The sequence below is a fragment of the Ferruginibacter yonginensis genome (assembly GCF_042651465.1).
Lineage (GTDB): Bacteria > Bacteroidota > Bacteroidia > Chitinophagales > Chitinophagaceae > Ferruginibacter > Ferruginibacter yonginensis.
Genome location: NZ_JBHSCZ010000002.1, coordinates 692,060 through 749,730, shown reverse-complemented (window position 1 = coordinate 749,730; position 57,671 = coordinate 692,060). Strand labels below are relative to the sequence as shown.

Genomic DNA, 57,671 nt, shown 5'->3' with positions numbered 1-57,671 from the left:
TGGTAAAGAAAATATGGATAATAATCGCCTCGAACAAGAGTTGATTTATTACATGGAGAAAATTGATATACATGAAGAGCAAATTAGGTTACGCCAACATTGCGAATATTTTGCAGAAATTATGGATAGCAACGACGATGGTAAAGGAAAAAAATTATCGTTTTTGTTGCAAGAAATAGGACGTGAAATAAACACTACGGGCAGCAAAGCTTATGATGCTGGTATTCAAAAATGTGTGGTAACCATGAAAGATGAACTTGAAAAAGCTAAAGAACAAGTATTGAATGTTTTGTAAATGTATATTTTTGCTAACGTTGCCAGCGCCACTAACATGATGATTACGTTTTTTAAAAAAATTAAAATAGCAACTGCAGTTGTTATGTTGTTTTTAGCAAGTTGCACTCAAACAACTTTGTACGAAAACAATAGCAACATACCTTCAATGCAATGGAAAAGTAACGTTGCTGCAACAGGTGATTTTATTATTAATGATACAACATCTAACTATAACCTTTTTATTGTAATCCGCCATACGGATGCTTATGATTATAATAATATTTGGCTTAATGTTGGTTTGCAAACACCAGGGGTTGATTCGTTACAGTATCAAAAAGTAAATGTTCCATTAGGCGCTGATGATACCGGTTGGAAAGGAATTGGTATGAATGATATTTGGGAAGTAAGAGCATTGATAGCAAGGCTTCCTGCAAATCAACTAAAAAAAGGCAGTTACAAATACAGCATTTATCAAATTATGAGAGATAACCCATTATTACATGTAATGAGTGTTGGTCTACGAATTGAAAAAGCACCTTAGTTACAAAATTTAACACATTAAAGGGCTTTTAACCCAATTTGCGGTTCATTTTATAAAACAATTGTTTATTTTGCACACAATTAAGTTTACAAATAAGCGTTTTGTACATTCATAATAATAAATTTAAATTAACACAGTGAACCGTATACTTTTTAGTTTATCGCTTGTATTACTACTTTCTACAAGCGCATTTGCACAACAATTTTTTGAAAATGTTCAAAAAGGTGAGTTTGGTATCACTGCAGGTGGGGCCCATTATTTTGGCGATTTAAATACAAGAGCAGCATTTAACAGACCCAAACCAGCTGTAGGTTTATTTTTTCGTAAACAGTTTGGTAACTATGTTAGTTTACGTTTATCTGGCCACTTTGCACAAGTAGGTTACAGTGATAAATACAGCAAAAATGAGTTTCAACGTTTAAGAAATTTAAGCTTTAACTCAAATATTTATGAATTTGCTTTGCAAGGCGATTTCAATTTTTTCAAGTTTATACCGCAAGATCCATCTCACTCGTTTACACCTTACGTAACATTGGGTATTGGTGCATTTAATTATGATCCATATGCATATTTAAATGGCGAAAAATATTTCTTACGTCCGTTAGGTACCGAGGGGCAAGCCATTGGTTACCAAGGTAGAAAGTTATATTCAACTACTGCTTTATGCATACCATTCGGTGCTGGTATCAAATACAACTTAACTGAAAAAGTAAACATTTCTTTTGAGGTAGCACACCGTTTTACATTTACTGATTATTTAGATGATGTAAGTACTACCTATATTGGTATTAATAGATTTCAACCAGGCCCTAACAATACCTTTTCAGAAGCACAATTGTTGCAAGATCGTAGCTACGAAATTGATAAAAATAATGTGTTAGGTATTGAAGGCAGACAAAGGGGTTTTAGCAAACAAAAAGATCAATACATTATTGCTGAAATTGGTATTTCATTTAACCTAAACTCATATCGTTGTCCAACAGCAAACTAGTATAACTTTTTTAATAAAAAACGGCAGTAAGTACTTACTGCCGTTTTTTGGTTTTATACCATAAATTATTGTTACTTTTGCAGCCCCCGCAAGCATTACAGGGGTTTTGTATTGTTTTTAATATGAATTCATTAGCACAAATTAATTTACAGCATTTACCTGCACATATCGCCATTATTATGGATGGTAATGGTCGTTGGGCACAAGAGCAAGGTAATAACAGGTTATTTGGCCATATGCATGGTGTTGAAAGTGTGAGAGATATTGTAGAAGGTGCTGCTGAAATTGGTATACAATACTTAACATTATACACCTTTAGTACTGAAAATTGGGACCGACCTGCCGATGAAGTGAATGGTTTAATGGAACTTTTAGTTGATACTATTAAAAAAGAAGTACCAACCCTTAACAAAAATAATATTCGCTTACATGTAATTGGCCATACTGAGCGACTACCAGCGCATGCCCGTGAGCAATTAAATGAGGCTTTAAAAGATACAGCTGCCAATAATGGCCTTCAACTTATTATGGCTTTAAGCTATAGCAGCCGTACCGAAATGGTGGATGCAGTAAAAAATATTGCAGCATCTGTTAAAAATAATGAACTAGCAATTAATGCAATAACGCCTGAAACCATTACCCAACACTTAAGTACAAGCGATTTTCCTGAACCAGCTTTGTTAATTCGTACTGGTGGCGATTACCGTATAAGCAACTTTTTGCTGTATCAAATTGCCTATACAGAGTTGTATTTTACGGAAACCATGTGGCCAGCGTTCAGAAAAGAAGATTTACATAAAGCGATTATTGAATTTCAACGTAGAGAGCGCCGATTTGGAAAAACAGGAGATCAAATAAAAGGTAGTGTGTAAAGCGTCATTAAATAAAACAAAAAATAACCTTAAATGTGAGCTTACAAAGGTTTTAAGCGAACGTTTAACAAATACTTTTAAATATAGGGCTTAATTTGCCGCCACGAAAAAAACTATTAATGCTAAGGATTTACCAAACTGTATTGTTTATTGCCCTTGCCCTGTTAACTTCAACGCAATTATTTGCACAGGAGCCTGTATCTATTGATCCGGCGCTTAAAGGTATTTACGAATCAAGAACACCAAAAAAATATACCATTGCAGGTATTGATGTGAAAGGTGCTAAAACATTCGATAAAAATTTAATCATTTCCATTTCTGGCTTAAGTGTAGGCGATGAAGTACAAATACCTGGTACTGATGTTTTTAATAAGGCGTTAGCTAAGTTATGGAAACAAAGTTTGGTATCAAATGCTGAAATTAACATTACCAAATTAGAAGAAACAAATATTTATATAGAAATAGTTTTAGTAGAACGACCTCGATTAGCCAATTTTGAGTTTATTGGTGTAAAAAAAGGCGATAAAGATGATTTAAATACAAAAACAGGACTTTCTAAAGATAGGGTACTAACTGAAGATATGAAGTTAAGTGCCGTTGATATCATTAGAAAGTTTTACTACGATAAAGGATACAGAAATGTAACCATCAATATGGTTGAAACGCCTTTTCCTGGTTTTGCCAATACAGTTGAGTTAAAATTTTATATTGATAAAGGTAAAAAGGTAAAAATTAACTCGGTAAACTTTGCTGATAACTATGAAATTGCTGATGCTAAATTGAAAAAGCAAATGAAAGGCACTAAGGAAATGTCACGTTTCACCTTGTTTCCTGATAAAATAGTGAGTCCATACAGTGGTGATACCAGCAAAACCAAAACTTTTAAAGATTATTTGAAACAAAGTGGCTATTTATATCCAACAAAAACAAAAGAAATATTAGATCCTTATTTCCGATTTAAGTTTTTTGCAAGTGCTAAATTTTCTGATAAAAAATATGCAGAAGATAAAGAAAAAGTATTGGATTATTATAATGCAGAAGGTTTTAGAGATGCCGTTATTGTAACTGATACAACTATACCAAACAGCAAAGGCAATATTGATGTTCATATTAAAGTAAATGAAGGCCACAAATATTATTTCGGTAACATCACATGGTCTGGCAACACCAAATATTCTGATTCTGTATTAAACTTAGTATTGGGTATTAAAAAAGGTGATGTGTATAATGGCGAAACTTTGAACAAGCGTTTAGGTAAACAACTTTCTGCCGAAGGTGGCGATGTTGGTAGCTTGTTTCAAGATGATGGGTATTTATTCTTTAATGTAGACCCTATTGAAACAGCCGTGTACAATGATACCATTGATTTTGAAATTCGCATGAGGGAAGGGCCACAAGCTACCTATGGTAAAATAACCGTATCTGGTAACGATAAAACGAAGGATTATGTAATTCTTCGTGAACTACGTACCATACCAGGTGAAAAATTTAGCCGTCAAGATATCATCCGTACACAAAGAGAATTATCGCAATTAGGTTTTTTAAACGCTGAAAAAATTAATCCGCAAGTGGTACCAAACAATGCAGATGGTACGGTGGATATTAACTGGCAGGTTGAAGAAAAATCTGCTGACCAATTAGAATTATCGGCTGGTTTTGGTGGAGGCATTGGCTTAACCGGTACATTAGGGGTAACATTCAATAACTTCTCTATTAAAAATATTACCAAGAAAAAAACTTGGGATCCTTTACCATCTGGCGACGGACAAAAACTAAGTGCTCGTATACAGTCTAACGGTAGGGCTTACCGTTCATACAACTTATCATTTACTGAGCCTTGGTTGGGCGGTAAAAAGCGTAACTCATTTTCAGTTAGTTATTTTAATACCAAATACTCTAATGCATTTGATCCAATAACAGGCGTATCAAGCAGAAAGGCTGGCGATACTTCATATGTAAAAACGGTTGGTTTTGGTATTTCATTGGGTAAACAATTAAAATGGCCCGATGACTTTTTTACCCTTGTAACATCTGTAAACGTACAGCAATACAAACTGCGAAATTATCCCAATATTTTTGCAGGTTTAAGCGATGGTACTTCTACCAATTTAAGTTTAAAATTTACTTTGTTGCGTAATTCGGCTGGTCCTAACCCCATTTTCCCAACAAGTGGTTCTAACTTATTGTTGAGTGGTCAATTTACATTGCCTTACTCATTAATGGGCATTACCTCAAGTACTGATAATCAATATAAATTACCTGAGTTCCATAAATGGCGTTTTACATCTGAATGGTATGTTCCTATTGGTAGAGCAAGAGGCCCTGAGAAAAACAAACAGTTTATCTTAAAAGCTGCTGCTAAATATGGTTTTATTGGAAAGTACAACCCAAGGTTACAAGTTTCGCCATTTGAGCGTTTTCAGGTGGGTGATGCTGGTTTAAGTAATACAACAGCATTGTTGGGGTATGATATTATTGCACACAGAGGATACCCTGTTTACAGTAACTCTAATCCAAAAATTAACCCTGATGGTGTAACACCAACACAATACTTTACTATTTTCAATAAATATACAGCTGAGTTACGTTATCCATTTAGTACATCAGCAAGTAGTACCATTTATGGTTTGGCGTTTTTTGAAGCTGCCAATGGCTGGTATAATTTTAAAGATTATAATCCTTTTAAATTACGCCGTTCAGCTGGTGTGGGTATGCGTTTCTTTTTACCATTATTTGGGTTGCTTGGGTTTGATTATGGTGTTGGGTTTGATAGGTACAACCAAAACAGTGGTTTAAAAGGTGCTGCTAAATTTACCTTTAACTTAGGGCAAGAGCCTGAATAAATTTTGTTACATCTACTGAAACACTTTTAAAATTTATACGATGATGAAAACATTTTTAATTGCAATACTTTTTTCAATAACAGCAATAGGTGCTAACGCCCAACGATACGCTATTATTGATTCTAAATACATTTTAGAAAAAATACCAGAATACAAAGAAGCACAAAAAAGACTAGATGATTTTAGTGAATTATGGCAACGAGAAATTGACCAAAAACAAGCTGCCATGGATAAAATGTACAAAGATTATGAGGCGGAACAAGTGATGTTAACCGAAGTGTTAAAAAAGAAAAGAGAAGACGAAATTTACAATAAAGAAAAAGCGTTAAGAGATTTACAAAAAAAGCGTTTTGGTTTTGAAGGCGACTTATTTAAAAAACGCCAAGAATTGATTAAACCCATACAGGATAGGGTTTACAACGCTATTCAAAAATTAGCTGTTGAAAAACTTTATGATTTTATACTGGATAAAAGTGAAGGAATAACTGTTATATTTGCCGACCCTAAATTGGATAAAAGCGATGATGTTTTAAGAAATTTAGGAATTAAATAAACAAACTACTAAACAACAAATAAAAAGAACAATTTAAAAACAAGATGAAAAAATTATTATTTGCAGGTGTTATGGCTTTAGGCTTATTTACTGCTACCGCACAAACTAAAATTGGTTACATTAACACTGATGAGTTAATTGCTTCAATGCCAGAAGCTGCAAAAGCACAAGCTGAATTACAAGAATACCAAACAGGCTTAGGGCAACAATATCAAGATTTACAAAATGAATTGAATACAAAAGATAGCATCTTCGTTAAAGATTCAACCACTTACTCTCCAAGTAAAAAAGAAATCAAAAGAAAGGAGTTAATTGAATTATACCAAAAAGTACAAAACTACCAACAAGATAGTCAAGAGCAATACCAAGCAAAAGCCAATGCTTTAATTACACCAATTAGAGAAAAAGCATTAAATGCTATTAAAACAGTGGCTAAAGAAGCTGGTTATAGCTATATTTTCAATGAAGATAATTTATTGGTAATGCCTCCAAGCGATAATATTATTGGTTTAGTGAAAGCGAAATTAGGCATTAAAGATGCGCCTAAAACAGCACCAGCGCCCGTTAAAAAACCTTAATTAAAGTAAACTTTCATAATAAAAAGCCTCGATATATGTCGAGGCTTTTTTATTACTCGTAATATTTGGTTTGTTTACCAATCAATACATAAATAAACCCACCAAAAATTCCGAATACAAATACCACAAACAACCAAACAAACTTTGGCGATGGTGGGTTAAAATTGCTGGTAATAATATCTTTTTAAATTAAATACCATAAATAGAAGTACGTTACAACCAAAGCTATCAACATTGATATTGCGATGGGTTCTTGTAAACTAAAAAGCATTGTTTTCATAGTAACCTATTTTATGATTAGATTTTATTTTTGTTGATGTTACTGTACTTCCATTTTACAAAACATAGTGCAAGTAAAGCGCCTACAGTATCGGCGGCCCAATCACCCAAATCAAAACTACGACCAGCTACCCAATACTTTTGAATAAATTCCGTAGTAATTCCCCAAATACTTACCCAAACCACTACACTCCATAATAATTTTTGTTGCATCACCACTTGTATTGATGCTTTAATAATAGGTATCAAAAATAAAAGTGATAAAATGCCGAATAAACCAAGGTGCACCCATTTATCAAAATATATACACTCCATCCAAGTATCAGCCTTTGGTAAATTGCTACCAGGTAAACAAATTAAAATCAACACGAAAAAAAACCAGGCAATGCCTGGTATAAACTTTTTAAATGGTATCATTATATTGTTTGTTTTAACCAACTAACTTTTCATAATCTGCTGCAGCCATTAATGCATCAACATCAGCGGCATTATCAACCTTTACTTTAACCATCCACCCAGCACCGTAAGGGTCGCTGTTAACCAACTCAGGGTTAGCTTCTAAAGCAGGGTTTACTTCTACAACTGTACCTGCAACTGGCAAAAATAAATCACTTACTGTTTTTACAGCTTCTACGGTACCAAATACTTCCTCAGCAGCTAACGCTTTACCAGTTGTATTAATATCTACATAAACAATATCACCCAACTCTCTTTGTGCAAAATCAGTAATACCAATGGTTGCAACATCACCTTCTACACTAATCCATTCGTGATCTTTGGTGTATTTTAAATTTTGTGGATAGCTCATTATTTGATTTTTAAGGTTTTAATTTAATTGCAATTTAGCAGAAATATTATGTAGTTAAAATTAATTTATGGCAATAGTTCCATTTTCATGTGTACATCACCTAAAGGCCTGTTATTACCATCTTTCGCCACAGCTGCAATTTTATCAATTACTTCCATACCACTTATAACTTCACCAAATACTGTATAATTCTGATCTAAAAATGGCGTACCACCTATTGTTTTATAAGCCAATCTTTCTGCTGGTGAAAATTTTCGTCCACTCTGTAACTCCATCATATTCAAATCTTGGTCACTATATTTTTTTCCTTGTACAATATAAAATTGGCAGGCACTACTAGCTCTTTCAGGGTTACCATCTCTAGCGGCTGCTAATGCACCTTTTTTATGAAATAAACTTGGTTTAAACTCAGCAGGTATACGAGCCATATCGCCACCACCCATGCCCAACATGCTACCAGCTGGAGCATTTTTGCTTTGAGGGTCGCCACCTTGAATCATAAACTCACCAATTACTCTATGAAAAAGTAAACTATCGTAAAAACCTTGCTGTACTAATTTTACAAAATTATCTCTATGCAAAGGTGTTGAATCAGATAGTTTAACCACAATCACCCCACTATCAGTTGTAATTTTTACTTTTATACTGCCATCTACTTTAGTGGTTGGTACTACCTTTGTTGTAGTGGCACGTTTTGTAGATATTCTTTTTGGCGCCGCATTTTTACTAGCTTTACTCGGAGTAGCCACTTTTTTAGGTGTTGCTTTTTTTACTTGAGCAGTTGCAAACTGGGTGTTTAACAATGCGCCCACTACTAACATTAACGCAATTATTTTCTTCATTATATTGTTTGTTTTAAATAAATCCTTGGTGTTGAAAATACAACAAAACATGGTCTTTCAAAAAATTTTCTTGATCATTTAAATACAGTTCTGGCAAGGGTTTTAGTTGTGAAAAATGTGGCCAGCCTTCTTCATCTAATCCATCTAATTTATAATAACCACTTGGCGCCAAAATGGTACAAATTGCAATATGCATTAAATCTTGCTTTTGCTCTTTACTAAAACTTTGTGGCCCTTGGCCTAACTCCTGCACACCTATCAATAATAAAACCCCATTCATATCAGGTTTAATACCAAACTGTTCTTTTAATTTTATACGCAGCTTTAACCAACGCACCTGTAAATCTTCTGCCATGTGTTGCATAACACAAATGTAACAAATAAGCTTTTCCCGATTATCTTTGCGTTTCTTAAAAAGGATAATAAAATAGAAAATGTTACAAATCAACTACATCAGGCAACATGCAGCCATTGTGAAAGAAAAATTAGCTGTCAAAAATTTTGCAAATATTAATTTGGTAGATGAATTGATATCGCTTGATGAAGCCATTCGTAAACAAAAATCAAGTGCCGAAGCCTTACAAGCAAACATCAACAGCGCCTCAAAAGAAATTGGTGCTTTAATGGCAAAAGGTGCAGCTGATGAAGCTACCACACTTCGTAATAATGTTGGTGTATGGAAAGAAAGTTTTGCGGCCGAAAAAATTACCCTTCAACAGTTGGAAGAAGACTTTAATAATAAAATTTTATTGTTACCCAACCTTCCACACAGTAGTGTACCATTAGGCAAAACACCTGAAGAAAATATTACAGTTTTAACAGGCGGCAACATGCCAACATTACCTGAAAATGCCCAACCACATTGGGATTTAATAAAGGAATACGATTTAATAAATTTTGAAATTGGTGCAAAATTAGCAGGCAGCGGTTTTCCCTTATACAAAGGCAAAGGCGCCAAATTGCAACGTTCACTCATTCAATATTTTTTAGATTATAATACAGCGGCAGGCTATACAGAATACATGCCACCCTTAATGGTGAATGCTGATACTGCTTATGGTACCGGACAATTACCCGATAAAGAAGGACAAATGTACCATGTAACAGCTGATGGTTTATATTTAATACCAACTGCAGAAGTACCTGTTACCAATGTATACAGTAATGAAATTATTAAAACAAACGAACTGCCCGTTAAAATGACGGCCTATACCCCTTGCTTTAGAAGAGAGGCTGGCAGTTTTGGTAGCGATGTACGTGGGTTAAACCGAGTGCATCAATTTGATAAGGTAGAAATTATTCAGTTAGTGGAACCACAAAAAAGTTACGATGTGTTGGAAGAAATGGTACACCATGTAGAACGATTGTTACAATTTTTAGAGTTGCCTTATCGTATATTAAAATTGTGTGGTGGCGATATGAGCTTTACATCTGCCCTAACCTACGATTTTGAGGTATATTCTGCAGCACAAAAAAAATGGTTAGAAGTGAGTTCAGTTAGCAACTTTGAAAGTTTTCAAACCAACAGAATGAAAATTAGGTATAAAGATGAGGAAGGCAAAACACAACTTGTACACTCACTTAATGGCTCATCATTAGCATTACCACGTATAATGGCTGCCTTGTTAGAAAATAATCAAAAAGCAGATGGTATACACTTACCAAAAGTATTACACAGTTATTTTGGTGCTGCTGTTATAGAAAAATAATAACGTATGCATCAATACCTGTAAGCTGTAACTTTTAGTTGCAGCTTTTTTTTGCACATTTTCAGCTTAAATTTATGGAACACATCGCTTGTAAACTTCGTTTGGTATATTTTATGATTAAACGTTTAGGTTTAATCAACGTCAAACAACAACACTCTTAAAATAGTATAACATGCCAGTAAGCACTCGTTTAAAAAATCAGCATTTGTTATGGAGAGCAGGTTTTGGACCAATGGCCGAAATATTAACGGAGTTGGATACAATGCCACAAAAAAAATTATGGAAAACGTTATTGAACACATCGAATGATGCACCTACACCCATTAACATCGCCATTAATCCGCTTGAAGATAAAGCTTACATGAACCCCGATGGTACCATGATGACACCGGGTATGCTTACGGCAGAACAACGTAAACAACTCAACAAACAATGGCGACAAGAGTTGAAAGATATGAACCTTGCATGGCTCAGTTTAATGATTAACAGTAAAGCACAACTAAGAGAAAAAATGAGTTTGTTTTGGCATGGTCATTTTGCTTGCCGAGTAAACAATAGTTTTTTTTCACAGCAATTACTCAATATTATTAGAGCAAATGCGCTAGGCAACTTTGGTGAATTGCTGAAGTTGGTGAGTAAAACGCCTGCCATGCTTCAATTTTTAAATAACCAACAAAATAAAAAAGGTAAACCCAATGAAAATTTTGCCCGAGAAGTAATGGAATTGTTTACCATGGGTAGAGGTAACTATACCGAAAAAGATGTTAAAGAAGGCGCTAGGGCCTTCACTGGTTGGTCGTTTGACAAAAATGGGCAATACAGCTTTAAAGAAAATGTTCACGATAACGACACAAAAACTTTTTTAGGCGAAACGGGTAATTTTAATGGTGATGATATACTCAACATCTTATTAAAAAAACCTCAAACGGCCTATTACATTACCCAAAAAATATACAAATATTTTGTAAACGAGCAAGTTGATGAAGCTAAAATTCAAACCCTGAGTACTCGTTTTTATAATAACAATTATGATATTAAAAAGTTATTAGAAGATATTTTTACAAGCGATTGGTTTTATGACGAAAAAAATATTGGCGTAAAAATAAAATCGCCAGTTGAATTATTAGTTGGTATAAGAAGGTATTTACCATTGGCATTAGATAATGATGATGCACAAATTTTATATCAAAAAGTGTTAGGACAAGAACTATTTTATCCGCCAAATGTTGCTGGGTGGCCAGGTGGTAAAAACTGGATTGATAGTAGCACCCTAATGGTTCGCCTACAAATACCACAAGTGTTTAGCTCAAAAGACGCTATTGATATACGCCCAAAAACAGATGATGATATCAACATGGGTTTATCGCAAGAAAAACGATTGAAGCTGGGTAAAAATGCAGCATTTACAGCTACTGGCGGTAGCGCTACCATTAATTGGCAAATGGTGAATAGCAATTTTGAAAAAACAGCTCGACCTCAATTATCGCAAACCATCATCAACACACTGTTACAAACCACTGGTAGAATTGATGCCGAAGTACTCTCAAAATATTTAAACAACGAAAGTAGAGATGCATTTATAAAAAGTGTTGTAATTAATACCATGAGTACGCCAGAGTACCAATTGTGTTAAGCGGTTACAACAACATTTATTCAAAAAATTAAATCACTCGTTATGATTTTCAAACGTAGGGAATTTTTACAAATAGGTTCACTTGCCACTGCATCACTTATGATGCCTAAATTTTTGAAAGCATTTGAAAAACCTGCCTTAGTACCTGCAGGTAATAAAGTAGTGGTGGTGCTACAATTTAGTGGTGGTAACGATGGGCTCAATACTGTTATACCAATACAAAATGATATTTATTACAAAGCCCGAAAAGTAATTGGCATAACAAAAGATAAAGCACTCGGTTTAACCGACGAAGCTGGTTTACACCCATCACTACTAGCTTTTAAAGAATTGTATGATGGTGGTAACCTTAGTATTATGAACAGTGTGGGCTACCCCAACCCTGACAAATCGCATTTTAGAAGTATGGATATTTGGCAAAGCGCCAGCAACAGCAACGAATACCTCAATACCGGATGGATTGGTCGTTACCTCGATGCTCAATGCAAAGGTTGTGATAAACCTACACAAGCATTGGAGTTAGATGATACTTTGAGCCTTGCCTTAAAAGGCGCTAACAGCAAAGGTTTAGCTTTTAAAGATCCCCGTAAATTATACAATACCAGTAACGAAAAATTTTATAAAGATATTAATGCTGCACACCATCCACATAACGAATCGGTTGATTACCTCTACAAAACAATGAGTGAAACGCTGAGCAGTGCCGATTATATTTTTAAGCAAAGTAAATTACACCCTTCAGCACAAACATACCCAAGTACAGAGTTGGGTAAAAATTTAAAAACCATTGCTTCACTTATTTTATCTGATATAAATACGAAAGTGTATTATGTATCACTAGGTAGTTTTGATACCCATGTGGGGCAAGAGCAACAACAAAAGCGTTTGTTTGATGAGTTGAATGATGCTATCAAAGCATTTACAACTGATTTAAAAAGTAACAATCGTTTTGAAGATGTACTATTGATGACCTTTTCAGAATTTGGTCGCAGAGTAGCACAAAATGCAAGCAATGGAACTGACCATGGTACAGCCAACAATATGTTTTTTATTAGTGGGGGTTTAAAACAAAAAGGGTTATTAAATGCCATGCCTGATTTAAGTGATTTAAACGAAGGCGATTTAAAATATAAAGTTGATTTTAAAGATGTTTATGCAACAGTACTCAATAATTGGTTAGGTGTAAGTGACCCCACTATTTTAGGCAAAACCTATAACCCACTATCATTTATATAAACATTAAACCCAATAAAAAAACGGCTGCCCTTTTATGAAGGCAGCCGTTTTTTTATAAAAGTATTGATGCTAGTTATTTTACACCATGCATCATTTTTTGTAACTTATTACTTAAAATAAATAGTATGAATGCAGCTAAACCTGATAAAGCTACAAATACCATAAAATATGTAAATAAGTCTTTAATTTCTATCCCTAAAAATACAGGTGCTTTAGGGTTCGTATTCCAAACTTCTAATTTCACCTCGTTATTCTTAGCATACATTTCATTTCTTAATATATAATAGGTGCTTGGTTCTTTTCCTTTACCAAAAATAAACTTAGGCTCTTTATCCCCATATTTCTCAAAAATCTTTTTAACTTTTTCTTCTGACATTTTTCCAGGAATAAAACGCTTCACTCTTACCGAATCAGTACCTACAATATTCGGCATTAAATCTGAGGTTGTAATTGACACTAAGGAGTCAACTTCTTTTGAATCGGCAGATTTTTTTACCAACTGTACATCCCATATACTATTTTGTGAAATATCTCTAACATTAGTTACACTATCCCAATTAACTGTAACACCGTTCATTTTTACATTTGAAGCTTCAAATTGTGCTGAAATATTTTGTTGTTCAGGATATAAAGAACTCATTGCACCAGCTAATTTATTACCAGTTGCAATAGCTAAAAACCACACTCCCATCATTAACGAAGTAAAACGCCCTGGTGTTAACTTATTTACCATCGATAACCCAATCGGACTCAAACATAGTTCACCTATAGTATGTAAAAAATAAAGGCCTGTCAACCAAATAATACTTGCTCCTGCGTTTGGAATATTCTTAGAACCAATAGCAATGAATAAAAACCCTAATGCTAAAAAGCCTAATCCGAATGATTGTTTGTAAGGTGCAGCAGGGTTTCGATGTTTCAGTTTTAACCAAATAATTGAAATTATAGGCGCTAACAATACTATGAAACCTGCATTAAAACTTTGGAAATAACTTGCTGGCATTTCCCAACCAAATATTTTTCTATTGGTTTGTTCATCAGCAAAGAAAGTAAGCGATGCCCCTGCTTGTTCAAAACACATCCAGAAAAACACTACAAAAATCATTATTAATATAATTACCCACAACCTATCTTTTTCAATTTTTGTTAATGATTTATCAGTAATTACAACAAATGGAGCTACTATAGTCATTCCATAAATCAACGAACCCCAAAAATCAACTTTTAAAATGAAGTACAAAATAGACATTACAACTGCGATACCACCAATTAAAATGGTAAGTTGTTGTGTGCTAAAACCACCTCCACTATTAGAAGCTTCATCAGAAGTAGTTTTATCATTTAACTTGTTTGCAGTAACACCTAACTGTGTACCGTCAGGTGCCACAACGTATTTATCTTTCGTTAAATAAAATATTACCAACCCCACTAGCATACCTACTCCAGCAGAAAAGAAGCCCCATTTAAAATCAACATTTTCGCCTAAATAACCACAAATTAAAGGAGCAAAAAAAGCACCTGCATTAATACCCATGTAAAAAATTGAGTAAGCCCCATCTTTTCGTACATCACCTTCTGGGTAAAGTTGACCTACCATTGTTGAAATATTAGGCTTAAAAAAACCATTACCGAATATTAAAAAACCCAAACCAGCCCATAAAAATAATAGTGATGAACCTGAACCTTGTGGTAATGAAGCGCAAGTAAATAATAAGAACTGACCTATTGCCATTAATATGCCACCTACGAAAATGGACTTTCTATTTCCCCAATATCTATCTGCAACATAGCCACCAATCAGTGGCGTTAAATAAACCAGCCCTGTATAGGTTCCATAAATATTTGATGCATACGATTTATTGAAGAACAAATACTTCGTCATAAAAAGTATGAAAATTGCTCTCATACCATAATAACTAAAACGTTCCCAAAATTCAGTTGCAAACAATACATAAAGGCCTTTTGGATGTCCTTTTTGTGCCTGTTGTTCCATCATAATTGCTTTTTTAATTCGGTAGTATTAATAAATGAATAGCCAAAATAAGCAAAACTTTTTACTAAACAACAATTCATTCATGCACCAAAGTCTTTAACAAATAAAATCTTTTAGTGAAGTTTTATCAAAAAGGATTGATTTCACTTATTACTATTTATTTTCGCTGCATCCTAAAAACCACAAAAATTTAAATTGAATGAATATTCTTATCATCGGATCAGGCGGTAGAGAACATGCTTTTGCATGGAAATTAAAACAAAGTCCACTTTGCAATAACCTCTACATTGCGCCTGGTAATGCTGGTACAGCAAGTTGTGGCACTAACCTACAAATTGCAGTAGCCGATTTTGAAGCTATAAAAACCGCTGCCCTACAACACCATATTGATTTAATTTTAGTAGGACCAGAAGAGCCATTGGTAAAAGGCATTACTGATTTTTTTGAAAACGACCCTACTACCGCTCATATTCATGTAATTGGCCCCCATAAAGAAACCGCACAATTAGAAGGCAGTAAAGCTTATGCTAAAAGTTTTATGAACCGCCACCAAATACCTACTGCTGCTTACAAAGAATTTACCGCTGATGATTTTGATGCAGGAGTTACATATTTACAACAACACCAATACCCTGTTGTACTGAAGGCCGACGGATTGGCTGCAGGCAAAGGTGTACTTATTTGTAACAATATGATGGAAGCCCGTTCTGAATTTGAATTGATGCTCATGCGTTCTAAATTTGGTGAGGCTGGTAAAAAAGTAGTCATTGAAGATTTTTTAGAAGGTATTGAAATGAGTGTTTTTGTATTAACCGATGGTAAAAATTATGTAATACTACCTGAGGCGAAAGATTATAAACGCATTGGCGAAGGCGATACAGGCCTCAATACTGGGGGTATGGGCGCTGTAAGCCCAGTACCTATTTTAACTGAACAACTTCAACAAAAAATTACCGAACGCATCATCAAACCCACCATTAATGGTTTACAAAAAGATGGCTTAAAATACAAAGGTTTTATTTTTATTGGTTTGATGATTGACCGTAACAACGACCCTCATGTAATTGAATACAACTGCCGCATGGGCGACCCTGAAACAGAAGTAGTAATACCACGTTTACAAAACGATTTTGTAAGCTTACTCACCGCAACAGCTACTCAAACTTTACATAACATTACAATTGAAACCGATGCTAGAGCTGCTGTAGGCATGGTGGCTGTAAGCGGTGGCTACCCTGGCGATTATAATAAAGGGCTAACAATAAATGGCCTACAACAATACAACATACCTGAAAGTGTATTGTTTCACTCGGGCACTACATTTAACCAGCACAACCAAATCATTACCAATGGTGGCAGGGTGTTAGTAGCTGTTTCATTTGGCGATAACATCAAAGAAGCTGCCGAACAATCTGAATATTTATTACAACAAATTCATTTTGATGATATGTATTTTAGAACTGATATTGGTTACGAATTCAAATAAAAAACATCATAGCAACATTGTTTACAACGGTTGATTCTTTAAGTAAAATAAATAAAGGAAAATATTAACAAGTTGTATTACTAAACATATTAGCAAACCTTTATCAATAAAGGCTTTCACGTTTTTAAATTCTTAAAAAATATTTTATAAAAATCGTATTTGTATATTGTTAAATGAATATTTTATGTCAACTTTGTCGGCATCCTTTACGTATACTACTTTACACATAAAAAATGGGCATCTTTAATTTTTTTACGCAAGAAATTGCAATAGATCTTGGAACCGCAAATACCTTAATTATTCATAACGACGAAGTAGTGGTGAACGAACCATCAATCGTTGCTCTTGATAGAAATAATCCAAAACTTTTATTAGCCGTGGGCAAAAAGGCATTAATGATGCACGAAAAAACCCACGAAAGTATCAGAACCGTAAGACCATTACGTGACGGTGTTATTGCAGATTTTAACGCTGCAGAGCTCATGATTAGGGAGCTTATTAAAATGGTGTATCCCAAAAAACCATTAATTGCTCCAAGTTGGCGAATGATGATTTGTATACCGAGTAGCATTACCGAAGTAGAAAAACGTGCCGTAAGAGACAGTGCTGAACAAGCAGGTGCTAAAGAAGTATATTTAATACACGAACCAATGGCCGCTGCATTGGGTATCGGTATTGATGTGGAAGAACCAGTAGGTAATATGATTATTGATATAGGTGGTGGTACTACCGGTATTACCGTTATTGCCCTTGCTGGTATTGTATGCGACCAAAGTATTCGTGTAGCTGGTGATGAATTTACTGCCGATATAATGGAAGCCCTACGCCGTTACCACAGCTTATTAATTGGTGAGCGTACTGCTGAACAAATTAAAATTCAAGTAGGTGCTGCCATGAAAGATTTAGATAACCCACCAGATGATATTCCAGTAAATGGTAGAGATTTGGTTACCGGTATACCAAAACAAGTAATGGTAAGCTACCAAGAGGTAGCAGATGCTTTAGATAAAAGCGTTTTCAAAATTGAAGAAGCTATTTTAAAAGCATTAGAAACTACACCACCAGAGCTTGCCGCTGATATTTACCGCCGAGGCTTATACTTAACCGGTGGTGGCGCCTTGTTAAGAGGGCTAGATAAGCGTATTTCTGCAAAAATTAAATTACCAGTACACGTTGCTGATGATCCACTAAAAAGTGTTGTAAGAGGAACAGGTATTGCCCTCAAAAATTATGATAGGTATCCATTTGTAATGCGATAAATTATTACTCCAAGTGATACAACAACGTATCACTTGGTTTTCTTGTTCAACATTTTTGATTTTTTATTAGTTAACAGGTGCGTAACATTTTTTTATTTATACGGCGCTACTCCAACTTACTATTATTCCTGTTTTTGCAGGCGTTCTCCATTTATTTAATCGCATCTTACAGCAAATATCATGAAGCGGTGTTAGGCAGCACCATGAACAAATTAACCGGCAGCATTAATAAACGTTACAATAAAGTTGAATACTATTTTCAATTAGTTCGTACCAACGATTCGCTGGTGAAGGCCAATGAAGCCTTGTATAACAAATTACGCAGCAACTATAATATTCCTGATTCGGTTGATAAAATTGTAATTGATACCTTAAAAATCGATTCGATTACTCAGTACCGAAAATTCAAATACCTCAATGCTAAAGTAGTAGCCAATAGTGTATCATCTCAAAGCAACTATATTGTAGTTACAGGACCCAATGTAAAATACTTTAAAAAAGATATGGGTATTGTAGGCGTTAATAACGATGCCATTGGTGTGGTTACTGCTGTAGATGGTGATTATGCAGTAGTTATGAGCTTGTTACATAAAGATAGTAAGCTGAGTGGTAAACTATTAAAAACTGGTGAAACTGGCACCATTAGTTGGAACGGTGAACAACCCAATATTTTAACCTTAAGTAACATACCTAAAAGTGCTAAAATAAATAAAGGCGATACTGTTATTACCAGTGGGTTTAGTGCCAAATTTCCTAAAGGTATTTACATGGGTAGAATAACAGATTTTAAACCCGAAACGAGCAACAACAATTTTAAAATCACGTTAAAATCTGCTGCAGATTTTTATAGTGTTGAATATGTATATGGTATTGAAAGTGTTGATGCAGCACCCATTAAAAATGCAATTGAAAAAGCAAAAACAGTTATAAACTAATATGAGTACCCTCGTCAAAAATATATTAAGGGCTGTACTGTTTATATTGGTACAAGTTTTTGTGCTTGATAAAATTCATTTACACCAAATGGTTACACCCTACATTTATTTTTTATTTGTGCTGTGGTTGCCATTTAAAATGAACCGCTCATGGTTAATGGTTATTGCGTTTGTATATGGCTTTATTGTTGATAGTTTTAGCCATAACCCTGGTTTTCATGCTGCAGCTTGTGTATTAATAGCATATATAAGGCCTTTTTTAGTAAATATATTTATACCACAAGAAGGTGCTGATGCTAACTTTGAAGAACCTTCTATTAAAAGTATGGGTGGTTTAATACCCTACCTAATTTTTATGAGTGTGCTAAGTTTATTTCATAACGCTTGGTTATTTTTATTAGAAGCTTGGCAGTTTGGTAATATTTGGTATTTCTTAATCAAAACTATTTTATCAACTACCATTAGTATTTTCTTAATAGTTATTGCCGAATTATTATTTGTTCGTAAACAAAAATTTAGAACCAATACGGTTTAACATCTAACCCAAAAAATAGCACTAAAAAATATTCAAATACTATTTAATTAATAACATACAATGCCTGCCTTTCACCAATCAAGAAAAAATGTAGTAATGCTGGTGTTCGTTGCTATGTTTTTAGTGATCATAGCACAATTAGCCCACCTTCAACTTTTTTCAAGCGACTTACGATTACAGGCAGATGCACAAGGTACTTTTAGAAAAGTAATTTACCCTGATAGAGGTATTGTGTACGACCGGCATAAAAACCCTATTTTACAAAATACCATCATTTACGATCTAATGCTAACGCCCAATAAATTGAAAGGCGTTGATACTTTTGCACTTTGTAAAATTTTAAATATAGATACTGCTCAATTTAACAAACGTGTTATTGAGCTCATCATAAAAAATGGTAGGGCACGAGCCTCTATTTTTGAACCACTGCTTAGTGAAGATAAAATGGCGATGATTAATGAAAGTATGTACCAATTTGCGCCTGCCTTTTATTTACAAGAACGCTCCATAAGAAGTTATCCTTACAATGCTGCCGCCAACGTATTGGGGTACACTGCAGAAGTAGATACCAACTTTTTAAAAAACCACCCCAATGAAGGTTACACCGCTGGCGATTATGCAGGGCGTACAGGTATTGAACGTACCTACGAAAAAGTGTTGATGGGCGAACGTGGTATTGAATACTGGAAACGTGATAATAAAAACAGACTCACCGAAAAATTAGAAAATGGCAAGTATGATACCATGCCTAAAGCTGGTCAAAATTTATACACCACTTTAGATATGGAGTTACAAGAGTTGGGTGAAAAATTAATGGAAAATAAGTTAGGTAGTATTGTTGCTATTGACCCCAAAACTGGCGGTATATTAGCAATGGTAAGTGCCCCCACCTACAAGCCTACTTTTTTAACTGGTAAAGATCGTAAAAAACATATTGCAGAATTATTGCTCAACCCTGCTTTACCACTATTGAACAGAACGGTAAGTGCAACCTACTCACCAGGCTCTACTTTTAAAACATTACAAGCTTTGGTTGGTTTACACGAAGGTGTAATTGACCCTAACTTTAGCGTAAGTTGTGGTGGTGCTTTTTATGGCTGTGGTAGTGGTAAGCCAATGAAGTGTTTAGACTTTGGTACATTTAATTTACGCAGTGCCATCACAGTATCTGACAATACTTACTTTGCTACCGTAATGCAAAAAGTAATTAATAACCCAAAGTACCCAAATGTTGATAGTAGTTTGGCTGCATGGGACCGATACATGTATGCTTTTGGTTTAGGCCATAAATTAGGGGTAGATGTACCTTCTGAAAAAAGAGGCAACATACCCACACCTGCTTATTTTAACGATCCTAAACGTTTTGGACCAGGTAATTGGAATTACTGTAGCTTCCGCTCTGTAAGTATTGGCCAAGGTGAGGTAGATGTTACGCCCATACAAGTAGCCAATGAAATGTGCTACATAGCAAACAAAGGTTGGTACATAACCCCACACATTGTTGATTCAATTGAAGGTGGTGATAAATATGACATACTTAGCCAGTATAGAAAACACCATCAGCCTATCGATATACCTGATAGTATTTTTGATGTAGTACATGATGGTATGCAAGGCGTATTAGAAAGAGGTACTGGTGGTGGCGCAAGGGTAAAAGGCATTAACATTTGTGGTAAAACAGGTACCGTTGAAAACTATTTTAGAGGCGTTAAGCAAGAGAACCACTCTTTCTTTTGTGCATTTGCACCAAGAGAAAACCCTAAAATTGCAATTATGTGTGTGGTTGAAAATAGTGGTCGCTTTGGTGGTACTTATGCCGCACCTATTGTAGGCTTAATGATTGAAAAATATTTAAATGACTCTATTGTTGATAAAGGCAGGTTAGCCCAAGTTGAAAAATTACAAAATACCAAATTGATACCAAAGCGTATTTATGCTGAAATGCGTAAGCAAGATTCATTGCGCCATTCAAAAGACTCTGCCTATTTATTAGCGAATGGTTATATAAAAATAATTAGAGATACTACTGAAATTAGTGATGATGGTAAAGATGATGATGCTATTTCAAAAATGATCAAAGAGAAAGATTCAAAAAATAAGAAAGATAGTAACGATCAAAAAAAACCAATGAGCACAGAAGCCATTTTACCAAACGATAAAAAGAAATCCAGCATAGCTGACTCCATTACTAAAGTTGATAATTAACATACATGTACCAACGCAACGCATCTATCACAAAAAGTACTGATAAATTATTGATATGGCTTTATGCTATCATTATTATCATTGGGTTAGTGTGTATTTTTTCTGTTGAGTATAAAAGCACCGATAATTTTACGCAAACCTTGTTAGGCTTCAAAAAAAATTACAGTAAACAATTGTTCTTTTTTGGCGGATGTTGTGTGCTAGCCACTTTCATTTTACTAACTGATAGTAAGTTTTTTACTGCCACGGCCAACCTATCTTACCTAATTGGTATTGTACTTATTTTAGCAACTTTTGTAATTGGTAAAGAAATTAAAGGTTCAAAAAGTTGGATACCACTTGGGTTTATGAACCTACAACCAGTAGAGCTATGTAAAATATTTACAGCACTGGCACTATCCAAATTTTTATCGTTGCAAGATACAGACTTCAGCAAACCGAAGTCGCAATTAATTGCAGCTGCTATTGCTTTTGCCCCTGCCGCTTTATCGATTTTACAAGGTGAAACAGGACTAGCACTCGTATATTTTGCCTTTTTAATACCAATGTACCGTGAAGGTTTACCTGCAGGCTATTTAATAGCTGGCTTTGCTATGGCTGTATTACTAGTTGTGTCGTTACTATTCACCACCAAAACTTTGCTTATTGCTTTTACAGTGTTAGCGGCTTTACTAATTTGGCTTAACCGAAAACAATTTAGGCGCAACAAAAACTTATTGGTAACCATTATTGCAGGCTGGCTCTTTTGTGCTGCTTTTGTTGGTTTGGCTATACCTTTTGCATTTAATCATGTTTTTAAAAAATATCAAGCTGACAGAATTTTTAGTATGGTTGGTGTTGATAACCCTTTTGCTGATAAAACAGCAACCCTATCGTTAGATGAAGAAAAAGAAAAACAGAAAAAGAGTGATCAACAAAACTATAACGTAAAACAATCAAAAATTGCTATTGGCTCCGGAGGCTTTGCTGGTAAAGGTTTTTTAAAAGGTACACAAACCCAAGGCGATTTTGTACCCGAACAACACACTGATTTTATATTTACATCAGTAGGTGAAAATTTTGGCTTTTGGGGTACTACCATTTTAATGCTATTGTATTTAGCCATGTTGTTACGCATAGTAATTATTGCTGAACGACAACGCAGTACTTTTAGTAGAGTGTACGCTTACAGTGTTGCAGGTATATTGTTTTTTCATGTGGCAGTAAATGTTTGCGTAACCATTGGGTTAGCACCCGTTATTGGCATTACACTACCTTTAATGAGCTATGGCGGCTCATCATTAATAACCTTTACTATTTTGTTTTTCATTTTAATTAAGCTAGATGCTGATAGGCAAATGGTATTAAGGTAACTACACAAAAAATAAATTATTACAATGAAAATAATACCGTTGAGTGAAGGTGCCTTTACAATTGATAAAACCAAAGTATTTGTACCATTCAATAAAGAAACCGATGATTTACAACAAAGAGCTATTGGTAGTTTGTTGGTAGAAGTGCAACCATTTGCCATCATCACTCAAAAAGATATTATCGTAATTGATACTGGTTTAGGATTTTCAAATCGTGATGGCATTTTGCAAATACACCAAAACTTAATTGATAATGGTATTGACCCATTAGATGTAACAAAGGTTTTATTGAGTCATTTACATAAAGACCATTCTGGCGGTGTTGCTAAAGAAGATGCTGTGTTGCAACATCAATTTTTAAGTTTTCCGCAAGCAACCTATTATGTTAACAAACAAGAATTTGAATTTGCAACTACCGTTGGTAGTGCATCATATACACCTAAAGAGTTTGCATTATTATCAGAAAAAGAAAATGTAGTTTTCACAGAAGGTAATGGTGTTATTGATGATTACATTCGCTATGAAGTTACTGGAGCTCACTGCCCTTACCACCAGGCATTTTGGATAGAAGAAAGTGGAGCAACAATTTTTTTTGGTGGCGATGTAGCGCCGCAATTACAACAAATGAAAAGTAGGTTTATTGCTAAGTACGATTTTGATGGTAAAAAGTGTATGGAATTACGCCAACAATGGTGGGAGCAAGGGCAGCAACAACACTGGACCTTTTTATTTTACCACGATATTAAAACACCATACGTTATTTTATAACAAAAAGCACTTTCGTTGGAAAGTGCTTTTTGTTTGATTGATATTTTTATTTTGATAAACTTCTTCGTCTGCCGCCCAACCCTTGGTTACCTGCTGGTGGCTTATTTTGTAAACGTTGTTGGCGCAATTGTTTTAAACGTTCTACCATTTTTTTTCTAAACTCTCCATCTTGCTTATAAAAATTATTGCTGCGTTCGTTACCCAATATTTTATTAAACCCACTCACATACTTTTTCTTTACGTTAAGTATGGCTTGTTGCCTATCTATTTCATCCATATTATTGTCATTAATACTACGCAACTCAGCGTCGTATTGAGCATGTAAAGGCCAAAATTTTTCTGCCTCACCTGATGTTAAACTTAACTGTTGTGTTATGTAAGCAACATACAAAGCTTTAATTTTTTCTTCTCTTTTAGGGTTTGCTGCACCATCGCCGGCTCCTACTTGCGCCAAGCTGGTAAAACTGGTAATAAAAAATGTGAGGTATAATAAAAAGTATTTCATGTTTATATATTTTAAAATAGCATTTTAAAAAAGGCTATTGATAACTAGTTTTTTAAATTGTTTTCTTGTAAATATTTGTCTAAAGTATTTTCATCTAACAGATAGTCAGTAGCTTCTGGCAATGCGGCATCGTCCGTTGATGATGCTACTAAAGCAGCCGTTACATCTTGCCCATTTTGTTGCAAATACTGTTCAATTTCTTTATCAGTGATGTTGGCTAAGGCTTCGTCAAAATTATTGTTAGCAATGATTGCATTACCAGATTGTACAATAGCGGCAGTAGCATTAGCTGAAGGCATATTTGTATTAGTTGTTTTAGTAGAAAAAATATTTAAAGCCGTAACACTCAATACACCTGCAATAACAGCCGCAGCTGCATATTTAAAAAAGTGATTGGCTTTTTTAATAGATACTACTTTTGCTGGCTTTACTACCATTGGCTGAATGGTATTTTCAAAATACCCCTGCGGCACTTGGTACATATTTCGTTTACCAATATTGGCAACTATTGGTGCAATTGCAGCAGTTTCATGGTACACTTCCGTTGTATTTGCAGCTGGTGTATTGTTGGTATTTTCAAAATAACCCTGCGGTACTTGGTATATATTTTGGTTACCAATGCCAGCTACTATAGGAGCTATATTTTTTGTTTCTTCAACCACATCATCTTCCAAAGTAGCCATTTTAATTTTTTGCATAATGTTGATAGGGAGCTGTTCAAAATAACCATCAGGCACTTTAAATTGTGCAGCGGTAGTTTTAGAAGCATCAACCATCAATCTAGCTTTAAATTGAGGCAAAATTGTTTCAAAATACCCGGTAGGTACTTCATAACAACGGTGCTTTGGTACGTTTTGTAACGCACTATTTAATGATTGTAATTCTTGTAATATATCGTTTTCGTTATTCATCCTATTTATTGACCCTTTATGCGCCAATACGTTTAATTATTTAAAATATAATCTTCTATTTTTTTTACAGCATGGTGGTAGCTTGCTTTTAAAGCACCTTCACTGGTTTCGAGTACCGTACTCATTTCGTTGTAAGGCATTTCTTCAAAATAACGCAAGTTAAAAACGGCCTTTTGTTTTTCGGGTAGTTGTTGAATGGCTAATTGTAGTTTCCATTCTAATTTATTACCATCAAAATTACTATCAGCTTTTACTTTGTTACTTAAACCAGTATCTTCATCACTCATTGAAACTGTACTACGCCTTTTTTGTTGTTCTAAAAAAGTAAGACTTTCATTCGTTGCAATTCTGTATAACCAAGTGTATAGCTGACTATCTTCTCTAAAATTTTCAAGTCCTTTCCAGGCTTTTACAAACATATTTTGTAAAACATCATTAGCATCTTCATGCCCTACTACCATTCGCCTAATATGCCAATACAATTTTTCCTGATACTTTTTTAAAATAGCAGTAAAAGCTCTTTCTTTAGTAGCCTCATTTTTAAATTGGAGCAGCAGCTCCATATCTTCTTGTAATATTGCCATAAATAGCACTTGTTTGTAAAGGAAACAACAAATGTAAGACCATAAACAAAAGCATTCGTTTAAAACGCTGTAACAATTTTAGGCTAGATTTTATGGAATGTTGTTATGAATGCATCACAATAAAAAATTATATCATGAAAAAAATTTTGCTAGGCCTATTTGCAACGGGTTTATTAAATGTTGCCATAGCACAAACAGCTGATGCAGTAAAGTTTACGCCACCTGTTATTAAGAAGAACAAAAAAATTAAACCTGTACCACCTAAGCCACCAACGCCACCAAAAATGGAAGAAGTAGCACCACCACCGCCTCCTCCGCCGCCGCCACCAAAAGCTCAAAAAGCACCGCCACCGCCACCGCCACCACCACCACCTGCCAGCAAAAAAAAATCTAGTTCGGTTGGTGGCTTATAAACACATAAAAAAAGAGCATGGTGATTATTACCATGCTCTTTTTTATATAGAAGTTTGTTTACATTAACGAATGTTGTAAATGTATTCGTTGTTTAAAAACTGCTTTTTTATTTCATTTAAGTCATGCAGAATGGTAGCGTCCACTAAAGTACCGCCTACTTCTAGTTTAAAACCACCAATTAATTCTTCTTTAACAGCTGTTTGTAGTTCAATAGAGTAATTGCTATTGCCTTTTACTTTCTGCACAATGTTTTGCTTAATATCATCGCTAACCGGTACAGCAGTTGTGAGTTTCACTGTTTGAATATTATTGAGCTTATTATATTGCTCAATAAATGCAGTGGTAATTTCTGGCAAATTACTTTCACGGTGCTTGCTCGTTAACAATGTAATAAATAAGTTCGTTATTTGGCTAACATTAGCACCTGCCACGGCATTAATAATGCTGTTCTTTTTATCTGATGTGATGATTGGGCTTCTTAAAAGCGTTACAAAGTCGGGGTTAGATAAACAGATTCTGTGCAAATATTTCATATCGGCATAAACCGTATCCAATTGATGTTGTTCAACTGAAAGATCTAACAAACTTTTTGCGTACCTAGCCGCTAATCGAGGATTATTCATACATTCAAATTATTGCCATTGTAATGTATACAATAGCTACGTTGAAATACTAGTTCAATTTAATTTCTTGAGAAAGTTGGTTAATATAACTTTCTTGATCTTGCTTGTTAGCCAATTCTCTTCTCAATACTTTTTCACTTACTTCAATAACCAATTTACCTACTTGGTTTTTAATATCAGTGATCGCTGCCATTTTTTGGTGCTGAATAGCTGCATTTGCTTCTTCTAAAATTTTAGCCGCTTGTGCTTTCGCTTCTTCTTTAGCTTCAGCAATCATTTTATCTTTAGTTGCTTTCGCTTCTTTAATTAAAGTAGCTCTTTCTTCACGGGCTGCCATTAACAACGTTTCGTTTTCGTTTTTAATTTGAGCCATTTCAGCCTTTACTTTTTCAGCAGAAGCAATAGCATCGGCAATAGTGGTTTCTCTTTCATCTAAACTTTTCAAAATAGGCTTCCATGCAAATTTTGAAAGGATGATGAGTACCAATACAAACGCAATAAGCGTCCAAATAATTAACCCGAGGTGTGGTAATAACAATTCCATTTATAAATGTATTAATTATTGATATAAAGTGTTGTAGTAGCCTACTTACCATAAACAGTAAGTAGTACCGTACATTTTTTAATTGTAAAAAATACTGCATCTGCCGCCCTTTGCTTTAGATGCAGTAAAATTTGGTGTCAATTAAGATTTCAATACCGCCAACAAACCTGCAATTACGGCGAAAAGGGCAACACCCTCAACGAACGCAGCTGTTAAGATCATGTTTGCACGGATATCGTTAGATGCTTCTGGTTGACGAGCAATAGATTCTACTGCACTTTTACCAATTTGACCGATACCAATACCAGCACCAATTGCTGATAAACCTGCACCGATGGCACCACCGAAATGTGAATAACCTAATTGTACTTCTGCTAACAAAGTCATCAAACTCATGATACTTGTGTTTTATATGTGAAAAAAAAAATTAAATACTGTTTTGAGTTGTAATCATTTTAAATAATTACTGCATCTGCATGGCCATCAACATCATCATGCCCACCTTCAAAAGCCTGCCCAATAAATACTGCTGTTAAATTGGTAAAAATGAATGCTTGAATAAATGCCACCATTAATTCAATAAAGTATATGAACACTGTAAACAAAATAGAGATTGGCGAAAAACCCCAGCCAGCTACTTTTGTCATAGCGCCAAAAATAAAAATCAATGAAATAAAGCTTAAAATAATAATGTGCCCAGCCACCATATTGGCGAACAAACGAATAATTAACGATGCTGGTTTAATTAACAACACCCCTAACAATTCAATAGGCATTAAAATTATTTTTACAAAGAACGGAACACCTGGAGGCCAGAAGATATGCGCCCAAAAATGACTATTGGTGCTCAATAAAATAACAACCAATGATAACACCCCTAACACGGCAGTAAAAGCAGTATTACCCGTTACGTTAGCCGAACCTGGTATTAAACCAAATAAGTTATTAATTAAAATGAAAAAGAAAACCGTTAACAAATACGGCATGTATTTCAACCATTTTTTACCAAGGTTTGGTTTAGCCACTTCATCTCTTACGAAAGTTATAACTGGCTCTACTGCATTTTGCCAACCCTTAGGTGCAGATGTTACACCAATACCTTTTTTATATTTTTTAGCGATACCCGCCATTAACAATACTAATACGAGTAATGCAATAAACATTTGCACAACGTTTTTAGTCAATGAAAAGTCGTATACAGCAGAACCATCTTCAGCAACTATATCTTTTGCTTCGTTCATTTTGTAGCCATTGTAAGCTAACTCACCTTCATGACCAAATTGTGATGATGAAAAAACAGCTAACCCCTTTGTAGGGCTATATAAAATTACAGGCAATGGAACAGTAGCATGAAAATGACCAACGGTAAAGAAATGAAACTCATGTGCATCCTTAATGTGATCCATTATAATTTTAGCTGGCTCCAATTTTTCTTCTTTATGTTCACCTGCTGTTTCATGTGCTGGCTCTTGCGCCAATACAACAGTGGTACTTAATAGTAAAAATAGGCTGAAAGCCGCTGCCAATAACGATTTGATGCTCTTTGTTGCCATATACATCCTCAATTTTGCCGCAAAGATAAGGGCGAATGCCGTAAAATGAAAAAAAAGGGCTTAAAATGTTGGCTTTTGTTACTAATAAAAAAGCATTTATGCTTAATTGTTACTAACCGCAGGTAAATCTACCTGTAGCGGAAATTCGCCGCCTTTTAAAGCACCATAAATACTCGTAAGTACGTTATAATCATCTTCAATCCAATTACCGGTACTACTTCCTTTATAACGTTTACTCTTTTTTAAATAGGTATTGTACATTTCGTAAGCAGTTAAAGCTTGATTTTTGTTATAGAAGCAATTTTGCCAGCTTGCCGGTATGTTATCAACTGCACAAATACCAATACCTCCATCGTATATTTTTAAAATACCTTCTGAAAACTCAAAAGAAACCCTCTGCAATTTTTTATCGTTGGCTGTTTTTAAAATGTAAGCAATATGTTTAAAGTAGTTGCCCAACCTTAACTGTAATGCTGCAGGCGATTCTGGTTTTAAAGGTTTCATTCGCCATTCGTTGTTAGTGCTCCAATAGGGTTCTTCTTTAAAATCGTTTCCGAGTGGGGCTTCGTTTACAAATTTTAAAAAAAGATTGTTTTTTTTATCTTGAATTAATAAAAATGATCTTTCAGCATTTTGATCATACTGATATTTTAAAGAATCAATAGTTTGACGATTATTTAAAATAAGCGTTTTAGCTTGTTTGTCACTTTTAAAATTACCAGCTGTATAGCCATTAGAACCTGTTATTAAGGTGTATGTTTCATCAGGAAAAAAAGACAATAACATACCCATTTGTACCAATTGATTAAGTTCTGCTTTTTCTAACAGTGCATCGTCACTGCTCGATTTGATGGCGCTTAAACGCCTCACATCTGCTAAACGCCATGTACCTAAAATAGTTTTTTTAGCTAAAGGTATATTCACTGTTGGTGAAGATGGTGCTTGTTTGGGAGTTTGTTGTTTACATGCTATTATTGATAGCAAAGCAATAATTACAGTGAATTGCAAAACGCTTTTCATAAGTGTACCTAAATATTTGTAATGTATTAAAAGGTAAAACAAAGATGGCAATTTTTATAATACGAAGGCTTGAAAAAAATCAATATTAAATGAAAGAAAATTATATCTGTAGTGTTTCATTCATAAATGCACACAATAGTTACATTTGCAAAAGGTTTACAATAATAACCATTACTAACGCTTCTTCACTCATATTTTATGAAATACAAATGCCTCATTGTTGATGATAACATGTTGGATTTAGATGCATTGCAAATGTATTTATCAAAAATTGACACCATTGAATTGGTAGCTACCTGTAACGATGGCTTAGAAGTAAGCAAAATATTACAAGAAAAAGAAATTGACATCATTTTCAGCGATATTGACATGCCTGAAATTTCTGGCCTAGCATTATTACAAAGTTTACGTAACCCACCGGTATTTATTTTTGTAAGTGCATTTGCAGAGCATGCTGCTGAAAGCTACAATTTAGACGTTATCGATTTTATTGTTAAGCCTGTAAAATTAGATCGGTTGCTGAAAGCCACTAATAAAGCTATTGAATATATTGAGTTAAAAAAGAGTAACGCAGCCAACACCAATAACTCAATAACAAATAACAGTATTGAAAATAATATCAACAAAGAAGATGATTATTTTTTTATTAAAGAAAATCAAGGTTTAATAAAAATTAATTTTGATGATGTTATTTACATTGAAAGTATGGGCAACTTCAGTAAAATTCATACCATACAACAAAAAAAACATTTGATACTAATAGGGTTAAAAAGTATTGAAACACAATTGCCAACTACGCAGTTTTTACGTATTCACAAACAATACGTAATTAATTTAAAACACATTGTATCATTATCAAATAACAATGATATACATTTAACCGACAACAATACAGTGCCTTTAAGTGCCGTGTACAAACCAATTTTAATGGAGGTTATTAATGATAAAATCATCAACAGAATTATTTAATTTTTCTTAGGTAGCCATATTGTAAATAACATACCCTTGCTGTTATTTTGTGCTGAAATAGTACCCTGCATTTGCTCAACAAAAGTTTTACAAAGCAACAAACCTAAACCAGTGCCTTTTTCATTGGCAGTACCTCTTTTACTTTCTGCTGGCTGTTGGTTATTTTCATTAAAAGCAGCTAATTGTGCAGCGGCCATTCCTGTACCTTCATCTTTCACAAAAATGTTATACCCATCAATTTGCTCAGTTAGTTGAATGGTTATATGTTCATTTTTTGTACAATATTTAATAGCATTGCTTATTAGGTTACGTAAAATAGCAGCCGTCATATTTTTATCAGCATAAATGGTTTGCTGTTCAAGTACTTCATTTTTTACAACTACCTGCTTTTGTGTTATGTGGTGTTGTAATGCAACAATAATTTCATTGACCAAACTGTGTAATATTACAGGCTCTTTTACAGGTTTAAACCCTTGCATTTGCGATACCGCCCAATTCAACAAATTATTCATTAATGATGAGGTATAGCTCAAACTTTTTCGCAACTCTTTTGAATATACTGCTAGCTTTTCTTGTGGAATGTTTCCATCATCTAAAATATCGATAAACGACATAAGTGAACTTAAAGGTGCCCTCATATCATGACTTACGATGCTGAAAATTTTATCTTTTACATTACTTAATTGCTCTAACGAAGCTTTTTGTTGATTAATGATTTTATTTAACCGAACCGTTTTTCGTTGGTTGTAATAAATAAATGCAGTGAATAACAATGCTAAGCCTACTAATAAAATTAATAACCATTTTATTTTACTATCAAACGTAATTTGAAGTTGTTGTTCGGCAATGCGTTTGTCACGTACTTCTTTATCAAACTTTGCTTGTAAACTATTTTTTTGAATAGTAGCCGCTTGCAATGATTTTTCATTTTCTAATCTTGCCTGCTCTTGCAGGTAAGTAAGGCGCTGTACATCTTTTTCCTTTTCTGTAAGCAATAATTGTTGCTTATTCAATAATAAGGCTTGTTGCTGCTGTTGTGCCAATAAAACTTGCTGCTTTAATTTTTCATCAGTTAATTGTTGGTTTAACTTATAATCATGTTCTTTTAATGCAAAATCAATTTGCAATTGCCTACGGGTAATATCTTTCTCTTTTTCTGCATTAAAAATTTGCTCTTTTACAGCTATATATTGTTGAAAATAAATGTAGGCACTATCAAACATATTTGCCTTTTCGTAAGCTTTGTGTAATTTATCAAGCGTTGCTTGTTTAAGTATAAGCAAGTTATTTTTTTGAGCAATATTTAAAGCCTGTAACAAATAAACTATGCCTTGCTGTATATTATTGTTACTTGCATAAAAGCCACCTAATGATGAAAGTATATTGCCTTTATCTTCCACATTATTATCAGTGCTTGATAATTTGTATGATTTTAAATAGTTATCGAGTGCTAATGATTTTTTTCCAAATATTTCAGCAGCATTGCCTAAGTCTCTGTAACAATTTGCAACGAGCTCATCATCTTTCATAGCAATTGCAACATTTAAAGCCTTGGTTAAATTCTCTAAACAAAATTGCTCTCGTTGCTGCTGCGAAATACCAATAACTGCAATACTGCTAGCATCAGCATCTAAATAAGTATTACCCAATTGCGAATAAGCTACATAAGTGCCGTAGTTAATGCCATTTTCTTCAGTTAAAAAAGTTGCTAATGCTTTTTTTGTATATTCAACAGCTTTATCGGTCTGTTTTAAATTACCATAAATAATACCAAAGTTCATGTAACAACTACTCAAATTATTCAGTTGATTGCTTTTGATATAATTGTTGATGGCTTGTTCATTGGCTTCCAATGATTTTGCATAATCACCTACAGAAATAAACAGTGCACTCTTACCTAAATAAATACCTGCAATTTCGGCAACATCATTACGTTGCTTACAAACTTCCATTTGCAAATCATAATACTTTAAAGCCTCAATAAATTTTGATTTACCTTGATAGCAAAGGGCTAAGCGCCTGTATACATCACTTAAAATATAAGTACGTGGCAGTTTTTTAGCTACTTCTGCAGCTTCATTACCATAACGCTCAACATTATTAAAATCATTCAACCGAGTATAAGCCCTAAAAATTCGTACTAAGTGTGAAACTTTTACAGAGTCGTTACGAGTGTATTGTGCATTCACTTGCAGCAAACTATCAATATTAACTACCTGTGCCGATGTAGTTATTGTATAGAATAATAAAAAAGCTAGTAAATGGTATCTCATAAATGCGTTGAACAATACTGTAAATATACTTTATAAAAACAGCAATAGCTATAGGAAAATACCCATAGCCATTGCTGTTAAAACGTAGCTATAAACAGTTTATTGTAAAGCCATTTGAATTTCGCTGTATAATAAACCGCTACCGCCGCCCCAATGTTGCAATACTTTTATGTGCTGTTGTAAACTAGTTGCAGCATTTTTAACGATGCTTTCATCTGCACTACTGAGCCCATTACAAAGTAGCACTAAGTTAAAAGTATGTTGTTGCAACATAGTAATAGCTTGTGTTGTGTCAGCAGCGCCCATTCCCTGCCATTGCTCATTTTGATTGATAAGCCTTACCACCACTTCTAATATTTCAGCATGGGTACCCACTGCTAAAATCTTTATTTTACTCATATATCAATATTAAAAGAGCCCTTAAAAATAAGCTTGTGTTAAGCTTGCTTAATAAGCTGTATTTCACTCATAATTTTTACATCTTCACTAACCAATACACCGCCAGTTTCTAATGCCGCATTCCAAGTAAGACCAAAATCGGTTCTATTGATTTTTCCATTAATTGTAAAACCAGCCTTGGTATTACCATACATATCTTTTGTAACGCCGCCAAATTCAACACTTAACACCACTGGCTTTGTAATACCTTTTATGGTTAAATCGCCATGTAAATTGTAACTACCATCATGATCCACATCATCCGCTTTTTTTGCAACAAAGTTGATGGTAGGATATTGTGCTGCATCAAAAAAATCGGCACTCACTAAATGTGCATCTCTTTGTGTATTGTTGGTATTAATAGAGTTTACTTGCGCACTAAATGAAATAGCGGCTTTGGTAAAATCTTCTTCTTCAGTAGTAGCATTGATATCAAACAAATTAAAACTACCGCTAACGTTGGTAATCATTAAATGTTTAATTTTAAATTGAATGTCGCTGTGTGTAGGGTCTAATGCCCAAGTAGTAGTTGCCATAATTGTATGTTTTTAATATGATTAATTTTTTGATGATTGTTCAATTTTCATAGGAACTTCCATGAGTAAAAATTCTGCATCAGTAGCAGCAGTGATGGTTACTTCATTTACACCCCACACACCATAACCATCTCTAGTTTGCAATAATTGGTCATTTACTTTTACATCGCCTTTTAAATTAAAGATGTATAAGCCGTTACCATTTTGTTTAAAAGTGTACGTTTGTGCAACACCGGCATCAAAATTACCTAAATGAAACCATGCGTTTTGATGTATCCATACGCCTTCGTCATTTTCGTTGGGCGATAATATTTGTTGTAGTTTGTTATGACGATCAGCCAAGTTCAATGTTATTTGATCGTACCTCGGTGTAACGTTGCGTTTGTTGGGGTATATCCAAATTTGTAAAAACTTTACTTTATTAGCGGTGTTTTTATTGTACTCACTGTGAAAAATACCCGTACCTGCACTCATTACCTGTATATCGCCATTTTTAATGGTAGCTACATTGTTCATGCTATCTTTATGCTCTAAATCGCCTTCAAGTGGTATAGAAATAATTTCCATATTATCGTGTGGGTGCCTATCAAAACCCATTCCTCCATCTACCGTATCATCATTCAACACCCTCAATACGCCAAAATTCATACGCTCTGGGTTGTGGTAATGACCAAAACTAAAAGTATGGTAACTTTGTAACCAACCAAAATTTGCAGTGCCTCTTGTATCGGCTTTGTGAAAAACAGTATTTTCCATGATGTTATTTTTTTAGTGTTTAAACATCAACCTATTAATGATTGACAATGCAAAGATGCGTTGAAAGTACAGCGCTTTCCAATAACATAGATTAAGAAATACTATTAATGTAGGTTAAGAAAAATACAGGTTATATTTTCTTTTTAATTTGTTGGCCCCTCAATTTGCTTAAAAACTCAGGTGTTACACCAATAAAAGAGGCAATTTGTTTTTGAGGTAAACTATTAATTAATGATGGGTAAGTAGTACAAAATTTTTGATACCGTTCATCGGCTGTAAGGCTCATGCTATCTATCATGCGTTGTTGCAAGGCTACTAATGCATTTTCAATTAAAATGCGGAAATAGCGTTCAAAAGCTGGTATTTTTTCATAAAGATTGAGATGATCTTCTTTTGATAACATCAACACCGTACTATTTTCTAAAGCTTCAATATGCAAAATGCCTGGCTTTTGCGATAATAAGCTGTACATATCGGCAATCCACCAATTGGTGGGTGCAAAATTCAATACATGTTCAAAACCATTTTTATCGATGGTGTAGCCTCTTAAACAACCTGTTACTACAAAAGTTGAATATTTACACACATCGCCTTCTGCCAAAATAAGTTGTTTGCGTTTAAGATTTTTTTCCACCAGTAGCGATACAAAATACTGTTGTTCCGCCTCCGTTAGGCGAATATGTTTTTCAATGTTTTGTATAATGAGGTTTGTTGACAATATATATGATTAATTTAGAATTAAAACATCTATAAAAATAAGATCAATTAGTTTTATTACAACATTTAAAACTCCATGCAACCTTTTTGAGAAACTTTCAAATATCCAAAGCCTCTCTTTTTTACAATAGCATCCCAATCAGTATAGGGTAATCGATAGCGCCAATCAAAAATATACTCACCCCAACGCCAAAATTTTAATGGGTTTATGGCGAATAAGCGGTACACTACCGTATCGCTCTGTGGCATAAGATTACATCCATAAAAATTAGGCCTATTCAGGATAAACTCACCATTAGGTGGCTTTTTAAATAACCTTCCTTGAATAGAATTTTCCATCATGGTAAAAGTTCCAGATATATTACTATATCTATAATACCAATCATTTAACCCAGTAATGTTTTGAATAAGTGGCCAATTACTTAATAATACTGTTATGGCAGCTAACCATATTATTGTTTTATATTTTTTCATATTTATGGGCAGATATTAGTAGAAAGTGGCGCTTTTACATCTGCATTATTCATTTACTTATACCTATAATAATATTACTCATAGCTTAGTACACTATGTGAAATTTTTAAGAACAACAACACTATAAAATTGATTCTAGAGCGATTCTTTGCAAAATTTTTTGCATCTGATTGAAATTTACTTCAAATTGAATTTAAAGAACTTCCCTCTCACAAATTTTTATGATGGGTAACATTTCCGTATTAAAAAAGGACTCTTTTATTTCAGAATATTTTTGAAACTTTATTAAAATATTTAAATTAATAATTGAAGTTTCTAATTCATTCATTTTAATTAGAATGTATGGAAAATAAAATTGATTTTTATAAAAACCTGCTACGTAGGTATTTTCAATTGCTGTGCTATAATTAGATTCATCTAAATTAATTTCATTGTAAGTTTTTAATGGCATTACAAAAAGCAGTCTATTATCAACACAATTAACAATATTATGCAAACTAGTAATTAGTAAAACAGTTAAGAGTTTACTTTCTGCGATTGCAGCTACTCTATTTACTTTATTATACTTTTCTAAATCAGGCAACATTTTAATTTTAGAAGTATCAAAATAATCTTTTATTATATTGCTGTAAAACAAACTATCATCTTTTGAAAATCCATCAAAAACAAATTGAGTTAACATTCTTTTAGTAATATATTTAGGACTTGTGAACTCTTTTGAATGCAATAAATTTTCAAATTTTTTAAAGAAACTAATAGTTGAGATATTTATTTTAGAATTATAATTAATTTGGGCAACCACAGCATTACTAAAGAAAATAAAAAATAAAATTTGAAATATTTTTTTCATAGATTTAAATTATTAATTAGCTATATTTTTTCTGTTTTATTTTATCCCAACTTTTATAGGGCATCTCATATCTTTTATCAGTAAAATATTCTTTCTATCTCCAAAAACACAAAGGATTTTTCCAAAACAATCTATAAAAAATGGGGTCAGGTTCCCTATGGTATTTTTGTTTATAATATTTAATTGAGTTTGAATCTAATTTACAGCTGCCGCCTGATTTAAAAATTTCGTCTGTGCAAGTTATTGAGCCATCACCGTTTGAGTAGCGATAATGTTTTTCATCTATAGCCAAGTGTAATATATCATAAACAGGAAAAAGGTTTGAAATAATTACAACAAATACAGAAACAACTATAACTTTCTTTTTTGTGATACGCATTTATTAAACTTTAGTAAATGTTTTATAAACAAACTTTTAACAGAAAATGTTACTTCACACATTTAAAACTCCATGCAACCTTTTTCAGAAACTTTCAAATAGCCAAAGCCTCTCTTTTTTACAATAGCATCCCAATCGGTATAGGGTAATCGATAGCGCCAATCAAAAATATACTCACCCCAACGCCAAAATTTTAATGGGTTTATGGCGAATAAGCGGTACACTACCGTATCGCTCTGTGGCATAAGGTTACATCCATAAAAATTAGGCCTATTCAGGATAAACTCACCATTAGGTGGCTTATCATAAATTCTACCCTGTATAGGTATTTCCATTTTTGTGTAAGTACCTGATATATTACTATACCTGTAATACCAATCATTTAACCCAGTAATGTTTTTAATAAGTGGCCAATTACTTAACAATACTGTTATAGCAGCTAACCATATAATTGTTTTATATTTTTTCATAATTATGGGCAAATATTAGTTGAAAGTGGTGCTTTTACATCTACATTAAACTGTTTACTTATGCCTGTACCTACACTAATGTTGCGAATAGCTTGATACAATTTTTGAGGTGATTGTAAAAAGTATACAGGTACAGGTGAAAAAGGTGTTTGTACTACAAATGGTGCTAATACAATTGGCGAAGCAATTACCAAATTAAATGCGTTTATCGCAATAGTGGTGCAATTATTATCGTAAATATTATATGTATCATTTTCATGGCTTAATAAGTTATTTAAAACATTTGAAAATTGAGTAGCACTAACATTGTAGGCATTTAAAGCAGCATTATATTCATGATTTGGATCGCCATTATTTTTAAAACCTCCTGTTGCATTTGGGTTTATAGGTGTACCGCCAGAACCAATTGGATAAAAACCCACACTTTGAGAAATTGATTGTGAGCCGTTAGTTTTTGTAAGGGTGAGAAAGGTATGCCCGGGAGATTTTTGTGTCAAATTAAAAGGCGCATTCCACATACCATCAACAGGTAAATCAACACAAAGCTTTACAGAGTATGTTGCACCAGCATTTGGTATTTGATTAAAACAATTAAATAAGCTTTGTAAACTTACAGGGAGCTCATCATCAGATATATCTGGATATGTTGGTAAACTTTCATCGCTATAAACATCAATAATATCAGGAGATTGATCATGAGGAGCATTATGTGGATAGATATCACATGGATTTTGTGTATACCATTTTAAAAACCCACAATCTGTACTTGAGTTTGATCCGCCACCACCACCACTACTTGTACCACCATTGCCCGTACCTGTCGTACCTGCACCACCACCTGTAGAACCATTTCCACCAGGAATTTCTATTTCGCCATATATAGGGATACAATTAGTTATTAAATATATTACTTGGCTTGGGTACTCAATACTACCATTATAAGGTGTTCCATCACCTGTAACCCAACCAACCTCATAACACAATTGACTTATTTGTACAAGATTTAATTGAGAACTTGTATTAACCAATTTTATAATTTTAAAACTATCACTACTTAAATTATTTACATCAGGAAATATTTGAGCTGGTATATTATAGAATATTTTAGTACCAAAACATTTATTCTCCATATAAAAAAATAAATTTAACAGATTTTTTGTTTCAATATTATTACTAAAATTGTGAGCTAAATCATATAATAACTGTTGATTATAACTTGAAAAGTCAAAAGTGTTTTCTTCAATTTTAAACATTAATAAAGTACTTAATACTTTATTATCATTTGACAATGGAACGACTATTATGCTATCATTATTATCTTCAATAAGGCTTTGGCTATTACTTTTATTAGCTTTTAAAATTGATACTTTATCCCAAATTGGTTTACCTGCATACTTTGATAAGGTTTTTGTAAATTTTACTTTTGAATCATAAGTTTCTAATCTTGAAATTATTAACTTGATAGATTCACTTGTAGGTTTTGGATTATAAAAAAAGCTCTCATGGTAATTTTCACTTTGAATATTATCAAAATCAATTTTTTTACACGAATAAAAAAAACAGCTTAGAACTAAAAAAGCATAAATAAAATATTTCTTCATAAAGTTTGTTTTAAACAAATTTGAATAAAAGCTTCATGAATAAATTTGACAATTGTCAAAAAATTATTTTTTTCCTCTAATTCTACTTAAAGTTTCGAGTGAAATACCCAAGTACGAGGCAATATCAGTAAGTGATACATGGTTCAATAAATCATTGTTATTTTTTTGAAATAAATGATATCTTTCTTCAGCCTTGAGCTTTCTTAACCCTAGCAAACGCTCTTCACTTAATATATAATATTTTTCAGTAAGAACACGACCAATAAAATTAAATTCAATAAAGTGATTGTATAAATAATCTAAATCATCATGCGATATATAGCTTATTTCTGCATCATTTATGCACTGTATATATTCATAACTAGGTACTCGTTTATAAAAACTATTTACGGCTATTATAATATCACCTGGTTTCATAAACCATTGTGTAATTTCAAGTGCGTCTTTCTTATAGAATGATTTGAAATAACCTTTATGTATAAAATAAATTTCTTGTGCAATTTGTCCCTCCTTCAACAAAAGTTGTTTTTTCTTAACTTCCTTAGTATGTAATCTTTCAGCTAAAGCCTTAACAAATTGATCACTTAAAGGATAAATACTTTGAAATAAGTTTACAATAGCTTCCATAGTTGTTTAAGTATTTAATAAAAACATATTGACTAACTTTCTTGTTTTTCAAACTGCATTTTTTGCAACTGATAATAATGCCCTTGTAATGCCATCAATTCCGCATGGGTACCCATTTCTTTTACTTCGCCAGCATCTAACACCAAAATTTTATCAGCTTTTCGTATGGTTGATAAACGGTGGGCAATTACAATAGATGTTCTACCAACAATTAAAGTATCGATTGCATTTTGAATAAGGGCTTCGCTTTCCGTATCAACCGATGAGGTAGCTTCATCTAAAATTAAAATTGCAGGGTTGTACAGCAAGGCTCTTACAAATGATAATAATTGACGTTGCCCTAACGATAAAGTAGCCCCACGTTCCATTACATTATAATCGTAGCCGCCGGGTAGTTGTTCAATAAAGTGATGCAAGCCAATGAGCTTAGAAGCTGCAACTACAGCTTCTTTAGTAATAGCATCATTACGTAGGGTAACATTATCCATTACACTGCCACTAAACAAAAAAACATCTTGCAACACAATGCCAATTTTACTTCTTAAATAATCGGCATTGTAATCATTAATATTAATACCATCAATGGTAATACTACCTTTTTGAATATGGTACAATCGGTTTATTAAGCTGATGATAGATGTTTTGCCGCTGCCTGTATGGCCCACAATAGCCAAGGTTTCACCGGCTTTTATTTGAAAATTAATATTCTTCAACACGTAACGTTCATCTATATATGCAAACCAAACATCATTAAATTGAATTTGCCCTTGCATGGTGGCAGGTGCCTGTGTACCATCGTTTACCATTACATCTTCATTATCTAAAATAGCAAACACTCTTTCGCTAGCAATAACGCCCATTTGCAGCACATTAAATTTATCTGCAATTACCCTTAATGGCCTAAACAATAAATTTAAACAAAGTATAAACGATGTAATAATACCACCTGCGTTAGCAGCTTTTTCGGTACTTACACCTGCTTGCATACCTGCCCACCAAACTAATAAACCAATTGATAAGGCCGACACCAACTCCACCACCGGAAAAAATACAGAGTATGCAAATATGGACCGAACGTTGGCATTACGATGTTCTGTATTAATGGTATTAAATTTTTGCTGTTCTCTTTTTTCTGATGCAAAAGCTTGCACAATGGCCATACCCGTTATATGCTCTTGCACAAATGCATTAAGGGCTGCCACTGCATTACGTACCCTTACAAATGATTTATTTACACTTTCTTTAAAGTAATAGGTGGCTATAATTAATACCGGAAAAGGTGCTAAACAAATTAAAGTCAACTTCCAATCGGCCACAAACATGTATGCTAAAATGGAAATGATAGAGAGCATATCAGCAATAATAGGAATTAAACCATCACTAAAAATATCGTTTACTGATTCAATATCATTAATGGTTCGGGTAGTTAATGTGCCGATAGGTGTTTTATCGAACTGCGATAAATTAAGGTGCACAATTTTGTTGTAAGTGGTAATGCGTAAATCTTTTACAACGCTTTGCCCTAATGAAGCAGTAGTAAACGTAAAGAAAAAACGACAAACAGTTTCAACCAACAACATTAATAATTGAATGATGGTAATTTCAATTATAAAACCTCCTGGACCTTTTAAAAAATGTCCTACGGTATTATTTTTTATACCTGTATTAATAGTAAGTTGAATGAGCAGCGGTCTTATAGGTGCAATTACAGCTAAAAAAATAGCTAAAAAAATAGAGCTATAAAACTTACGCTTATACGGAGCTGCAAAGCGAAATACTCTTTTTAAAACAGCAACATCTAACTTTTTTTTGGTGGTAGTACCCTTACTCATATCGGGTGTAAAGGTAATTGGTTTAGCTGATTTACATAACATGTAAAACTGCAGCTACTTTATTGAACGGTAAAGTAAGCGATTGTAGCTTTATGTTTATTATGCCAAAATTTCTTGAATATTTTTAACCAACTCACGGGTACTGAATGGCTTTTTAACATATAAAGCAGCACCAACTTCATATCCTTTTTTTATATCAGCATCTTTTGTTTTTGCACTCATAAATATTACATGAATATTTTTAAGTGCTTCGGTTTTTTTTATGTGCTTGCAAATTTCGTATCCATCAACATCTGGCATCATAATATCTAATAAAACCAAATTTGGTACAGATTGGTTGAGCAATTCCAAAGCTTCATTTCCGTTACGAGCCACCATCACATCGTAGCCGTTTTTTTTCATAAGAAACTCTAACGACATTAAAATGTAGGGGTCATCATCAACCACTAATATTTTTGCAGCAACACTCATTAAAAAGGATTTAGCTATTTGGAATGGTAAAGATAAATCGAGAACCGTTTACTTCACCATTTTCAACCCAAATTTTACCGCCATGCATTTCAATAATTTTTTTACTTATGGCTAAACCCAAACCACTACCTTCCGGCTTTTTAAGTGTTTGATTTTTTGCTTGAAAAAATTTATCGAAAATAAGCTCATGAACGGCTTCGTCAATACCTGCACCGTTATCTTCTACCCAAACTTGTACTTCGTCATAATTAAGGTGTACACTCACTTTTATTTTGCCTGTAACATCATCTACAAACTTTATAGCATTTGATAATAAATTTTGCAATACCTGTTGCAACAAGGGAGCATCGCCCCTTATTAAAAACATAGTATTGGGTATACTTATTTGAATATTGATTGACTTTTCGTTAGCTAAAGGATGTAATGCAGCAACTGTGTCATTGATGAGTTTATTCAAAACAAATTCACTCATGTTTAAGCGTTGTTGCCCACTTTCGTACCTTTCTAAATTTAGTACTTGCTTTATTAAATGGCTGAGGCGTTCGGTTTCTTTTATAACGTTTCCTAAAAATTGTTGTCGTTGTGTTTCAGGCATATCAGTATTGTCGTGCACAATTTCTGCCATAGCACGTATGGAGGTAATGGGTGTTCTAATTTCATGGGTTACGGTATATAAAAATTCATCTTTCAATGAATCCATTTCTTTTAATTGCTCATTTACTTGTGTTAACTGTTGGGTAGCTTTTTGCAGTTCGGTTGATTTTTTTTTGAGTTCTTTATTTAATTCAATCATTTGTTGAGACTCTCTCAAAATATTAATTACTTCATCAATTTTAACTTCTTCAGCCTTTATTACACTGCTCACCATAATACTTGCTGATGCTGAACCAATAATGCCTGATAGTATACGTTCAGCAAAAGTTACCAAACGAGGATCAGCACTTTTAGTATCTAACGAAATTTTATTACGTTGGGCATAGTTGGTAATTAATTTTTGAGCCCGTTCTTTTCCTAAAAAATTTTCTAATAACGTTTGTACATCGGGTAAGTTGGCGGTACCCTTCCACATCACATTACTACTTGGTGCAAGGGTATGTTTAAAAATATCAACAAAAATTTCTCCTTGGTAAATTTCTTCTGTACTTTTTTTACTATTTAATGAAACTGATACAAATACGATGATATTAAAAAGTAGGCTCCAGAAAGTTGCATGTGTAATTGAATCAAACCCTTGTAAACCAAATAACGAAAAGGGTTTAAGCCAACCAATACCCCATAAACCATTAACCATAATACTATTACTTAATACACCTGCACTTACCAATGAGGGAACTACCAATGTAAAAAACCAAACAATAAAGCCTACAACTATGGAAGCTACGGCTCCATTTTTAGAAGCATCTTTCCAATAAATACCACCAATGGCTGCTGGAGCAAATTGAGCTACCGCTACAAATGAAACTAACCCAATTGATACCAACGATAAATTTTGGGCTATTGTTTTATCATACAAATATGCTAGTGCTATAATTATAAAAATATTTACCCTACGAATATGAATGATTGATTTACTGATAGCGCCATTGGGGGTTGATTTAAATTTTTTCACTCTTAAAAACAGCGGTGTTGCAATATTATTACTCATCATTGTGCTCAATGCAATTGTTTCAACAATGATCATACTAGTGGCGGCAGAAAAGCCCCCAATAAAAACAAATAAGCTCAAGCCATTTTGATTAAAATACAATGGTAATGCTAAAACAAAAGTATCAGCATCAACGTTGTTTGCTGTAAATATTAGTTTACCACTTAATGCAATAGGTAAAACAAAAATATTGATGAGTAATAAATACAATGGAAATAACCATGTTGCTTTTTTAAGATGTTGCTCGTTCATATTTTCAACAACACTTACCTGAAATTGACGTGGCAAAAACACAACAGCTAACAGTGATACCATCATTAAACCCAACCATGTTCCGTATGATGTGGAACTTCCAAATTGAAATAAATTTTTTAACGTTACATCATTAAAAGCTCTGGTAAAAACATCTCCAAAACCATTAAACACACCGTATACTACAAATATACCTGCTGCTAAAAAAGCTGCTAATTTTATTACAGACTCAAATGCTACAGCTGCTACTAAACCTTCATGCTTTTCAGAAGCATCAATAGAACGGGTTCCAAATAAAATGATGAATAGTGCTAAAATAATAGCAATGTAAATAGTATCATCATATAAAAAATTAGACAAAGTAGTTTTTTCTTCAGCAGCATTTGCAATGATATGTATGCTGTTTGATATTGCTTTGAGTTGTAATGATATGTAAGGAATAATACCTGTTACACACAGTACAGTAACAATAACAGCTACCGAAAAATTTTTACCATAACGGGTAGATATTAAATCGGCAATGCTATTAATACTTTGTGATTTACAAATACGAATTATTTTACGTAACACAGGCCAAAATAAAATAGCTGAAATAGTGGGACCTAAATAAATAGCCAAAAACTCCAAACCATTAGTGGCAGCACGTCCTACACTACCATAATACGTCCATGCAGTACAATACACCGCTAACGATAAGGCATACACATACCCATTATTTATAACACTTTTGCCTTTTTTTAAGCGATACTCTGCAAAATAAGCTACTCCAAAAAGTATGGCTAAATAAAATAGGGCTGTAATAATAGCAACAATATTATTCATCTACTTTACTTTTTGAAATAACTGAATAAGCTAAAATGATAACCGTTATCCAAACAATAAAAATGTAGAGATATAATACTGGAAAACCAACCCACATCTTTGTAATATTTGACAATGAAATAACTGGATACGATAATAGTACGAACATTAATATGCTCAGTAATTTTAATTTTTGTTTTGTAAAATGTTGCTGCATAATAAACAAAAAAGGATAATACAGTGAATTTACAAAATGTACACTGTATTATCCTTACTTAAAACAAATGAATTTAAAGTGGATTTAATTTGATGCTATGCAGATGTTTCATCAGATTTATATAAACCTTGTAAAGCATACACACCAAATGTTACCAAGCCTCCTACAATAATTGGCGTTAATACAAAGGCATATATAATAGCCGGAATTAAATCTTCTGGCTTATCACTTTGAAACTTTGGTATAGCTTGGGTTACAATTAAAATATACCCAGCATAAACACCAATAGCAATCCATAATATTCCTGCAATTTTTTTAATAGCGTCCATAATTATTTTATTTATAAAGTGAATTAATCGTTCGTTGCATTGTTTTTATTATTAATGTAGAGTGCGCCAATTACCAAACAAACTGCCGCAATTATGATAGGGTACCAAAGACCCTCTAAGTATGGTTTATCATACGGCAATGTTGTTCCTGCCTTTGTTGCAGCCTCATTTGCCTGACCTGCTTTGGTGGCTAAAAATAAAGCAATGGTTGGCAACAAACCACCAAATATACCATTTCCAATATGATAAGGTAAGCTCATTGAGGTGTACCTAATACGAATAGGGAACATTTCTACCAAGAAGGCAGCAATAGGGCCATACACCATAGTTACAAAAATTACTTGAATAAAAACAAGCCATACCAACGACCAAAATGAGCCACTATCTAATGTAGTTACTTTATCTATTTTCACATCTTTTTTAGCATCGGCTTTTGATGGATCTGCATGTATAGTTTCTTTCTTTGTTTCAATATAAGTAGTACCATCTTCAAACGATTTGTTTGTTACTGTTGTGCGTATACTATCTCCTACATTTTTAGCATCCGCTGCTGTAGAAACTTTTACGGTGGTGTTGGCAACAATTTCTTTTTTAGATTTTACACTGCCATTTTCATACATTTTTGTGTAGATAGTTCTATAGCTCAAAATAGCAATGAGCATACCTAACAACATTATCCATTTTCTACCAATTTTATCAGACAATGAACCAAATACAATAAAAAATGGTGTACCCAAAGCCAAAGCGATCATGAGAATATTGCTGGCTTGCGTAATATCAACCGTGAGTGTTGTTTGAATAAAACTTAATGCATAAAATTGACCTGTATACCATACTACACCTTGACCCATGGTGGCACCAAATAATGCTAACAAAACAAATTTGAAATTGAACTTGTTACCAAAACTTTCTTTTAATGGATTTTTGGTGGTTTTGCCTTCATCTTTTGCTTTTTGGAACAACGGCGATTCTTTCATTTTCAACCTAATCACAATGGAAATACCAACCATAATAATTGAAATCCAGAAAGGTACTCTCCAGCCCCAATCGTTAAAAGCATCTTTACTCATAGATCCTTTTGTAGTAACAATTACAAGTAGTGATAAAAATAACCCCACTGTTGCTGTGGTTTGAATCCAACTTGTCCAAAAACCACGTTTGTGGGTTGGTGAATGCTCTGCAACATAAGTAGCAGCACCACCGTACTCACCACCCAATGCTAAACCTTGCAATAAGCGTAACAGCAAAACCAATATTGGCGCTGCAAAACCAATGCTTTCGTAAGATGGTATACAACCAATTAAAAAAGTTGAAATACCCATTAAAACCAAGGTAACTAAGAAGGTATATTTTCTGCCGATGATATCACCTAGTCTTCCAAAAAATAATGCACCAAAAGGGCGTACAACAAAACCTGCTGCGAAAGTTGCTAAGGTTGATAGCAATGCTGCAGTAGCATTACCTGCAGGAAAAAATTTGGTAGCGATTATGGTAGCTAAACTACCAAAAATATAAAAGTCGTACCATTCAATTAATGTACCTAAAGATGATGCAGCGATTACACCTGCAATACCTTTATTTGAAGTATTGTTACTCATAAAATGTAGTTTGATTTATAAATTAAAAATTAAAGACAGTAGAAAAAGTGAAGCGAACATTGGTGATGTTATCAGTAGCACCTGTAACTTTTCCATCGTTTGCTCTTGTACCATATTTTGCTGTAGTAAATTCTAACTCATTTCTAAAGCTTAATTTACCACTAATAAAATCAATACGAGGCGATATACGCATTAAATCTTTTATACCACGACCACTAACCCCAACAGCTCTTCCGTATGCAGCTGTAGCACCACTTTTGGCGCCCTCAATACTTGTATAGCCTACAAATAAACCAGGTACTACTTTTTTGCCTGTGCCATAAATATCAATCCAAGCAGCATTTGTTTTAATTGGCTTATAAGTTTCTTTAGAAGTTGCTGTTGGCTTGTAGCCTAAATAACCACCCAACATAACCCAACTAGTAGTGTTTTGACCAAGCAAGGCTTGCGCTTTTACAGCGATTTTTTTACCTGTAATTTTTGCATAAGCCATAGCAGTTACTGAATTAACTGAAGCTTCATTGGTTAATAATGCACCAGTAGCACCGTATTTAGTGTAAGGGGTTATTTTACTATAATCAACTTGAGCCCCAATTAAAAAATTATCAGATTTATATTGATAATGCAAATTCAATTCTGGTAATGCTGCATTTAATGATGCTGCATTGGTTACATCCGTTGGGTTTACATTAGCTACTGCAAACTCTCGAGGTTTGTATGCGGTGAGAGATAATGAGTTTTTTGCATCAATTTTTGCAGTGTATTTAACTTGACCAGCCCAACCAAATGGTGCGATAGGTATACCCGTATTAAAGCCAACAACACCCGGAAAACATTCTGGTATAAACATAGGGTACCAAGTTTGCCCAAGCGTTAATGCTGATTTTTGCCAATCTAATTTTACATATCCATGGCGCAAACGAAGTAAGCCAATGTTTACATCTGCTTGTCCAAAAAAATCACCTTCTAGCACTGCAGATGTTTTTGCCTTAAAAGCATCGGGACCGCTCACCCTAACACCAAACCTTGCCAAAATACCTAAAATGTTTAATTGCGATTTTTTGTTGTAATCCGATCCATCACTTTGAATATCCTTATCTCTAGGATATAAATCTAACTGACCTTCTCTAACAAAAACATTCTGTCGTGAATCATAATAAGCATCATTACGAACAAAGCCATAAATACTAACCGAAGGGGCAGTTGGTGCAGGTGTGGTAGCCGGCGTAGCTGCTTTTTGCTGTGCAAATGTGGTAGCAACAATGGCTAGCATTGCAACAGCTAATGAAGTGATTTTTCTAAGCATAAAAATTAAATTTTGGTAATTAATTCGACTACCAATTTCTAATTAGTATTTTCAAAAATGTAAGGCTAAGTATATTTATGCTAAACATATAGTTTTTAAATGCTATTCCTTCTAAAACGTTCCCACTTAATTACCATAAACTTATCACCCAATTCTGTAATGATACAACCGGCACTTTTTAAAGATTGCTTATCTGCAAAAAAATCGAGTAATTCTGCATGATTCAGCACTTTATACGTAGGTCTATAACCACTACTTTCAGGTATAGTTATGCCATACTTTTTTACCCAATTCATAACGGTAACATGACTTATACCTAGTATGCGTTCGATTTCTCTTAACGTAACACCTTCAATGTATAATTGTAAAGCCTTAATTACATAATAAGGATCAATACTTTTGCCTTCTTTTAAAACAGTAAATACAAAGTTACAAGGCTTGCAATTATAGCGCTGTCGCCCTTTAATAATGCCACTTTTGGTTAATTGCTCATTTTTGCATTTTGGACAAGCGATGTGTTTCATAACACCAAAATAATTAAAAACTATACTCGTTTAGCAAAACTATATCAATTTACCAACAATTAAATTTTTACCGTTGTTATGTTTCTGTACTTTTAAACTCTTAAAAATCGACCGAATTATGGCTTACTCATTTAAATTAAACTCTCTTGAACAATACAATATTGCCTACAAAAAAAGTGTTGAAGACCCAGAAGGTTTTTGGGGAGATATCGCTTCGAGCTTTTATTGGAGAAAAAAGTGGGATAAAGTATTAGACTGGAATTTTACTGAACCAAAAGTTGAATGGTTTCGCAATGGTAAACTAAACATTACAGAAAACTGTATTGATAGGCACTTAGGCACCATAGGTAACCAGCCTGCTATTATTTGGGAACCAAACGACCCTGACGAACACCACCGAGTGCTCACTTATAGAGAATTACATTTAAAAGTAATGCAGTTTGCCAATGTACTTAAAAATAATGGTGTTCATAAAGGCGATAGGGTTTGTATTTATATGGGTATGGTACCTGAACTTGCCATTGCTGTTTTAGCTTGTGCACGAATAGGTGCTATACATTCAGTAATATTCGGTGGCTTTAGTGCACAAAGTATTGCAGATAGATTGCAAGATGCTCATGCAGAATTTATTGTAACATGCGATGGTGCTTTTAGAGGTAATAAAGAAATTCCTTTAAAAGCCGTGATTGATGATGCACTCGTACAATGCAAATTTGTAAAAAAAGTAATTGTACTTACAAGAACGAGAACACCCGTATCAATGCTAAAAGGTAGAGATGTATGGTGGGAAGATGAAGTGCGTAAAGTTGAAACCATGGGCAACCCCGATTGTGCCGCAGCAGAAATGGACGCTGAGGATCCGTTGTTTATTTTATACACTTCTGGCAGCACAGGCAAACCAAAAGGAGTAGTGCATACAGTAGCTGGTTATATGGTATGGACCACTTACACATTTGTAAACATGCTGCAGTACAACCAAGGCGACATCCATTTTTGTACTGCCGACATTGGGTGGATAACAGGGCACAGTTACATTGTATACGGTCCATTAGCAGCCGGCGGTACATCATTAATGTTTGAAGGTATACCTACATGGCCCGATGCTGGCCGTTTTTGGGATATTATTGATAAACACCAAGTAAATATTTTATACACTGCACCAACAGCTATACGTAGTTTAATGAGCTTTGGAAACGATCCTCTCATTGGTAAAAATTTATCGAGCCTTAAAACATTAGGTACCGTTGGTGAGCCTATTAATGAAGAAGCTTGGCATTGGTACGATGAAAATATTGGAAAGAAAAAATGCCCCATTATTGATACTTGGTGGCAAACTGAAACCGGCGGTTGTTTAATTACAAACCTTGCTGGCGTAACACCAGCTATACCAGGCTGGGCAACTTTACCAATGCCCGGAGTACAACCTTTGTTGGTAGATGAAAAAGGGGAAGAGGTAACAGAGAAAGATGAACATGGCATGTTAAAGGGTAATTTGTGTATTAAAGCCCCTTGGCCGGGAATTTTGAGAACAACCTATGGTGACCACCAACGTTGTTTTACTAATTATTTTGCCACATACCCTAATTTATATTTTACGGGTGATGGTGCTTTGAAAGATGAAAATGGTAATTATAGAATTACTGGCCGTGTAGATGATGTACTAAATATTAGCGGTCACCGTATAGGCACAGCTGAGGTTGAAAATGCTATTAATATGCATGCTGGTGTAGTTGAAAGCGCCGTAGTAGGTTATCCGCATGATATTAAAGGACAAGGCATTTATGCATTTGTTATACACAATGGTGCACATGCTGATGAAAATTTGAGTAGACAAGATATTAGTCAGACAGTATCAAAAATAATAGGTGCTATTGCCAAGCCTGATAAAATACAATTTGTAAAAGGCTTACCAAAAACCAGAAGTGGTAAAATTATGCGTAGGATATTAAGAAAAATTGCTGAAGGTGAAATTAATAACCTTGGAGATACTACCACTTTACTTGACCCTGATGTGGTTGATGATATTAAAAACGGCAGACTGTAATTTTAGTTAATACAGCTTTATAGGAGAGAGCCTAGTTATTTACTAGGCTCTTTTTAATGTACTATTTTATTAGCGCAACTGCTGCTGGCAAAAGCTTCTGGCTTAGCTTTAAAAGCAAAGCCCATGCCTTGTATATAACCCATTGCTTCCTTTAATGCATCGTTGCTTTTAAAACTTGGGTTGGTATTTATATCCGCATGTACTTCCATATCTACTCCATACATTGTAAAAATATTACACAGTGCATATGCTACTTCAATACTCTTTGCTACTTCTAACAACATACGTTCTTTTATACCCATTTTTTGAATAATAGTTTCATTTCGTATGTACATAAAGCCACCTTTACCTTTTCGTATAAACACAATTACAGTGGCTATTTCTGTTTCAATACCCTTTACCTGACTGTCAGTACCTATACACACTTTTAATGTATTGCCCTTTTCTTTTTCAGTGAGTACAACTGAACGAACTTCATCTTCAATATCATTTACAATTACATCGCCATTTAACCTACGCCATTGGTATTGTTGCTCCATCATCATTTTACATTTTAATAAAAATTAGAAAAATCAACTTGGGTAAAAGCCAAAAAGTGTAACCAAATAAAGTCCCATACTTTACTTCGCTACACTAATTTAATTATTAAAATTGATGTTACAACAATATTAATTTGTTAAGCCATCTTAATTTATTACAAAATGAAACTTTATTCTGTTTCCATTTTTTTGGTATATGCCTTTAAAAAAATAGCACCGAGGTTTTTATAAGGAGGAATATAATCTTCCCAACTATCTCTTACAGATTTACTTGGGTCGGCTGAAAATGTTTTGGTTAAACTTTGCCACATTTTTCGCCAATTCAAATTATTACCTGAGGCAAATACTTGGTTCATGTAATTCAAAATAGGTCTATTAATATCGCCAGTACCAATTTCTTTGGTTGAAATGATATGTGCATCAGGATTAATTTCTAAAATCTCATTTAAATTTTGATAACCACCACAAGAGCCCAGTACCACAATTTTAGCATCACCTGGCATTCTGCTCATAGTTCTATCTAACCAATAACTATGGCCCCTGTGCACAATTACAGCCGGTTTCAGCTTAATTTCTTTTAAGTAATTAGCTAAGTGTATTTGTGCAGTATCATCAAGGTTAGCATCATTATCCAGTGGCTTGTTGGCAAACACCATTACATTTCCTTTTAATGAAGTAGCTTCCATCCATTCTTTTTTATCAACCACTTTCCACTCTTTGCTTGAGAACGTATTTCTAAAAGAAGGATAAAACATTTTACCATCTTTATCGCCATAAAAAAATACTTGTTCAACAATAACCCCGTTAGCATTTTGCATGTATTTATTATCCACATCAAAAATGGGGGGTATGCCTAATTGTGCCGCTATATCAATATGGTTACTATCATTGAGCGATAGAAAAATGGTTTTTAATAAACCATAAATCACCTTACCACTAGTATTGTTTGCAGCAATTGCTTCTGCTTCGTTTTCTTTTACATTTTGCAACATACTTTGTTGCAAAGCGCTATTGGTGATGCTGCTGTAAGAGTCAGCTACGTCAACAGCATCTTCTAAATTACCATTATCTAATTTCGATACAAATGCCTTCATGAGTAACTCAGAGCGTACAGGCGGCATCATTTTCAAAAAAGTATCTAACTTATTGTAATTGGCGGCCATTTTTATGAACTTTCTAAAATGGTCAAAATTTACTGCTTGCAGCAACGAATCGCCTCTGGGCTTGGCCCCCATTAATTGTACCAACCTATTAAAACTATTTTTATAGCTACTGGTATAAATATCGTTTTCACCCATAACAATCATATAGTACAACTCAGCCGGTGATAAAGGTTGAATGGCTTTCATTCTATAAGCTAAATTACTTTCATCGTGTAATTCATTTATGGGGGTAATAAAATGCTGTTTTGCTTTTTTATACAAGGTGTTCAGCAATCCGTTAGTGCCAAAATAAGCTATAGGCGTATCTCTCAATGGTGCTGCCATACGTTTGTTATAGGCAATTGCTGTACTTACTAATAACTTATAATAACCAACACTATCGTACCCTACTTCGCCATCGCCAACAAATTTTTTGATAGAGTCAATGGTTTGTCTGCCAGAAAGCAAATCATCAAAAAAAGGAAAATATAGTAAGGCGTTTTCTGTTTGACTCAACAAAGCAATTTGATTCACTACCATATTGGTATTGCGGTGTATCAATTTACCCATAACAGTGCTTTTTGATTGTGCGTATGTATAACATTGCACAGGGTATGCTTTGCAAGCAATCGTCATTAAACTATCGGCAAATGATTCTGTTTCATAAAGCGCTATAGTGCTCAAAATTTTATCGGGATGCAGGGTTACATATTTTAAGTACACCAAATTATCTAGTGCAACCGCATCATCATTTTCAGCTAATACTTTTGCTAAAATTTTAGCAATACCATAAGGTAGCTCTTGTAATATAGGAATGATTGATTGCTTATTCGCCTTGGCCTTCATGGCCAGTTCAAACTGGTTAAGTAAAAAGGTTAAATCAATAATAGTGATATCGTTTTCCTTTAATGCTAACCTGTACTTAATTAACACCTCTGCAACGTAGCGTAGGTAACGAACTTTATCATTATTACTTGGTAGCAGCGAATCGTTTTGCTCAATCCAAAACCTAAATTCGTTTGGTTTTCTTATTAAAGCATCTGATAATTGGTTGTTAATATTAACATCAGTACCGGCTTTTAAAACACCATCAACCACACCATCTATTTTATCACAATTTATTTGCTCTTTTTTGATATCATCGTGTCGGCTCCTTCTGCTCAAAGGAATGTCAGTAGTATCTGTAAAAGCAAATACCAATTGAGCAAACGATAAAAGTAAAAGCGTAAATGTAAACTGTTTCATATAGTTTGTTACTTGCAAATATGCTACTATTTTTTTGGTACACCTTCATATAGAGTAATTTATTAACAACTATGTTGCATTTGTGCTTAACAATTTAATAATGTATTTACACAAGCATAACATAGGGTTACCATAGTTAGATGCTTTACTTTTGTGTAACTTTTAAATTATGAGCGTTACAAAAAAGATATTAATTGCTGACGATGAACCAGATATTTTAGAAATATTATCGTTCAACCTCAGTGCTGAAGGCTACGATATTACCACTGCAAAAAATGGTGATGAAGCATTAGATAAAGCCATTTCTAACAAACCAGATTTAATCATTTTAGATGTAATGATGCCCGGTAAAAATGGCATTGAGGTATGTAATATTTTAAGAGCACAACCACTTTTTAACCCTACTTTAATCATCTTTTTAACGGCCATGAGTGATGAAAGCTCAGAGATTAAAGGTTTAGAAACAGGAGCTGATGATTACATCACCAAACCTATTAGCCCTAAGGTATTGGTAAGTAAAGTAAATGCACTGTTTAGGCGCCTTGGCGGACCAGATGATGTTGCCACAATTAATGTTGGTAATTTTGAAATTAACAGAGAAAAATACTTAGTAACTTTTGAAGGCAAAGAAATTATTTTAGCCCGAAAAGAATTTGAATTAGTTGCGTTATTAGCATCTAAACCAGGCAAAGTATTTTTGAGAAACGAAATACTAAACAGAATTTGGGGTACTGAAGTAATTGTAGGCGATCGTACCATTGATGTACATATAAGAAAAATACGCCAAAAACTGGGGGTTGATTGTATTGCCACTGTAAAAGGAGTTGGTTATAAATTCGAAATATAATTTTACCTTTCAATTAAATTAATACATGCGTTCCCTTAAAAAGAACGCATTTGTTTTTATTATGCTATCAACCAAAAATTTATCGCCACAACAATTAGCAGCATTAACAGCAGCAATAATTTCAATACCTATTGGTTTAGCTATTTATGTTTTTGAACCACTCTGGTGGATTGCTCCAGTATCATTCATAATTATTTTTGCCGGTAGTTATGGGCTTATTTTGTTTACCCTACAAACATTTATATATCGTAAAATAAAACTTATTTATAAACTCATTTACCAAACAAAAGCCACTAAAAGAGAAGAGTTTTATTACAAAAATATTTTACCGCAAAAAGGTATTGATGAAGTGAGAGAAGATGTTGAAACTTGGGCTATTCAACGTAAAAAAGAAATTGAAACCTTACAACAAAACGAGGCTTTTAGAAAAGAGTTTTTACAAAATTTAAGTCATGAATTAAAAACCCCCATTTTTGCCATACAAGGTTATATTGATACTTTATTAAATGGTGCTATTAATAACAAAGAAGTAAATGAGCGTTTTTTAACCAATGCCTCACGTAATGTAGATAGGTTGGTAAATTTAGTTGATGACCTTGATGAAATTTCACGTTTAGAAATTGGTGAAATGACATTGAACAAACAAACATTTGTAATACAAGAACTAATGAAAGAAGTGTTTGAATTGCTCGATTTAAAAGCCAAAGAAAAAAATGTTAAGTGCTTTATTAAAAAGGGCTGTGAGTTTCCGTTACAAGTATTTGCTGATAAAGAACGCATACGCCAAGTATTCATCAATTTTACAGAAAATGCTATAAAATACGGTAAAGAAAATGGTGCAGTTGAAGCTAGTTTTTACAATGTAGATGGTAAAAATGTATTAATAGAAATGAGCGATGACGGTGATGGCATTGCCGAAGAACATTTACCAAGAATTTTTGAACGTTTTTATAGAACTGATGTAGCTCGTACAAGAAAAGCAGGCGGCAGTGGCTTAGGGTTAGCTATTTGTAAACACATTGTAGAGGCACACCAACAAACCATTCATGTACGTAGTAAGTTAGATGTTGGTACTACATTTGGATTTACGTTACCGGCAAAAAATATGGACCTTCATTAAATTGAATATAATGGCTGTGTATTAGGTTGCACATTGTTTTCAATTGGGTTACGTAACAACTTTACATTAGCTAATAATAATTTGATACCTGTGTAACTAACAATGGCGATTATTGAACCCAACAAAATTGCAAAACCATTATTTTGGAAATAATAATACCTCGAAACGATTATCATTGCTGTTATCAGTAATGCTCCCCATACTTTGAATTTATTTTTTGTTGCGGTAACAATCAACATAAACAACAATACTGCAATGCCCGTATGTGATGAAACAGTGAATGGTTGTATGTTTTTATTAACTACATTATCAATGGCATTTGTTTCCCAAAATATTGAAAAGCTATTATTACTTGAAAAATTATTCACCAATTGTACAAACAATAACAATACGAGTGTTTGTAATAAAAGTTGAATAGCTAAGGCTTTTTTTTGCAAAATGAAATACAAATATCCCACACATAAAAAAGCAAATAGTGCATCACCCATAAAACCAATATTTACAAACAGCACTTTAACATAAAAAGAATTACTTGTTGTTAATGGGTTTGCATTGTGTAAAAAAATAGCACCAAATACCGTTGCTATAATTGCCATCAACATAATATATAATAATTGCTTTGTGCCTAATAATGCTTTCATAATGCATAAAGTTTGTAATGTAAGTAACAGTATATATGCTACTCCATTATTAACCAATTGTTACTTTAATATTAATAAAAGAGGGTATGCAAATACACACCCTCTTTTTGAGGTTCCTTTATACTAAAACGCTTATGAACACTGTAAAGTTGCATTGAATTATTGAATTACAGCTACAGGTGTATGTTACTAAAAAATGAAATAAAAAAGGCTCCTAAATGGAGCCCTTTTTATTTATAAGACAATGAAAGTAAATTAGAATTTTGTCCAACCTTTCCACCATGTACTCTCAGGGCCAGCAGGCGCAATAGCACCACGGTAGGTAACTACAGTAAAGAAAGGATCAGTAACTTTTGAATCAGTAAAATTAGCACCAGATACTATTGGAGCGTAACCGTTTGAGCCAGCAAATGGCGTAGGATCAACCGCTGCATAATTAAATGGTTGAATCAACTTAGCATCTGAACAATTGGTTAAAATAGTGTTACCGTTAGCTGGGTCAGTAAACCATGCAGTTATACTAGCATCGGTTGCACCCGTAGGAGCAGATGAACTAGCAGTATACTTTACGTTAACTGTATTTCCAGCTAATGTGGTATACTTTATTCTTAAATTATTACTAGTAATGTTGTTATCAGTTGGTGTACCAGTACTTGCATCTATCAACACACCTTGAGGCCAACCCATTATAACTGAGTTTAATATTGATATGGTTGAATTTCTACGAATTTGTGCACCAGCTCTAAACAATGTACTACCAACGTTATTTAAAGTGGCACGTGGGCCAATAGCTGTAATATTACAAAACACTGCTGATGTTTGTGGTGTTGCTGTTGTTCCACTTGCATTATTATCACTCTCAAAGGCTTCAGAAGTAGAAATATCAGCAATAACAGAATCTCTAATTACTAATCCAAATTGAACTTTACCATTGTAACCATTATCGGTATCAAAATCATCATCTTGTGTTTTTGCAGCAATTAAATATTTACAATTTACTGAGCCACCAAACCATTCGAAAGCATCGTCTTTTGCATATAAAGTTTCTACGTGGTCAATTACTGTTTTACTACCTACAGCAGCTAATGTTAAGCTATTAATTTCTTTATCTGGTTGAAAAGCATAGCCTGCATACTCAATACGTACATAACTCAAAACGCCTGAACTATCAGTATCTACA

Annotated in this window: 58 protein-coding genes (2 of these 58 running past the window's edge); 22 read left to right on the top strand and 36 right to left on the bottom strand. The window is 33.8% G+C overall.

Features of this window, described 5'->3' with window-relative positions; translation table 11 throughout:
* The 7 genes from ACFOWM_RS10515 to ACFOWM_RS10485 form a co-directional block, all read left to right on the top strand.
* Nucleotides 1-295, top strand: partial view of a YicC/YloC family endoribonuclease gene (locus tag ACFOWM_RS10515; RefSeq protein ID WP_379709701.1) — the final stretch only. It extends 581 nt beyond the left edge of the window; the window shows 295 of its 876 coding nt (coding positions 582-876); its start codon lies off the left edge, out of view; the stop codon is at nt 293-295.
* Nucleotides 296-817, top strand: coding sequence for a gliding motility lipoprotein GldH (locus ACFOWM_RS10510; RefSeq protein WP_379709699.1), 522 nt, complete (start codon nt 296-298; stop codon nt 815-817).
* Between the two features lie 136 nt (nt 818-953).
* On the top strand, nt 954-1,808 hold the full coding sequence (gene porG / locus ACFOWM_RS10505) for a type IX secretion system protein PorG (protein WP_379709697.1): 855 nt from the start codon (nt 954-956) through the stop codon (nt 1,806-1,808).
* A gap of 122 nt (nt 1,809-1,930) precedes the next feature.
* Complete coding sequence (locus tag ACFOWM_RS10500; RefSeq protein ID WP_379709695.1) at nt 1,931-2,680, top strand: isoprenyl transferase; 750 nt, start codon at nt 1,931-1,933, stop codon at nt 2,678-2,680.
* Nucleotides 2,681-2,799: 119 nt separating this feature from the next.
* Nucleotides 2,800-5,523 carry a BamA/OMP85 family outer membrane protein gene (locus ACFOWM_RS10495; RefSeq protein WP_379709693.1) on the top strand — a complete coding sequence of 908 codons (2,724 nt, stop codon included), beginning with the start codon at nt 2,800-2,802 and terminating at the stop codon, nt 5,521-5,523.
* Between the two features lie 40 nt (nt 5,524-5,563).
* Nucleotides 5,564-6,076, top strand: coding sequence for an OmpH family outer membrane protein (locus tag ACFOWM_RS10490; RefSeq protein WP_379709691.1), 513 nt, complete (start codon nt 5,564-5,566; stop codon nt 6,074-6,076).
* Between the two features lie 44 nt (nt 6,077-6,120).
* Nucleotides 6,121-6,654, top strand: a complete 534-nt coding sequence (locus ACFOWM_RS10485; protein WP_379709689.1) for an OmpH family outer membrane protein — start codon at nt 6,121-6,123, stop codon at nt 6,652-6,654.
* A gap of 52 nt (nt 6,655-6,706) precedes the next feature.
* Here ACFOWM_RS10485 and ACFOWM_RS10480 read toward each other — a convergent pair whose 3' ends face one another.
* From ACFOWM_RS10480 to ACFOWM_RS10460, 5 genes are all read right to left on the bottom strand, one after another.
* The gene (locus ACFOWM_RS10480) at nt 6,707-6,829 is read right to left on the bottom strand and encodes a PLDc N-terminal domain-containing protein (RefSeq protein WP_379710323.1); all 123 of its coding nucleotides are present in this window, start codon (nt 6,827-6,829) and stop codon (nt 6,707-6,709) included.
* A gap of 122 nt (nt 6,830-6,951) precedes the next feature.
* A complete protein-coding gene (locus ACFOWM_RS10475; RefSeq protein WP_379709687.1) occupies nt 6,952-7,350 on the bottom strand; it encodes a VanZ family protein in 399 nt (132 codons plus the stop codon).
* Nucleotides 7,351-7,363: 13 nt separating this feature from the next.
* Nucleotides 7,364-7,741: a glycine cleavage system protein GcvH gene (gene gcvH, locus ACFOWM_RS10470; RefSeq protein WP_379709685.1), complete on the bottom strand. Its 378-nt coding sequence runs from the start codon at nt 7,739-7,741 to the stop codon at nt 7,364-7,366.
* Between the two features lie 65 nt (nt 7,742-7,806).
* Entirely contained in the window at nt 7,807-8,583 is a 777-nt protein-coding gene (locus ACFOWM_RS10465; protein WP_379709683.1) for a peptidylprolyl isomerase, read from the bottom strand.
* Between the two features lie 13 nt (nt 8,584-8,596).
* Complete coding sequence (locus tag ACFOWM_RS10460) at nt 8,597-8,938, bottom strand: hypothetical protein (protein WP_379709681.1); 342 nt, start codon at nt 8,936-8,938, stop codon at nt 8,597-8,599.
* A 79-nt stretch (nt 8,939-9,017) separates the two neighbouring features.
* On the opposite strand from ACFOWM_RS10460, the gene serS reads away from it, so the two are divergent.
* The 3 genes from serS to ACFOWM_RS10445 all read left to right on the top strand — a co-directional run bounded on the left by serS (nt 9,018) and on the right by ACFOWM_RS10445 (nt 13,161).
* Nucleotides 9,018-10,292, top strand: coding sequence for a serine--tRNA ligase (serS, locus tag ACFOWM_RS10455; RefSeq protein ID WP_379709679.1), 1,275 nt, complete (start codon nt 9,018-9,020; stop codon nt 10,290-10,292).
* Between the two features lie 172 nt (nt 10,293-10,464).
* Entirely contained in the window at nt 10,465-11,925 is a 1,461-nt protein-coding gene (locus ACFOWM_RS10450) for a DUF1800 domain-containing protein (RefSeq protein ID WP_379709677.1), read from the top strand.
* A gap of 42 nt (nt 11,926-11,967) precedes the next feature.
* The gene (locus tag ACFOWM_RS10445; protein WP_379709675.1) at nt 11,968-13,161 is read left to right on the top strand and encodes a DUF1501 domain-containing protein; all 1,194 of its coding nucleotides are present in this window, start codon (nt 11,968-11,970) and stop codon (nt 13,159-13,161) included.
* Nucleotides 13,162-13,234: 73 nt separating this feature from the next.
* On the opposite strand, the gene ACFOWM_RS10440 is transcribed toward ACFOWM_RS10445, so the two are convergent.
* Complete coding sequence (locus ACFOWM_RS10440) at nt 13,235-15,157, bottom strand: peptide MFS transporter (protein WP_379709673.1); 1,923 nt, start codon at nt 15,155-15,157, stop codon at nt 13,235-13,237.
* Between the two features lie 196 nt (nt 15,158-15,353).
* Here ACFOWM_RS10440 and purD point away from each other — a divergent pair, with 196 nt between their 5' ends.
* From purD to ACFOWM_RS10405, 7 genes are all read left to right on the top strand, one after another.
* A complete protein-coding gene (purD, locus tag ACFOWM_RS10435) occupies nt 15,354-16,640 on the top strand; it encodes a phosphoribosylamine--glycine ligase (protein ID WP_379709671.1) in 1,287 nt (428 codons plus the stop codon).
* A gap of 233 nt (nt 16,641-16,873) precedes the next feature.
* Nucleotides 16,874-17,899, top strand: coding sequence for a rod shape-determining protein (locus ACFOWM_RS10430; RefSeq protein WP_379709669.1), 1,026 nt, complete (start codon nt 16,874-16,876; stop codon nt 17,897-17,899).
* Between the two features lie 134 nt (nt 17,900-18,033).
* Entirely contained in the window at nt 18,034-18,834 is an 801-nt protein-coding gene (gene mreC / locus ACFOWM_RS10425; protein ID WP_379709667.1) for a rod shape-determining protein MreC, read from the top strand.
* Nucleotide 18,835: 1 nt separating this feature from the next.
* The gene (locus tag ACFOWM_RS10420; protein WP_379709665.1) at nt 18,836-19,369 is read left to right on the top strand and encodes a rod shape-determining protein MreD; all 534 of its coding nucleotides are present in this window, start codon (nt 18,836-18,838) and stop codon (nt 19,367-19,369) included.
* Nucleotides 19,370-19,465: 96 nt separating this feature from the next.
* Nucleotides 19,466-21,574 (top strand): peptidoglycan D,D-transpeptidase FtsI family protein, encoded by a 2,109-nt coding sequence (locus ACFOWM_RS10415; RefSeq protein WP_379709663.1) that lies wholly within the window; start codon nt 19,466-19,468, stop codon nt 21,572-21,574.
* Between the two features lie 5 nt (nt 21,575-21,579).
* Entirely contained in the window at nt 21,580-22,926 is a 1,347-nt protein-coding gene (gene rodA / locus ACFOWM_RS10410; protein WP_379709661.1) for a rod shape-determining protein RodA, read from the top strand.
* Between the two features lie 24 nt (nt 22,927-22,950).
* Nucleotides 22,951-23,694: an MBL fold metallo-hydrolase gene (locus ACFOWM_RS10405; RefSeq protein ID WP_379709659.1), complete on the top strand. Its 744-nt coding sequence runs from the start codon at nt 22,951-22,953 to the stop codon at nt 23,692-23,694.
* Nucleotides 23,695-23,740: 46 nt separating this feature from the next.
* On the opposite strand, the gene ACFOWM_RS10400 is transcribed toward ACFOWM_RS10405, so the two are convergent.
* Genes ACFOWM_RS10400 through ACFOWM_RS10390 form a run of 3 tightly spaced genes read right to left on the bottom strand, consistent with a single transcriptional unit; the run spans nt 23,741 to nt 25,694 of the window.
* The gene (locus ACFOWM_RS10400; protein WP_379709657.1) at nt 23,741-24,199 is read right to left on the bottom strand and encodes a hypothetical protein; all 459 of its coding nucleotides are present in this window, start codon (nt 24,197-24,199) and stop codon (nt 23,741-23,743) included.
* 44 nt (nt 24,200-24,243) lie between these two features.
* Complete coding sequence (locus ACFOWM_RS10395) at nt 24,244-25,110, bottom strand: hypothetical protein (RefSeq protein WP_379709655.1); 867 nt, start codon at nt 25,108-25,110, stop codon at nt 24,244-24,246.
* A 32-nt stretch (nt 25,111-25,142) separates the two neighbouring features.
* Nucleotides 25,143-25,694, bottom strand: coding sequence for an RNA polymerase sigma factor (locus ACFOWM_RS10390; protein WP_379709653.1), 552 nt, complete (start codon nt 25,692-25,694; stop codon nt 25,143-25,145).
* Nucleotides 25,695-25,828: 134 nt separating this feature from the next.
* Here ACFOWM_RS10390 and ACFOWM_RS10385 point away from each other — a divergent pair, with 134 nt between their 5' ends.
* Nucleotides 25,829-26,107, top strand: a complete 279-nt coding sequence (locus ACFOWM_RS10385; RefSeq protein WP_379709651.1) for a hypothetical protein — start codon at nt 25,829-25,831, stop codon at nt 26,105-26,107.
* A gap of 63 nt (nt 26,108-26,170) precedes the next feature.
* Here ACFOWM_RS10385 and atpH read toward each other — a convergent pair whose 3' ends face one another.
* The 5 genes from atpH to ACFOWM_RS10360 form a co-directional block, all read right to left on the bottom strand.
* Complete coding sequence (gene atpH, locus ACFOWM_RS10380) at nt 26,171-26,731, bottom strand: ATP synthase F1 subunit delta (RefSeq protein ID WP_379709649.1); 561 nt, start codon at nt 26,729-26,731, stop codon at nt 26,171-26,173.
* A gap of 49 nt (nt 26,732-26,780) precedes the next feature.
* Nucleotides 26,781-27,275: a F0F1 ATP synthase subunit B gene (gene atpF, locus ACFOWM_RS10375; protein ID WP_379709646.1), complete on the bottom strand. Its 495-nt coding sequence runs from the start codon at nt 27,273-27,275 to the stop codon at nt 26,781-26,783.
* Between the two features lie 141 nt (nt 27,276-27,416).
* Complete coding sequence (gene atpE, locus ACFOWM_RS10370) at nt 27,417-27,671, bottom strand: ATP synthase F0 subunit C (protein ID WP_379709644.1); 255 nt, start codon at nt 27,669-27,671, stop codon at nt 27,417-27,419.
* A 59-nt stretch (nt 27,672-27,730) separates the two neighbouring features.
* Entirely contained in the window at nt 27,731-28,828 is a 1,098-nt protein-coding gene (atpB, locus tag ACFOWM_RS10365; protein ID WP_379709642.1) for a F0F1 ATP synthase subunit A, read from the bottom strand.
* Between the two features lie 102 nt (nt 28,829-28,930).
* On the bottom strand, nt 28,931-29,848 hold the full coding sequence (locus tag ACFOWM_RS10360; protein ID WP_379709639.1) for a hypothetical protein: 918 nt from the start codon (nt 29,846-29,848) through the stop codon (nt 28,931-28,933).
* A 198-nt stretch (nt 29,849-30,046) separates the two neighbouring features.
* Here ACFOWM_RS10360 and ACFOWM_RS10355 point away from each other — a divergent pair, with 198 nt between their 5' ends.
* The gene (locus ACFOWM_RS10355; protein WP_379709636.1) at nt 30,047-30,817 is read left to right on the top strand and encodes a LytR/AlgR family response regulator transcription factor; all 771 of its coding nucleotides are present in this window, start codon (nt 30,047-30,049) and stop codon (nt 30,815-30,817) included.
* Here ACFOWM_RS10355 and ACFOWM_RS10350 read toward each other — a convergent pair.
* The 18 genes from ACFOWM_RS10350 to ACFOWM_RS10265 all read right to left on the bottom strand — a co-directional run bounded on the left by ACFOWM_RS10350 (nt 30,814) and on the right by ACFOWM_RS10265 (nt 48,913).
* Nucleotides 30,814-33,090 (bottom strand): tetratricopeptide repeat-containing sensor histidine kinase, encoded by a 2,277-nt coding sequence (locus ACFOWM_RS10350; RefSeq protein ID WP_379709634.1) that lies wholly within the window; start codon nt 33,088-33,090, stop codon nt 30,814-30,816. The two genes, ACFOWM_RS10355 and ACFOWM_RS10350, sit on opposite strands and share 4 nt — an antisense overlap.
* A gap of 99 nt (nt 33,091-33,189) precedes the next feature.
* Entirely contained in the window at nt 33,190-33,489 is a 300-nt protein-coding gene (locus tag ACFOWM_RS10345) for a hypothetical protein (RefSeq protein WP_379709632.1), read from the bottom strand.
* A 38-nt stretch (nt 33,490-33,527) separates the two neighbouring features.
* Nucleotides 33,528-34,064, bottom strand: coding sequence for a YceI family protein (locus tag ACFOWM_RS10340; protein ID WP_379709629.1), 537 nt, complete (start codon nt 34,062-34,064; stop codon nt 33,528-33,530).
* A 21-nt stretch (nt 34,065-34,085) separates the two neighbouring features.
* Nucleotides 34,086-34,820 carry a pirin family protein gene (locus ACFOWM_RS10335; RefSeq protein ID WP_379709627.1) on the bottom strand — a complete coding sequence of 245 codons (735 nt, stop codon included), beginning with the start codon at nt 34,818-34,820 and terminating at the stop codon, nt 34,086-34,088.
* A 130-nt stretch (nt 34,821-34,950) separates the two neighbouring features.
* Nucleotides 34,951-35,538, bottom strand: coding sequence for a Crp/Fnr family transcriptional regulator (locus ACFOWM_RS10330; RefSeq protein WP_379709624.1), 588 nt, complete (start codon nt 35,536-35,538; stop codon nt 34,951-34,953).
* Nucleotides 35,539-35,603: 65 nt separating this feature from the next.
* A complete protein-coding gene (locus ACFOWM_RS10325) occupies nt 35,604-36,011 on the bottom strand; it encodes a hypothetical protein (RefSeq protein WP_379709621.1) in 408 nt (135 codons plus the stop codon).
* A 193-nt stretch (nt 36,012-36,204) separates the two neighbouring features.
* On the bottom strand, nt 36,205-36,861 hold the full coding sequence (locus ACFOWM_RS10320; protein ID WP_379709619.1) for a hypothetical protein: 657 nt from the start codon (nt 36,859-36,861) through the stop codon (nt 36,205-36,207).
* A 94-nt stretch (nt 36,862-36,955) separates the two neighbouring features.
* Nucleotides 36,956-37,240, bottom strand: coding sequence for a hypothetical protein (locus ACFOWM_RS10315; RefSeq protein WP_379709616.1), 285 nt, complete (start codon nt 37,238-37,240; stop codon nt 36,956-36,958).
* Nucleotides 37,241-37,302: 62 nt separating this feature from the next.
* Nucleotides 37,303-37,710 carry a hypothetical protein gene (locus ACFOWM_RS10310; RefSeq protein WP_379709613.1) on the bottom strand — a complete coding sequence of 136 codons (408 nt, stop codon included), beginning with the start codon at nt 37,708-37,710 and terminating at the stop codon, nt 37,303-37,305.
* Between the two features lie 2 nt (nt 37,711-37,712).
* Nucleotides 37,713-39,311 carry a hypothetical protein gene (locus ACFOWM_RS10305; RefSeq protein ID WP_379709610.1) on the bottom strand — a complete coding sequence of 533 codons (1,599 nt, stop codon included), beginning with the start codon at nt 39,309-39,311 and terminating at the stop codon, nt 37,713-37,715.
* A gap of 63 nt (nt 39,312-39,374) precedes the next feature.
* Nucleotides 39,375-39,938 carry a Crp/Fnr family transcriptional regulator gene (locus ACFOWM_RS10300; protein ID WP_379709607.1) on the bottom strand — a complete coding sequence of 188 codons (564 nt, stop codon included), beginning with the start codon at nt 39,936-39,938 and terminating at the stop codon, nt 39,375-39,377.
* 32 nt (nt 39,939-39,970) lie between these two features.
* Nucleotides 39,971-41,812, bottom strand: a complete 1,842-nt coding sequence (locus ACFOWM_RS10295; RefSeq protein ID WP_379709604.1) for an ABC transporter ATP-binding protein — start codon at nt 41,810-41,812, stop codon at nt 39,971-39,973.
* A 57-nt stretch (nt 41,813-41,869) separates the two neighbouring features.
* On the bottom strand, nt 41,870-42,241 hold the full coding sequence (locus ACFOWM_RS10290; RefSeq protein ID WP_379709601.1) for a response regulator: 372 nt from the start codon (nt 42,239-42,241) through the stop codon (nt 41,870-41,872).
* A 10-nt stretch (nt 42,242-42,251) separates the two neighbouring features.
* A complete protein-coding gene (locus ACFOWM_RS10285; protein ID WP_379709598.1) occupies nt 42,252-44,960 on the bottom strand; it encodes an ATP-binding protein in 2,709 nt (902 codons plus the stop codon).
* Between the two features lie 291 nt (nt 44,961-45,251).
* On the bottom strand, nt 45,252-45,485 hold the full coding sequence (locus ACFOWM_RS10280; RefSeq protein WP_379709595.1) for a DUF6814 family protein: 234 nt from the start codon (nt 45,483-45,485) through the stop codon (nt 45,252-45,254).
* A 23-nt stretch (nt 45,486-45,508) separates the two neighbouring features.
* Nucleotides 45,509-47,083: an MFS transporter gene (locus tag ACFOWM_RS10275; protein ID WP_379709593.1), complete on the bottom strand. Its 1,575-nt coding sequence runs from the start codon at nt 47,081-47,083 to the stop codon at nt 45,509-45,511.
* Nucleotides 47,084-47,105: 22 nt separating this feature from the next.
* Nucleotides 47,106-48,389, bottom strand: coding sequence for a hypothetical protein (locus ACFOWM_RS10270; protein WP_379709591.1), 1,284 nt, complete (start codon nt 48,387-48,389; stop codon nt 47,106-47,108).
* 95 nt (nt 48,390-48,484) lie between these two features.
* Nucleotides 48,485-48,913 (bottom strand): IS1/IS1595 family N-terminal zinc-binding domain-containing protein, encoded by a 429-nt coding sequence (locus ACFOWM_RS10265; protein WP_379709589.1) that lies wholly within the window; start codon nt 48,911-48,913, stop codon nt 48,485-48,487.
* Nucleotides 48,914-49,031: 118 nt separating this feature from the next.
* Here ACFOWM_RS10265 and acs point away from each other — a divergent pair, with 118 nt between their 5' ends.
* Nucleotides 49,032-50,957: an acetate--CoA ligase gene (acs, locus tag ACFOWM_RS10260; RefSeq protein ID WP_379709586.1), complete on the top strand. Its 1,926-nt coding sequence runs from the start codon at nt 49,032-49,034 to the stop codon at nt 50,955-50,957.
* Nucleotides 50,958-51,010: 53 nt separating this feature from the next.
* Here acs and ACFOWM_RS10255 read toward each other — a convergent pair whose 3' ends face one another.
* Entirely contained in the window at nt 51,011-51,496 is a 486-nt protein-coding gene (locus ACFOWM_RS10255; protein WP_379710321.1) for a ribonuclease H-like YkuK family protein, read from the bottom strand.
* A 170-nt stretch (nt 51,497-51,666) separates the two neighbouring features.
* Nucleotides 51,667-53,883 carry a hypothetical protein gene (locus tag ACFOWM_RS10250; RefSeq protein WP_379709583.1) on the bottom strand — a complete coding sequence of 739 codons (2,217 nt, stop codon included), beginning with the start codon at nt 53,881-53,883 and terminating at the stop codon, nt 51,667-51,669.
* Between the two features lie 169 nt (nt 53,884-54,052).
* Between ACFOWM_RS10250 and ACFOWM_RS10245 the strand changes: the two genes are divergently transcribed.
* Nucleotides 54,053-54,730, top strand: coding sequence for a response regulator (locus ACFOWM_RS10245; protein WP_379709580.1), 678 nt, complete (start codon nt 54,053-54,055; stop codon nt 54,728-54,730).
* A gap of 25 nt (nt 54,731-54,755) precedes the next feature.
* Nucleotides 54,756-55,850 carry a sensor histidine kinase gene (locus tag ACFOWM_RS10240; RefSeq protein ID WP_379709577.1) on the top strand — a complete coding sequence of 365 codons (1,095 nt, stop codon included), beginning with the start codon at nt 54,756-54,758 and terminating at the stop codon, nt 55,848-55,850.
* On the opposite strand, the gene ACFOWM_RS10235 is transcribed toward ACFOWM_RS10240, so the two are convergent.
* Together ACFOWM_RS10235 and ACFOWM_RS10230 are read right to left on the bottom strand one after the other, a co-directional pair.
* Entirely contained in the window at nt 55,847-56,491 is a 645-nt protein-coding gene (locus ACFOWM_RS10235; RefSeq protein ID WP_379709575.1) for a hypothetical protein, read from the bottom strand. The two genes, ACFOWM_RS10240 and ACFOWM_RS10235, sit on opposite strands and share 4 nt — an antisense overlap.
* 255 nt (nt 56,492-56,746) lie before the next feature.
* Nucleotides 56,747-57,671, bottom strand: partial view of a hypothetical protein gene (locus ACFOWM_RS10230; RefSeq protein WP_379709573.1) — the 3' portion only. Its footprint extends 539 nt past the window's final position; the window shows 925 of its 1,464 coding nt (coding positions 540-1,464); its start codon lies beyond the right edge, outside the window — the gene reads right to left on this strand; its stop codon occupies nt 56,747-56,749.

Excerpts from the sequence above, each read along its gene's own strand:
- ACFOWM_RS10510 (WP_379709699.1), top strand. The coding sequence starts at position 296 with ATGTATATTTTTGCTAACGTTGCCAGCGCCACTAACATGATGATTACG.
- ACFOWM_RS10500 (WP_379709695.1), top strand. The coding sequence starts at position 1,931 with ATGAATTCATTAGCACAAATTAATTTACAGCATTTACCTGCACATATC.
- ACFOWM_RS10495 (WP_379709693.1), top strand. The coding sequence starts at position 2,800 with ATGCTAAGGATTTACCAAACTGTATTGTTTATTGCCCTTGCCCTGTTA.
- ACFOWM_RS10490 (WP_379709691.1), top strand. The coding sequence starts at position 5,564 with ATGATGAAAACATTTTTAATTGCAATACTTTTTTCAATAACAGCAATA.
- ACFOWM_RS10485 (WP_379709689.1), top strand. The coding sequence starts at position 6,121 with ATGAAAAAATTATTATTTGCAGGTGTTATGGCTTTAGGCTTATTTACT.
- ACFOWM_RS10475 (WP_379709687.1), bottom strand. The coding sequence starts at position 7,350 with ATGATACCATTTAAAAAGTTTATACCAGGCATTGCCTGGTTTTTTTTC.
- gcvH (WP_379709685.1), bottom strand. The coding sequence starts at position 7,741 with ATGAGCTATCCACAAAATTTAAAATACACCAAAGATCACGAATGGATT.
- ACFOWM_RS10465 (WP_379709683.1), bottom strand. The coding sequence starts at position 8,583 with ATGAAGAAAATAATTGCGTTAATGTTAGTAGTGGGCGCATTGTTAAAC.
- ACFOWM_RS10460 (WP_379709681.1), bottom strand. The coding sequence starts at position 8,938 with ATGGCAGAAGATTTACAGGTGCGTTGGTTAAAGCTGCGTATAAAATTA.
- serS (WP_379709679.1), top strand. The coding sequence starts at position 9,018 with ATGTTACAAATCAACTACATCAGGCAACATGCAGCCATTGTGAAAGAA.
- ACFOWM_RS10450 (WP_379709677.1), top strand. The coding sequence starts at position 10,465 with ATGCCAGTAAGCACTCGTTTAAAAAATCAGCATTTGTTATGGAGAGCA.
- ACFOWM_RS10445 (WP_379709675.1), top strand. The coding sequence starts at position 11,968 with ATGATTTTCAAACGTAGGGAATTTTTACAAATAGGTTCACTTGCCACT.
- ACFOWM_RS10440 (WP_379709673.1), bottom strand. The coding sequence starts at position 15,157 with ATGATGGAACAACAGGCACAAAAAGGACATCCAAAAGGCCTTTATGTA.
- purD (WP_379709671.1), top strand. The coding sequence starts at position 15,354 with ATGAATATTCTTATCATCGGATCAGGCGGTAGAGAACATGCTTTTGCA.
- ACFOWM_RS10430 (WP_379709669.1), top strand. The coding sequence starts at position 16,874 with ATGGGCATCTTTAATTTTTTTACGCAAGAAATTGCAATAGATCTTGGA.
- ACFOWM_RS10420 (WP_379709665.1), top strand. The coding sequence starts at position 18,836 with ATGAGTACCCTCGTCAAAAATATATTAAGGGCTGTACTGTTTATATTG.
- ACFOWM_RS10415 (WP_379709663.1), top strand. The coding sequence starts at position 19,466 with ATGCTGGTGTTCGTTGCTATGTTTTTAGTGATCATAGCACAATTAGCC.
- rodA (WP_379709661.1), top strand. The coding sequence starts at position 21,580 with ATGTACCAACGCAACGCATCTATCACAAAAAGTACTGATAAATTATTG.
- ACFOWM_RS10405 (WP_379709659.1), top strand. The coding sequence starts at position 22,951 with ATGAAAATAATACCGTTGAGTGAAGGTGCCTTTACAATTGATAAAACC.
- ACFOWM_RS10400 (WP_379709657.1), bottom strand. The coding sequence starts at position 24,199 with ATGAAATACTTTTTATTATACCTCACATTTTTTATTACCAGTTTTACC.
- ACFOWM_RS10395 (WP_379709655.1), bottom strand. The coding sequence starts at position 25,110 with ATGAATAACGAAAACGATATATTACAAGAATTACAATCATTAAATAGT.
- ACFOWM_RS10390 (WP_379709653.1), bottom strand. The coding sequence starts at position 25,694 with ATGGCAATATTACAAGAAGATATGGAGCTGCTGCTCCAATTTAAAAAT.
- ACFOWM_RS10385 (WP_379709651.1), top strand. The coding sequence starts at position 25,829 with ATGAAAAAAATTTTGCTAGGCCTATTTGCAACGGGTTTATTAAATGTT.
- atpH (WP_379709649.1), bottom strand. The coding sequence starts at position 26,731 with ATGAATAATCCTCGATTAGCGGCTAGGTACGCAAAAAGTTTGTTAGAT.
- atpF (WP_379709646.1), bottom strand. The coding sequence starts at position 27,275 with ATGGAATTGTTATTACCACACCTCGGGTTAATTATTTGGACGCTTATT.
- atpE (WP_379709644.1), bottom strand. The coding sequence starts at position 27,671 with ATGAGTTTGATGACTTTGTTAGCAGAAGTACAATTAGGTTATTCACAT.
- atpB (WP_379709642.1), bottom strand. The coding sequence starts at position 28,828 with ATGGCAACAAAGAGCATCAAATCGTTATTGGCAGCGGCTTTCAGCCTA.
- ACFOWM_RS10360 (WP_379709639.1), bottom strand. The coding sequence starts at position 29,848 with ATGAAAAGCGTTTTGCAATTCACTGTAATTATTGCTTTGCTATCAATA.
- ACFOWM_RS10355 (WP_379709636.1), top strand. The coding sequence starts at position 30,047 with ATGAAATACAAATGCCTCATTGTTGATGATAACATGTTGGATTTAGAT.
- ACFOWM_RS10350 (WP_379709634.1), bottom strand. The coding sequence starts at position 33,090 with ATGAGATACCATTTACTAGCTTTTTTATTATTCTATACAATAACTACA.
- ACFOWM_RS10345 (WP_379709632.1), bottom strand. The coding sequence starts at position 33,489 with ATGAGTAAAATAAAGATTTTAGCAGTGGGTACCCATGCTGAAATATTA.
- ACFOWM_RS10340 (WP_379709629.1), bottom strand. The coding sequence starts at position 34,064 with ATGGCAACTACTACTTGGGCATTAGACCCTACACACAGCGACATTCAA.
- ACFOWM_RS10335 (WP_379709627.1), bottom strand. The coding sequence starts at position 34,820 with ATGGAAAATACTGTTTTTCACAAAGCCGATACAAGAGGCACTGCAAAT.
- ACFOWM_RS10325 (WP_379709621.1), bottom strand. The coding sequence starts at position 36,011 with ATGAAAAAATATAAAACAATAATATGGTTAGCTGCCATAACAGTATTA.
- ACFOWM_RS10320 (WP_379709619.1), bottom strand. The coding sequence starts at position 36,861 with ATGAAAAAAATATTTCAAATTTTATTTTTTATTTTCTTTAGTAATGCT.
- ACFOWM_RS10315 (WP_379709616.1), bottom strand. The coding sequence starts at position 37,240 with ATGCGTATCACAAAAAAGAAAGTTATAGTTGTTTCTGTATTTGTTGTA.
- ACFOWM_RS10310 (WP_379709613.1), bottom strand. The coding sequence starts at position 37,710 with ATGAAAAAATATAAAACAATTATATGGTTAGCTGCTATAACAGTATTG.
- ACFOWM_RS10305 (WP_379709610.1), bottom strand. The coding sequence starts at position 39,311 with ATGAAGAAATATTTTATTTATGCTTTTTTAGTTCTAAGCTGTTTTTTT.
- ACFOWM_RS10300 (WP_379709607.1), bottom strand. The coding sequence starts at position 39,938 with ATGGAAGCTATTGTAAACTTATTTCAAAGTATTTATCCTTTAAGTGAT.
- ACFOWM_RS10295 (WP_379709604.1), bottom strand. The coding sequence starts at position 41,812 with ATGTTATGTAAATCAGCTAAACCAATTACCTTTACACCCGATATGAGT.
- ACFOWM_RS10290 (WP_379709601.1), bottom strand. The coding sequence starts at position 42,241 with ATGAGTGTTGCTGCAAAAATATTAGTGGTTGATGATGACCCCTACATT.
- ACFOWM_RS10285 (WP_379709598.1), bottom strand. The coding sequence starts at position 44,960 with ATGAATAATATTGTTGCTATTATTACAGCCCTATTTTATTTAGCCATA.
- ACFOWM_RS10280 (WP_379709595.1), bottom strand. The coding sequence starts at position 45,485 with ATGGACGCTATTAAAAAAATTGCAGGAATATTATGGATTGCTATTGGT.
- ACFOWM_RS10275 (WP_379709593.1), bottom strand. The coding sequence starts at position 47,083 with ATGAGTAACAATACTTCAAATAAAGGTATTGCAGGTGTAATCGCTGCA.
- ACFOWM_RS10270 (WP_379709591.1), bottom strand. The coding sequence starts at position 48,389 with ATGCTTAGAAAAATCACTTCATTAGCTGTTGCAATGCTAGCCATTGTT.
- ACFOWM_RS10265 (WP_379709589.1), bottom strand. The coding sequence starts at position 48,913 with ATGAAACACATCGCTTGTCCAAAATGCAAAAATGAGCAATTAACCAAA.
- acs (WP_379709586.1), top strand. The coding sequence starts at position 49,032 with ATGGCTTACTCATTTAAATTAAACTCTCTTGAACAATACAATATTGCC.
- ACFOWM_RS10255 (WP_379710321.1), bottom strand. The coding sequence starts at position 51,496 with ATGGAGCAACAATACCAATGGCGTAGGTTAAATGGCGATGTAATTGTA.
- ACFOWM_RS10250 (WP_379709583.1), bottom strand. The coding sequence starts at position 53,883 with ATGAAACAGTTTACATTTACGCTTTTACTTTTATCGTTTGCTCAATTG.
- ACFOWM_RS10245 (WP_379709580.1), top strand. The coding sequence starts at position 54,053 with ATGAGCGTTACAAAAAAGATATTAATTGCTGACGATGAACCAGATATT.
- ACFOWM_RS10240 (WP_379709577.1), top strand. The coding sequence starts at position 54,756 with ATGCGTTCCCTTAAAAAGAACGCATTTGTTTTTATTATGCTATCAACC.
- ACFOWM_RS10235 (WP_379709575.1), bottom strand. The coding sequence starts at position 56,491 with ATGAAAGCATTATTAGGCACAAAGCAATTATTATATATTATGTTGATG.